This window comes from Pseudomonas sp. xss_4, from assembly GCF_043104125.1.
Lineage (GTDB): Bacteria > Pseudomonadota > Gammaproteobacteria > Pseudomonadales > Pseudomonadaceae > Aquipseudomonas > Aquipseudomonas parafulva_B.
In genome coordinates this window covers 1-57,671 of sequence record NZ_JBICKJ010000017.1, presented here as the reverse complement: position 1 = coordinate 57,671, position 57,671 = coordinate 1, and the positions used below count along the sequence as shown (strand labels likewise).

Annotated in this window: 43 protein-coding genes and 2 pseudogenes (1 of these 45 running past the window's edge); 17 read left to right on the top strand and 28 right to left on the bottom strand. The window is 63.1% G+C overall.

Features of this window, described 5'->3' with window-relative positions; all coding sequences use genetic code 11:
• Positions 1-345: the 5' portion of a helix-turn-helix domain-containing protein gene (locus ACF8GB_RS02980; protein WP_058638560.1), read on the bottom strand. It extends 72 nt beyond the left edge of the window; 345 of the gene's 417 nt are visible here — the first part of the coding sequence; it begins with the start codon at positions 343-345; its stop codon lies beyond the left edge, outside the window.
• 80 nt (positions 346-425) lie between these two features.
• Between ACF8GB_RS02980 and ACF8GB_RS02975 the strand changes: the two genes are divergently transcribed.
• Complete coding sequence (locus tag ACF8GB_RS02975; RefSeq protein ID WP_392526519.1) at positions 426-905, top strand: DUF2938 domain-containing protein; 480 nt, start codon at positions 426-428, stop codon at positions 903-905.
• A gap of 3 nt (positions 906-908) precedes the next feature.
• On the opposite strand, the gene ACF8GB_RS02970 is transcribed toward ACF8GB_RS02975, so the two are convergent.
• Entirely contained in the window at positions 909-1,667 is a 759-nt protein-coding gene (locus ACF8GB_RS02970) for an ABC transporter substrate-binding protein (RefSeq protein WP_078478854.1), read from the bottom strand.
• Between the two features lie 119 nt (positions 1,668-1,786).
• Here ACF8GB_RS02970 and dnaX point away from each other — a divergent pair, with 119 nt between their 5' ends.
• The 3 genes from dnaX (at position 1,787) to recR (ending at position 4,962) form a co-directional block, all read left to right on the top strand.
• Complete coding sequence (gene dnaX, locus ACF8GB_RS02965) at positions 1,787-3,835, top strand: DNA polymerase III subunit gamma/tau (RefSeq protein ID WP_058638563.1); 2,049 nt, start codon at positions 1,787-1,789, stop codon at positions 3,833-3,835.
• A gap of 63 nt (positions 3,836-3,898) precedes the next feature.
• Positions 3,899-4,234, top strand: coding sequence for a YbaB/EbfC family nucleoid-associated protein (locus ACF8GB_RS02960; RefSeq protein WP_023535908.1), 336 nt, complete (start codon positions 3,899-3,901; stop codon positions 4,232-4,234).
• A 125-nt stretch (positions 4,235-4,359) separates the two neighbouring features.
• Positions 4,360-4,962 (top strand): recombination mediator RecR, encoded by a 603-nt coding sequence (recR, locus tag ACF8GB_RS02955; RefSeq protein WP_023535938.1) that lies wholly within the window; start codon positions 4,360-4,362, stop codon positions 4,960-4,962.
• A gap of 92 nt (positions 4,963-5,054) precedes the next feature.
• On the opposite strand, the gene ACF8GB_RS02950 is transcribed toward recR, so the two are convergent.
• From ACF8GB_RS02950 to ccoN (ACF8GB_RS02875), 16 genes are all read right to left on the bottom strand, one after another.
• A complete protein-coding gene (locus ACF8GB_RS02950) occupies positions 5,055-5,603 on the bottom strand; it encodes an adenine phosphoribosyltransferase (RefSeq protein WP_023535921.1) in 549 nt (182 codons plus the stop codon).
• Between the two features lie 54 nt (positions 5,604-5,657).
• Positions 5,658-6,392 carry a Crp/Fnr family transcriptional regulator FnrA gene (fnrA, locus tag ACF8GB_RS02945; protein WP_058604807.1) on the bottom strand — a complete coding sequence of 245 codons (735 nt, stop codon included), beginning with the start codon at positions 6,390-6,392 and terminating at the stop codon, positions 5,658-5,660.
• A gap of 178 nt (positions 6,393-6,570) precedes the next feature.
• Positions 6,571-7,953 carry an oxygen-independent coproporphyrinogen III oxidase gene (gene hemN / locus ACF8GB_RS02940; RefSeq protein ID WP_058604808.1) on the bottom strand — a complete coding sequence of 461 codons (1,383 nt, stop codon included), beginning with the start codon at positions 7,951-7,953 and terminating at the stop codon, positions 6,571-6,573.
• Between the two features lie 175 nt (positions 7,954-8,128).
• Complete coding sequence (locus ACF8GB_RS02935) at positions 8,129-8,812, bottom strand: sulfite exporter TauE/SafE family protein (RefSeq protein ID WP_392474755.1); 684 nt, start codon at positions 8,810-8,812, stop codon at positions 8,129-8,131.
• On the bottom strand, positions 8,805-9,017 hold the full coding sequence (gene ccoS / locus ACF8GB_RS02930) for a cbb3-type cytochrome oxidase assembly protein CcoS (RefSeq protein WP_058604810.1): 213 nt from the start codon (positions 9,015-9,017) through the stop codon (positions 8,805-8,807). The genes ACF8GB_RS02935 and ccoS overlap by 8 nt, the downstream gene beginning before the upstream one ends.
• Complete coding sequence (locus ACF8GB_RS02925) at positions 8,999-11,470, bottom strand: heavy metal translocating P-type ATPase (protein WP_196186265.1); 2,472 nt, start codon at positions 11,468-11,470, stop codon at positions 8,999-9,001. Before ACF8GB_RS02925 ends, ccoS begins: the two co-directional genes overlap by 19 nt.
• Positions 11,471-11,507: 37 nt before the next feature.
• Complete coding sequence (locus tag ACF8GB_RS02920) at positions 11,508-12,032, bottom strand: FixH family protein (RefSeq protein ID WP_058604812.1); 525 nt, start codon at positions 12,030-12,032, stop codon at positions 11,508-11,510.
• A gap of 14 nt (positions 12,033-12,046) precedes the next feature.
• Positions 12,047-13,462, bottom strand: coding sequence for a cytochrome c oxidase accessory protein CcoG (gene ccoG, locus ACF8GB_RS02915; RefSeq protein WP_058638576.1), 1,416 nt, complete (start codon positions 13,460-13,462; stop codon positions 12,047-12,049).
• A 457-nt stretch (positions 13,463-13,919) separates the two neighbouring features.
• A complete protein-coding gene (gene ccoP / locus ACF8GB_RS02910) occupies positions 13,920-14,900 on the bottom strand; it encodes a cytochrome-c oxidase, cbb3-type subunit III (RefSeq protein ID WP_078478851.1) in 981 nt (326 codons plus the stop codon).
• Positions 14,897-15,094, bottom strand: coding sequence for a CcoQ/FixQ family Cbb3-type cytochrome c oxidase assembly chaperone (locus tag ACF8GB_RS02905; protein WP_058604841.1), 198 nt, complete (start codon positions 15,092-15,094; stop codon positions 14,897-14,899). The genes ccoP (ACF8GB_RS02910) and ACF8GB_RS02905 overlap by 4 nt, the downstream gene beginning before the upstream one ends.
• 5 nt (positions 15,095-15,099) lie before the next feature.
• Entirely contained in the window at positions 15,100-15,708 is a 609-nt protein-coding gene (gene ccoO, locus ACF8GB_RS02900) for a cytochrome-c oxidase, cbb3-type subunit II (RefSeq protein WP_023535925.1), read from the bottom strand.
• Positions 15,708-17,150 (bottom strand): cytochrome-c oxidase, cbb3-type subunit I, encoded by a 1,443-nt coding sequence (gene ccoN / locus ACF8GB_RS02895; RefSeq protein ID WP_078478850.1) that lies wholly within the window; start codon positions 17,148-17,150, stop codon positions 15,708-15,710. Before ccoN (ACF8GB_RS02895) ends, ccoO (ACF8GB_RS02900) begins: the two co-directional genes overlap by 1 nt.
• A 368-nt stretch (positions 17,151-17,518) precedes the next feature.
• Entirely contained in the window at positions 17,519-18,460 is a 942-nt protein-coding gene (gene ccoP / locus ACF8GB_RS02890) for a cytochrome-c oxidase, cbb3-type subunit III (RefSeq protein ID WP_058638570.1), read from the bottom strand.
• Positions 18,457-18,660 carry a cbb3-type cytochrome c oxidase subunit 3 gene (locus tag ACF8GB_RS02885; protein WP_058638571.1) on the bottom strand — a complete coding sequence of 68 codons (204 nt, stop codon included), beginning with the start codon at positions 18,658-18,660 and terminating at the stop codon, positions 18,457-18,459. Before ACF8GB_RS02885 ends, ccoP (ACF8GB_RS02890) begins: the two co-directional genes overlap by 4 nt.
• 5 nt (positions 18,661-18,665) lie before the next feature.
• A complete protein-coding gene (gene ccoO / locus ACF8GB_RS02880; protein ID WP_058604818.1) occupies positions 18,666-19,274 on the bottom strand; it encodes a cytochrome-c oxidase, cbb3-type subunit II in 609 nt (202 codons plus the stop codon).
• 13 nt (positions 19,275-19,287) lie between these two features.
• Positions 19,288-20,712 (bottom strand): cytochrome-c oxidase, cbb3-type subunit I, encoded by a 1,425-nt coding sequence (gene ccoN, locus ACF8GB_RS02875; RefSeq protein ID WP_058604819.1) that lies wholly within the window; start codon positions 20,710-20,712, stop codon positions 19,288-19,290.
• A gap of 49 nt (positions 20,713-20,761) precedes the next feature.
• Between ccoN (ACF8GB_RS02875) and ACF8GB_RS02870 the strand changes: the two genes are divergently transcribed.
• Entirely contained in the window at positions 20,762-21,457 is a 696-nt protein-coding gene (locus ACF8GB_RS02870) for an alpha/beta fold hydrolase (protein WP_326384014.1), read from the top strand.
• 72 nt (positions 21,458-21,529) lie between these two features.
• On the opposite strand, the gene ACF8GB_RS02865 is transcribed toward ACF8GB_RS02870, so the two are convergent.
• Positions 21,530-21,814, bottom strand: coding sequence for a pyrimidine/purine nucleoside phosphorylase (locus ACF8GB_RS02865; protein ID WP_058604821.1), 285 nt, complete (start codon positions 21,812-21,814; stop codon positions 21,530-21,532).
• 90 nt (positions 21,815-21,904) lie between these two features.
• Entirely contained in the window at positions 21,905-22,450 is a 546-nt protein-coding gene (locus ACF8GB_RS02860; RefSeq protein ID WP_058638573.1) for an exonuclease domain-containing protein, read from the bottom strand.
• Positions 22,451-22,620: 170 nt separating this feature from the next.
• Here ACF8GB_RS02860 and ACF8GB_RS02855 point away from each other — a divergent pair, with 170 nt between their 5' ends.
• Positions 22,621-23,421 carry an ABC transporter substrate-binding protein gene (locus ACF8GB_RS02855; protein ID WP_058638574.1) on the top strand — a complete coding sequence of 267 codons (801 nt, stop codon included), beginning with the start codon at positions 22,621-22,623 and terminating at the stop codon, positions 23,419-23,421.
• Between the two features lie 85 nt (positions 23,422-23,506).
• Positions 23,507-24,520, top strand: a complete 1,014-nt coding sequence (locus tag ACF8GB_RS02850) for a GNAT family N-acetyltransferase (protein WP_392526516.1) — start codon at positions 23,507-23,509, stop codon at positions 24,518-24,520.
• Positions 24,521-24,718: 198 nt separating this feature from the next.
• Here ACF8GB_RS02850 and ACF8GB_RS02845 read toward each other — a convergent pair whose 3' ends face one another.
• Positions 24,719-25,240, bottom strand: coding sequence for an RNA polymerase factor sigma-70 (locus ACF8GB_RS02845; protein WP_058604825.1), 522 nt, complete (start codon positions 25,238-25,240; stop codon positions 24,719-24,721).
• 352 nt (positions 25,241-25,592) lie between these two features.
• Here ACF8GB_RS02845 and ACF8GB_RS02840 point away from each other — a divergent pair, with 352 nt between their 5' ends.
• Entirely contained in the window at positions 25,593-38,543 is a 12,951-nt protein-coding gene (locus tag ACF8GB_RS02840; protein WP_392526515.1) for a non-ribosomal peptide synthetase, read from the top strand.
• A 209-nt stretch (positions 38,544-38,752) separates the two neighbouring features.
• Here ACF8GB_RS02840 and ACF8GB_RS02835 read toward each other — a convergent pair whose 3' ends face one another.
• Positions 38,753-39,457, bottom strand: a complete 705-nt coding sequence (locus ACF8GB_RS02835) for an ATP-binding cassette domain-containing protein (protein WP_078478845.1) — start codon at positions 39,455-39,457, stop codon at positions 38,753-38,755.
• 1,899 nt (positions 39,458-41,356) lie between these two features.
• Here ACF8GB_RS02835 and tnpB point away from each other — a divergent pair.
• Complete coding sequence (tnpB, locus tag ACF8GB_RS02830) at positions 41,357-41,716, top strand: IS66 family insertion sequence element accessory protein TnpB (RefSeq protein ID WP_058604829.1); 360 nt, start codon at positions 41,357-41,359, stop codon at positions 41,714-41,716.
• Between the two features lie 18 nt (positions 41,717-41,734).
• A pseudogene (gene tnpC, locus ACF8GB_RS02825) lies at positions 41,735-43,266 on the top strand (IS66 family transposase).
• Positions 43,267-43,435: 169 nt separating this feature from the next.
• Here tnpC and ACF8GB_RS02820 read toward each other — a convergent pair.
• From ACF8GB_RS02820 to dsbD, 6 genes and pseudogenes are all read right to left on the bottom strand, one after another.
• A pseudogene (locus ACF8GB_RS02820) lies at positions 43,436-43,687 on the bottom strand (transposase); the annotation flags it as partial.
• A 33-nt stretch (positions 43,688-43,720) separates the two neighbouring features.
• Entirely contained in the window at positions 43,721-43,990 is a 270-nt protein-coding gene (locus tag ACF8GB_RS02815) for an IS66 family transposase zinc-finger binding domain-containing protein (RefSeq protein ID WP_256675192.1), read from the bottom strand.
• Positions 43,991-44,005: 15 nt separating this feature from the next.
• Positions 44,006-44,962, bottom strand: a complete 957-nt coding sequence (locus tag ACF8GB_RS02810; protein ID WP_326384031.1) for an RHS repeat-associated core domain-containing protein — start codon at positions 44,960-44,962, stop codon at positions 44,006-44,008.
• Between the two features lie 423 nt (positions 44,963-45,385).
• Complete coding sequence (gene dsbG / locus ACF8GB_RS02805; RefSeq protein WP_058638437.1) at positions 45,386-46,144, bottom strand: thiol:disulfide interchange protein DsbG; 759 nt, start codon at positions 46,142-46,144, stop codon at positions 45,386-45,388.
• A 2-nt stretch (positions 46,145-46,146) separates the two neighbouring features.
• Positions 46,147-46,983, bottom strand: a complete 837-nt coding sequence (locus ACF8GB_RS02800) for a prolipoprotein diacylglyceryl transferase family protein (RefSeq protein WP_392526514.1) — start codon at positions 46,981-46,983, stop codon at positions 46,147-46,149.
• Positions 46,983-48,704: a protein-disulfide reductase DsbD gene (gene dsbD, locus ACF8GB_RS02795; protein WP_392526513.1), complete on the bottom strand. Its 1,722-nt coding sequence runs from the start codon at positions 48,702-48,704 to the stop codon at positions 46,983-46,985. The genes ACF8GB_RS02800 and dsbD overlap by 1 nt, the downstream gene beginning before the upstream one ends.
• A 281-nt stretch (positions 48,705-48,985) precedes the next feature.
• On the opposite strand from dsbD, the gene ACF8GB_RS02790 reads away from it, so the two are divergent.
• The 7 genes from ACF8GB_RS02790 to ACF8GB_RS02760 all read left to right on the top strand — a co-directional run bounded on the left by ACF8GB_RS02790 (position 48,986) and on the right by ACF8GB_RS02760 (position 57,499).
• Positions 48,986-51,817, top strand: a complete 2,832-nt coding sequence (locus ACF8GB_RS02790) for a xanthine dehydrogenase family protein molybdopterin-binding subunit (RefSeq protein ID WP_392515467.1) — start codon at positions 48,986-48,988, stop codon at positions 51,815-51,817.
• Positions 51,810-52,346, top strand: a complete 537-nt coding sequence (locus tag ACF8GB_RS02785; RefSeq protein ID WP_023535868.1) for a (2Fe-2S)-binding protein — start codon at positions 51,810-51,812, stop codon at positions 52,344-52,346. Before ACF8GB_RS02790 ends, ACF8GB_RS02785 begins: the two co-directional genes overlap by 8 nt.
• Before the next feature lie 2 nt (positions 52,347-52,348).
• Positions 52,349-53,560 (top strand): cytochrome c, encoded by a 1,212-nt coding sequence (locus tag ACF8GB_RS02780; protein WP_197844543.1) that lies wholly within the window; start codon positions 52,349-52,351, stop codon positions 53,558-53,560.
• A gap of 3 nt (positions 53,561-53,563) precedes the next feature.
• Entirely contained in the window at positions 53,564-54,535 is a 972-nt protein-coding gene (locus ACF8GB_RS02775) for an XdhC family protein (RefSeq protein WP_196135298.1), read from the top strand.
• On the top strand, positions 54,532-55,107 hold the full coding sequence (locus tag ACF8GB_RS02770; RefSeq protein WP_058638444.1) for an NTP transferase domain-containing protein: 576 nt from the start codon (positions 54,532-54,534) through the stop codon (positions 55,105-55,107). Before ACF8GB_RS02775 ends, ACF8GB_RS02770 begins: the two co-directional genes overlap by 4 nt.
• Positions 55,108-55,496: 389 nt before the next feature.
• Entirely contained in the window at positions 55,497-56,180 is a 684-nt protein-coding gene (locus tag ACF8GB_RS02765) for a response regulator transcription factor (RefSeq protein WP_182140693.1), read from the top strand.
• On the top strand, positions 56,177-57,499 hold the full coding sequence (locus ACF8GB_RS02760) for an ATP-binding protein (protein ID WP_392526512.1): 1,323 nt from the start codon (positions 56,177-56,179) through the stop codon (positions 57,497-57,499). The genes ACF8GB_RS02765 and ACF8GB_RS02760 overlap by 4 nt, the downstream gene beginning before the upstream one ends.
• The last annotated feature ends 172 nt before the right edge of the window (positions 57,500-57,671 follow it).

Genomic DNA, 57,671 nt, shown 5'->3' with positions numbered 1-57,671 from the left:
GCGAAACCTCGGGCAAGCCAGATGATCGTCGGCAGGGCACTCAGCCGCGTGGCGCAAGCCTTTGCTCATGGCCTGCAACGTCTTGATCCGGCTGTCGAGCTCATCGGCCTTCGCCAGCAGCTGCGCCCGGTCGACCTTCATGTCCACCAGCAGGGTGCTGATTTCGTCCAGCGAAAAACCGGCGGACTGGCCCAGCGCTATCAATGCGAGCCTTTGCGCCACGTCAGCCGAAAACTGCCGGCGTTGGCCGGGCTCGCCACGCGCCGTGAGCAGTCCCTTCTTCTGGTAATAACGCAGCGTCGAAGACGGCACGCCCGTGCGTCTCGCCACATCGGCAATGTCCATGTACAAGCCCTTGACTTGAAGTTGACTTCAACTTGCATGCTGACCGGCGAATCCGACAACGTCAAATCAGAGGGAGCGTCATGGGCATCAGCGAACAGTGGATTGCAGCAATAGGCATCGGCGTCGGAGCCACACTGGTCATGGACGGCTGGTCGGCGGTCTCCAGGCGCCTGGGCGTTAGCACGCTCGATTACGCCTTGGTGGGTCGCTGGGCGGGGCATGCACTGCGAGGGCGCTGGCGCCACCAGGCAATCCGTCAGGCCCCGCCCATCAAGCATGAGCGGATCTTGGGCTGGACGCTGCACTACGTCATTGGCTTGGCGTTCGCGATGCTGCTGGTCATCACGGCGGGCACCCCCTGGCTGAGCGCCCCGACCCTGTGGCCGGCATTGGCCGTGGGCGCAGGTACGGTACTGGCGCCCCTGTGCCTGATGCAGCCTGCCATGGGCATGGGCTTTTTTGCTTCACGCACGCCCAGCCCCTGGCGCGCGCGGTTCAAGAGCCTGGTGAATCACCTGGTATTCGGTATCGGGATGTACGTGACGGCCTTGGCGCTGTAGGCGTCAGGTGCCCGTCCCGGCGGGTTGGGGCTCTTCGGTGCTGCCGTAGCGTTGCAGCAAGCGCTCCATCTCCCCGCTCTGCTTGAGGCGCACCAATGCGCGCAGAAGCGCTTGGGCGGGGATGTCAGGGTCGTTGCGTACCAGGCAGCCCAGGTCCTGTTCGTCCAGCACCGCCAGTGGCTGCAGTTGCGCATGGCGCTGGTGATTGAACCACCGCAGTGACAGTTGGTTGCTGACGGCATAGCGGTACCGTCCCGCTTGCAGCTTCTGCAGGGCCAGCTCCTGGCTGCGGCTATCCTCCCGGTAAAGGCGGTGTGCCGCCAGCAGGGGTTCAAGCGTGGTGTAGGTGTAGCCCAGGACGGTGCCGATGGGCTGGGGTGACAACCGTTGCGGCGAAATCGGGCCGCCTTCGCCTATGCGGCCTACCAGCACATCGCGCTGGTGAATCAGCGGCACGCTCCAGATGAAGTCCTTCGGCCGCGCCATCAGCCACTGATCGCTGACATAGCAACGTACATCGATATCACCCTGGTTCATCGCCTCCTCGAGGCGCATTCGAGCCATTACATGATATTCGGCGCGTACACCGGCTTGCTCGGCGGCCGCCTGCATCACATCGAACAACAGGCCCTCGACCGGCTGGCCGTTCTCGATGCGAATCAGCGGCATGCTCCAGCTCTCGGCCACCGAAAAACGCAGTACCGGCTGTTCAGCCAGGCTGTGAGCCGACCAGAAAAGAAGCAAAGTCAGCAGGGTCCGCACCGCAGGTCCTCCATGATCCGCTGTCCATCGTCGCGCCCGGCCAGTCAGGCAGTGCAATTTTGCCCCCGCTCCGCTAGCATTAGCGCTCTTCCGCTCGATCAGGCTACGATGGTTTTTCGATGAGTTATCAGGTTCTTGCACGTAAATGGCGTCCGCGCTCGTTTCGCGAAATGGTCGGCCAGGCCCATGTGCTCAAGGCCTTGATCAACGCGCTGGACAACCAGCGCCTGCACCATGCCTACCTGTTCACCGGCACGCGCGGCGTAGGCAAGACTACCATCGCGCGCATCATCGCCAAATGCCTGAACTGCGAAACCGGTATCACCTCCACGCCCTGCGGTACCTGCTCGGTCTGCCGGGAAATCGATGAAGGGCGTTTCGTCGACCTGATCGAGATCGACGCCGCCAGCCGTACCAAGGTCGAGGATACCCGCGAGCTGCTGGACAATGTCCAGTACGCGCCGAGCCGTGGTCGCTTCAAGGTCTACCTGATCGACGAAGTGCACATGCTCTCGACCCATTCCTTCAACGCGTTGCTCAAGACGCTGGAAGAACCACCGCCCTACGTCAAGTTCATCCTCGCCACCACCGACCCGCAGAAACTGCCGGCTACCATTCTTTCGCGCTGCCTTCAGTTCTCCTTGAAGAACATGAGCCCGGAGCGTGTGGTCGAGCACCTGAGCCACGTGCTCGAGGCCGAGAACGTGCCGTTCGAAGCCGATGCGCTGTGGTTGCTCGGCCGTGCGGCCGACGGCTCGATGCGCGATGCCATGAGCCTGACCGACCAGGCCATTGCCTTCGGTGAAGGCAAGGTGCTGGCTGCCGATGTGCGCGCCATGCTCGGCAGCCTGGACCACGGCCAGGTGTACGGGGTGCTGCAGGCATTGCTCGAAGGGGATGCACGCGCACTGCTCGAAGCCGTGCGCAACCTGGCCGAGCAGGGCCCGGACTGGGCCGGGGTGCTGGCCGAAATGCTCAACGTGCTGCACCGCGTGGCCATCGCCCAGGCCTTGCCCGAGGCGGTGGACAACGGCCAGGGTGACCGGGAGCGCGTGCTGGCCCTGGCTGCTGCCTTGCCGGCCGAAGACGTACAGTTCTATTACCAGATGGGCCTGATAGGGCGGCGTGACCTGCCCTTGGCGCCCGACCCGCGTGGTGGCTTCGAGATGGTACTGCTGCGCATGCTGGCGTTCCGCCCTGCCGATGCGGACGGGGCCCCGAGGCCGGTGCTAAAGCCAGTGGGGATCAGCCAGGCCACAGCTGATTCCGTCGAGCCGGTGGCGCCCCCGGCAGCGGTTGCCCAACCGGTAAGCGAACCGGTTGCGTCGGCGCCGTCAGCGCCCGTGATCGAGGTGCCTGCACCAGCAACGGCCGACCATGAACCCGAAGCTGAGCGTGACCGCGAACTCGAGGCGGAAATCTCCGCCATCTCGGTGCCTGAGCCCATTGCGCCGGTTGTCGATCTGCCATGGGAAGAGCCTGCCGCACCGACCGTGCCGGAGCCCCAGCCGGCCCCAGCACCCGTTGCTGCAAAACCTGCGCCTGCCCAACAGGCGCCAGCCCACGATGACGTACCCCCGTTCGATCCAGGTGCGTACGCGTCGGTGGGCATGGACCGCGACGATGAGCCGCCGCTCGACGAAGACTACTATGCTGGCGAAAGCGATCCGGTGGGCTTCAGCTACCTCGATGAGCTGGCCGAGCACGTCCAGGAACAACCCCAGGCCGCCGCCGAGCCGCTGCCCGCTGCCAAGCCGGCGACCGGGCTAGCCTTGCAGTGGCTGGAATTGTTCCCGCAGTTGCCTGTCTCTGGTATGACAGGCAACATCGCGGCCAACTGCACGTTGATCGCCGCCGACGGTGATGACTGGCTCCTGCACCTGGACCCGGGGCAAGGCGCGTTGTTCAACGCCACCCAGCAAAGGCGCCTGAACGAGGCGCTCAACCAGCACCTGGGGCGTACGTTGAACCTGCGCATCGAGCTGATTCGGCCCGAACAGGAAACGCCAGCCCAGGCCGCGGCCCGCAAGCGCCTTGAACGCCAGCATGAAGCCGAGGCGTCAATCGAGCACGACCCGCTGATCCAGCAGATGATCAAGCTGTTTGGCGCCAAGGTGCGGCACGATACTATTGAGCCTGTAGAGGCCCTGGCCAGTCAGGGCCAGTAACGGATAACCATGCGGCCAGCCTAGCGCCAGGCCGCATCACATGACCCAATCGAGGTATTCCCCATGATGAAAGGTGGCATGGCCGGCCTGATGAAGCAGGCCCAGCAGATGCAGGAAAAGATGCAGAAAATGCAGGAAGAGCTGGCCAACGCAGAAGTCACCGGCCAGTCCGGCGGTGGTCTGGTCAGCGTGGTGATGACCGGCCGCCACGACGTCAAGCGCGTGAGCATCGACCAGAGCCTGATGTCGACCGAAGAAGACGACAAGGAAGTGCTCGAAGACCTGATCGCTGCAGCCCTGAACGATGCCGTGCGCAAGATCGAACAGAGCAGCCAGGAAAAGATGGGCGGCATGACCGCTGGCATGCAACTGCCGCCAGGCTTCAAGATGCCGTTCTGAGCATTTGCGTGCCGACGAACCGTCGCTGGTAACAGCGGCGGTTTTTTTATGGCCGCCGTGCCGATTTGACGCCACTCCCCATGGTGGGTATAAACCGCCTCTTAATGACTTGTCAGGCGTTTCCCATGAGCTTCAGTCCTCTCATCCGCCAGCTGATCGACGGCTTGCGCATTCTGCCCGGCGTTGGCCAGAAAACGGCACAGCGCATGGCCCTGCAATTGCTGGAGCGTGACCGCAGCGGGGGGCTGCGGCTCGCCCAGGCGCTGACCCAGGCCATGGAAGGGGTAGGACATTGCCGTCAATGCCGCACCCTGACCGAACAGGACCTCTGCCCCCAGTGTGCCGACCCACGGCGTGACGACACGCAACTGTGCGTGGTCGAAGGCCCGACGGATGTCTATGCCGTCGAGCAGGCTGGCTATCGCGGGCGTTATTTCGTGCTCAAGGGGCATCTGTCGCCGCTCGACGGACTGGGCCCGGAGGCGATCGGCATTCCCCAGTTGATGGCGCGCATCCAGGAGCAGGGCACCTTCACCGAAGTCATTCTTGCCACCAACCCCACGGTGGAAGGTGAAGCCACGGCGCACTACATTGCCCAGTTGCTGGCTGAAAAGGGTCTGGTCGCCTCGCGTATCGCCCATGGCGTGCCCTTGGGCGGCGAGCTGGAGCTGGTGGACGGCGGCACGCTGGCCCATGCCTTTGCAGGGCGTCGTCCTATTTCGCTCTGAGGCAGCGATCGGGTTCGACTGGCAGTGCCGTGACATAGGGGTTCCAGCGGCGAAGTTGATCCTGAACCCCATCGCCGCCCATCCGTCCCCCCTCAGCGCTCGCTGAGGGAAAACTCGGTCAGGCAGAAGGTCGGTACGCCCGCCGCCTGCAAGCGGCGCGAGCCGTCCAGTTCGGGGAGGTCGATGATGGCTGCCGCCTCGAACACCTGCGCACCCGTACGGCGCACCAGGTTGGCGGCGGCCAGGAGCGTACCGCCGGTGGCGATCAGGTCGTCGAAGATCAGTACCGAGTCGCCCTCGCACAGGCTGTCGGCGTGCACTTCTAGGAAGGCTTCGCCGTACTCGGTCTGGTACCCCTCGCTGAGCACGTCAGCGGGCAGCTTGCCTTGCTTGCGGAACAGGATCAGGGGTTTGTTCAGCTGGTGGGCGATGATCGAACCGATCAGAAAACCACGCGCGTCCATGGCGCCGATGTGGCTGAACTCGGCCTCGACATAGCGCTCGATGAACTGATCGGCTACATAGCGCAGCCCGCGCGGCGACTGGAACAGTGGGGTGATATCGCGGAAGATCACGCCCGGCTTGGGGAAGTCCACTACCGGACGGATCAGGGCTTTGAGGTCGAAGGCGTCGCTGTGCATTGTTGCAGGTATCCTGGGAAAACGAATGGCCCAGTATACCTGCTAATGCAGCCCTCAGGCCTCCATTGCCCCACCGGCCAGCGCGCAAAGCTGGATCGGGTCGAGGATATGCACTTCCTTGCCTTCGGCGCGCAGCAGGCCATTGTGCTGGAAGCGGGTGAACACGCGCGACACGGTTTCCACCGCCAGACCCAGGTAGTTGCCCATCTCGTTGCGCGACATGCTCAGGCGGAACTGGTTGGCCGAATAACCACGGGCGCGAAAGCGCGCCGACAGGTTGACCAGGAACGTCGCGATGCGCTCATCGGCGGTCTTCTTCGACAGCAGCAGCATCATCTGCTGATCGTCGCGAATTTCGCGGCTCATCACGCGCATCAGCTGGCGACGCAGCTGCGGCAACTGCACCGACAGCTCATCCAGGCGCTCGAACGGAATCTCGCAAACGGATGTGGTTTCCTGGGCCTGGGCCGACACCGGGTACGCCTCGGTGTCCATGCCGGACAGGCCCACCAGCTCGCTGGGCAGGTGGAAGCCGGTGATCTGCTCTTCGCCGCTGTCGCTCAGGCTGAACGTTTTCAGGGCGCCGGAGCGTACGGCATAGACCGAGCCAAAATTATCCCCCTGGCGGAACAGGAACTCGCCTTTCTTGAGAGGGCGACCTCGCTTGACGATTTCGTCCAGTGCGTCCATGTCTTCCAGGTTGAGTGAAAGGGGCAGGCACAGGGGGGCCAGGCTGCAATCCTTGCAATGGGCCTGGCTGTGTGGGCGCAGTTTGACTGGCTCGGACATTTGACTCGATCCTTGTGGGAAAGCACACATAAGTCGTAAGGGTAACCCACGACATAGGGTGTAGGCCAGTGGCCGCGACCAGCAGGATGACCTGTCAGACCCGCCAGCGCATTGCCCGATCGCCTGTGTGCCAAGGGCCACATGGCCGGAGCGTGGTGAGTGCGGCCAAATGTCTCGCTCAGATCACACGGGAGAACCGTTGGCGATTGTGCATGGCCAGGTAGGCATCGAAGACCATGCACACCGCGCGGGCCAGCAGTCGCCCAGCCGGCAGGATCCGAATGCCCTTGTCGTCCAGGCGAATCAGGCCGTCGCGCTGCAAGGTCAGAAGCTCCGGCCACAGGTCGTTGAAATAGCCACGAAAATCGACGGCGAATGCTTGTTCGATCGGCTCGAAGTCCAGCTCGAAGTGGCAGATCAGCTGCTGGATGACCGCCCGGCGCAGGCGGTCGTCGGGGGTGCACAGCAGGCCACGCTGGGTGGCGAGCTGGGCGTTGGACAGGCTGTCCTGGTAGGTGGCCAGGTCGCTGCTGTTCTGGCAGTACAAATCGCCGATCTGGCTGATCGCCGACACGCCCAGGCCGATCAGGTCGCAGTGCCCATGGGTGGTGTAGCCCTGGAAGTTACGCTGGAGCGTGCCTTCCTCCTGGGCGACGGCCAGTTCGTCATCGGGCAGGGCGAAGTGGTCCATGCCGATGTAGCGGTAGCCGGCAGCGGTCAGTTGCTCGATGGTGGCGTGCAGCATGTCCAGCTTGGCCGCTGCGCTGGGCAGCTCCCCGGCTTCGATGCGCCGTTGCGGCATGAACCGTTCAGGCAGGTGGGCGTAGTTGAAGACCGACAGGCGATCGGGCTGCAGGCGGATCACTTCCTCAACGGTGCGGGCGAACCCTTCGGGCGTCTGGCGCGGCAGTCCGTAGATCAGGTCCAGGTTCACCGAGCGGAACTGCAGGGTGCGAGCCGCCTCGATCAAGGTCCGCGTCTGCTCCAGGCTCTGCAGGCGGTTGACGGCGCGTTGCACGGCCGGGTCCAGGTCCTGCACGCCGAGGCTGACGCGATTGAAGCCCAGCTCACGCAGCAGGCCCATGGTCGACCAGTCCGCCTCGCGCGGGTCGATTTCGATGCCATAGTCGCCGGAATCGTCATCGAGCAGGCTGAAGTGCTGGCGCAGCGTGGCCATCAGTTGACGCAGCTCTACGTGGCTCAGGAAGGTTGGGGTGCCGCCGCCAAAGTGCAGCTGCTCCACACGTTGCCTGCTGTCCATGTGGCAAGCCACCAGCTGGATTTCCTGTTCCAGGCGTTGCAGGTAGGGGGCAGCGCGTGCCCGGTCCTTGGTGATGACCTTGTTGCATGCGCAGTAGTAGCAGATGTTGGCGCAGAACGGCACATGCACGTACAGCGACAACGGGCGCACGGCCCGCCGGCTTTCGCGCAGGGCGTGCAGCAGGTCGAACGAGCCCACTTCGCTGTGCAGTTGCACGGCGGTTGGGTAGGAGGTGTAGCGTGGGCCGGCCAGATCGTAGCGGCGGATCAGGTCGGTGTCCCAACGTAGGTCGTCGAGCATGAGGGCGGTCCCCGGAAAGAGCAGCAATGTTCCGGAGTCTAGGGATGTCTGTAGGAATCTGTGTTGATTTGTATCAAGCGCTAAACGGCCTGAGGGCGCTGCGTCTAGCTCAGGCGATGCGCGGTCGTCACGGCTGGTTAGTGGCCATAAGCCATGTGCTGCGCCACCTGGCGCTTCAGTGGCCCATCAGCCAGTATTGATGAGGCCCGGGCAGTGTCCACAGGCCGAATAGCACCACGAGCATGCCACCGGCCACCCGCACGCTGCGTCGTCTCAACACCCTGTTTACCCGCCCGGCCGCCAACCCTGTGACCAGCAGCACGGGCCAGGTCCCCAGCCCGAATGCCGCCATCAGGGCTGCGCTGTGCAAGGCGTTCCCCTGGCTCGCAGCCCACAACAAGGTGCTGTACACCAACCCGCACGGCAGCCACCCCCAAAAGGCACCCAGCAGCAATGCACGAGGCAGGCTAGAAACCGGAAGCAGGCGCGACGCCACCGGCTGGATGTGCCGCCACAGCCCGCGACCCATGGCCTCGATGCGGGTCAGTCCGCTCCACCAACCGGCCAGGTACAGGCCCATGGCGATCAGCAGCAAGGCGGCCATGGTGCGCAAAACCAGCACTGCAGGGCTGTTGGCCACCGCCCAGCCCGCCACACCGAGCATCAGGCCCGCGACGGTATAGCTGAGCACACGCCCGACGTTGTAAGCCACCAGCAGCCGCAGGCGACGGCCGCGCTGGGCTGGGGGAATGGCCAGGGTCAGGGCGCCCATCAGGCCGCCGCACATGCCCAGGCAGTGACCCCCTCCGAGCAGGCCGAGAACCAGCGCCGAGCCCAGCAAGGGCAGCAGGTCAGCCACGCGTCGGGGGCTCGGGATGGGAATCAGGCGTTTGGTCGGGCGTGACGGCGGCCTGGTGACGGGGATCCTGATCGTCGAAGAGGATGCTGTGAGCGGGGCTTTCGAGGTCGTCGTACTGACCGCTGTCCACCGCCCAGAAGAAGATGTAGACGGCCACGCCGACCAGCAGCAGCGCTGCGGGGATCATCACATAGAGGGCGGGCATGGCAGGTTCCTCGCAGGGGTAGGTGCTGACGCGGCCAGGGCAGGCGCAGCAGCAGGCATACGGGTCAGGCGTAGGGCATTGAGCACCACCACCAGTGAACTGACCGACATGCCGACCGCTGCCCACACCGGGGTGATCCAGCCAAGGGCCGCGAACGGCAGCATGAGGCCATTGTACAGGCTGGCCCACAGCAGGTTCTCGATGATGATGCGCCGAGTGCGCCGCGCCAGCGAGACCGTCTGCACCAGCGCCTGGAGCCGGTTGGAAAGCAGCACCGCGTCGGCGCAGGTCTTGGCCAGGTCAGTGGCACTGCCCATGGCGATGCTGATGTCTGCCGCTGCCAGCACCGGCACGTCATTGACCCCGTCCCCCAGCATCAGCACCTTGTGCCCGGCCTGTTGCAGGGCCTTGAGCCGCGCCAGTTTGTCATCGGGCCTGAGGCCGCCAGCGGCCTCGTCGATGCCCAGTTGCGCGGCCACCTCGCCGACCATCGGCGAGCTGTCTCCGGACAACAGCACCGTACGCCAGCCAAAGGCCTTGCAGGCGGCGAGCAGGGCAGGGGCGTCTTCGCGCAGGCGATCGTCCAGCCCGAACCAGGCCAGCGGGCCGCGGCGGTCGCCCAGCAGCAGCCACTGCCCCCGTGGCTCGGGTATCGCCGGCGGCGGTGTGCCGCTCAAAGCGCAGACGAAGCTCGCCTGGCCTATGCGCAGGCGTTGGCCTTCAACCTCGCCCTCAAGGCCCAGACCGGGCACGGCCAGCACAGCATCGGCCGGCGTGGCCACTTGGCCGAAGGCCCGTGCGATGGGATGCTCGGAGCGGTGTTCCAGGGCTGCGGCCCAGGCCAGGCAGGTGTCGGCCGTCGCACGGCCCAGCGGCCTGATGCTGCGCAAGGTCAGGCGCCCCTCGGTCAACGTGCCAGTCTTGTCGAAAATCACCGTGTCGATCTGGTTCAGGCCCTCCAGCACATGACCGCGTGTGACCAGCAGGCCCAGCTTGTGCAACGTGCCTGTCGCCGCCGTCAGCGCGGTCGGGGTGGCCAGCGACAGCGCGCAGGGGCAGGTCGCGACCAGCATGGCCAGCACGATCCAGAACGCCCGCTGCGGCTCCACTTGCCACCACCACACGCCAATCGCGACGGCCGCCAGCAGTGAACACAACAGGAACACCTGGGAGGCGCGGTCGGCGATCTGGGCCAGGCGCGGCTTTTCGGTCTGGGCGCGTTCCAGCAAGCGCACGATGGCGGACAACCGCGAATCCTGGCCCAGGGCTTGCACCTGCACATGCAGGGCACTTTCCACGTTCAGCGTGCCACCTGTGACCTGATCACCCACCTGGCGAGGTTGAGGCAGGTATTCGCCGGTCAGCAGCGATTCATCGACACTCGAGCGCCCTTGCACGATGCGCCCGTCAGCCGGGATCACCGACCCTGGCAACACCTGCACGCTGTCCCCGCAGCGCAGTTCACTGAGCAGGATGCGCTCGCTGCGGCCCTGGGCGTCGACACGCAGGCAGGATGCCGGCAACAGGTTGACCAGCTGCGCCGTCGCGGCGGCCGTGCGTTCGCGGGCGCGCCGTTCCAGGTAGCGTCCGGTCAGGAGAAACAGGGCGAACATGCCGACCGTGTCGAAATACAGCTCGCCGCTGCCGGTCACCGCTGTCCAGATCCCGGCACCGAACGCCAGGGCAATGGCCAGCGAGACGGACAGGTCCATGGTCAGGTGGCGGGTGCGCAGATCACGCGCCGCGCCCTTGAAAAAGGGCGCGCAGCTGTAGAAAACGATGGGAATGGTGAGGAACAAGGCCACCCAGCGCAGGATGGTGTGCAGCTCGGCGGACAGGTCCATGTTGAATTCCGGCCACGTGGCCATGGTTGCCATCATCGCCTGGAACCACAGCAACCCGGCCACCCCCAGCCTGCGCAACGCGCTGCGGTTTTCCCGGCTCAATTGCTCGGCCGCCTGGTCCGGCTGATAGGGGTGGGCGGCGTAGCCAATCCGGCGCAGCGCCGCCAGCACCTGCGACAGCGGCAATTGCCGATCGTCCCAGCTCAGCAGCAGCCGATGATTGGACAGGTTCAGGCGCGCTTCGGCCACCCCCGGCAGGTTGCGCAGGTGCTTGTCGATCAGCCAGCCGCAGGCCGCGCAACTGACGCCTTCGACCAACAGCGTGGCTTCGGCCAGCTCGCCCTCGTGCCGCACGAATCGCTGCTGCACATCGCTGCGGTCGTATAGCGCCAACTCGTCTTGCAACTGCCGAGGCAGGGCTTGCGGGTTGGCGCTGTTGTCGCTGCGGTGCTGGTAGTAGTGCTCAAGGCCCCCCGCCACGATCGACTCGGCCACCGCCTGGCAGCCGGGGCAGCAGAAGGCCCGGGGCTGCCCGAGAACCACGGCGGTGAACGCGCGACCGGCGGGGACGGGCAGAGCGCAGTGGTAGCAGGGGCTGGGTTGGGTCATCGCATCATTGCCTTGCACAGGTCGACCGCGAGCACGATCACAGGTGTTGAGCGCCTTGCAGCGCCTCGTCACCCAGCTCTAGGGTCACGCCATGCTCAACCTTCTCTTCTTCGAACAGGCGCCACACCTGATCGCCTTCGCTGCCCAGCAGCTCGACGAAGCGGCGGCCATCGACCTTGTCTTCCAGCTGGCCGACATAGCGCCCCTGTTCGACACGGCTGAGCAGCACCCGGCGGTCCATGGCCGGTTGGGTGGGGGAGATGAGGTTCAGCTCAAGCTTCTGCGGGTCGCTGCTGCCGGTCAGGCGCACGTCTACTTCACCGGTCAGGTCGTCCAGGTGAACGCTGGCCTTGAGCGCCAGTTGCTGGGCCAGCAGCTCCCTGTCCAGGGAGCGGTTGATGCCCTTGCCGGCCTCGTAGTAGTTGTCGTTCACCAGGTTGTCCGGGTTGCGCACGGCGATGCTGACCATGGTCAGGCTAAGGCACACCGAGGTGGTCAGGATGCCGATGATGATCCAGGGCCAGAGGTGCTTGTACCAGGGGCTGGCGGCGGTGGCAGGCATGGTGTTCATCCTTCTTAGCGAATCTGCGGGCCGATGAAACGGCTCTTGGCTTCAACCTGGGCGTCGCTGTCATCGGCGCTCTTGAGGATGAAGGTGATTTCGTTGGTGGTCGAGGGCAGTTTTTCCGGGGCCACCGACAGTTGCACGGGCAGGCTGACGATGTCGCCAGCGGCCACGCGGATTTCCCGTAAGCCATCAAGCATCAAGTCGGGCAGGCCGGTGGCATCGAGCACGTAGACGTGGTCGCGCTGGTCCTTGTTCATGACCTTGAGGCTATACACGTTTTCGATGCGCCCCTGCGCATTCTCCCGGTACAGGACGCGGTCCTTGCTCACATCCAGGCCTACCAGCGAACGGGTGGCAAAGGCGCTGGCCAGGGCGATGATCATGACCAGCAGCACCACGGCATAGCCGATCAGGCGAGGGCGCAGCAGGTGGGTCTTCTGCCCGGACAGGTTGTGCTCGGTGGTATAGCTGATCAGCCCTTTGGGGTAGTGCATCTTGTCCATGATGCTGTCGCAGGCGTCGATGCACGCGGCGCAGCCGATGCACTCGATCTGCAGGCCATCGCGGATGTCGATGCCCGTGGGGCATACCTGCACGCACAGGGTGCAGTCGACGCAATCGCCCAGGCCCTTGGCCTTGTAGTCCACGTCTTTTTTGCGCGGCCCGCGGGTCTCGCCACGGCGCGGGTCGTAGGACACGATCAGCGTGTCCTTGTCGAACATCACGCTCTGGAAGCGCGCATAGGGGCACATGTACACGCACACCTGCTCACGCAGCCAGCCGGCGTTGCCATAGGTGGCCAGGGTGAAGAAACCGACCCAGAAGTAGGCCCAGCCGTCTGCCTGGCCCGTGAAGAACTCGACCACCAGTTCGCGGATGGGGGCGAAATAGCCGACGAAGGTCATGCCGGTGACGAAGCCGATCAGCAGCCACAGGCTGTGCTTGGCGAACTTGCGGGCGAACTTGTTGGCGCTCATGGGCGCTTTGTCCAGCTTCATTCGCTGGTTGCGATCACCTTCGGTGACCTTCTCGCACCACATGTAGATCCACGTCCACACGCTCTGCGGGCAGGTATAGCCGCACCAGACCCGGCCTGCGAACACGGTGATGAAGAACAGGCCGAAGGCCGCCACGATCAGAATGCCCGACAGCAGGATGAAGTCCTGGGGCCAGATGGTTGCGCCGAAAATGTAGAACTTGCGTTCCGGCAGGTTCCACCACACCGCCTGATGCCCGCCCCAGTTCAGCCAGACGGTACCGAAGTACAGCAAGAACAAGACCGCACCACCCACCATGCGCAGGCGTCTGAACAGGCCGGTGAAGGCACGGGTGTAGATTTTTTCGCGCGAGGCGTAGAGGTCAACGGAATCCTTTCCTGTGCTGGCAGGCGGGGTTACATCATGTACCGGAATATGCTTGCTCATCATCATGTCCCACGGCAGTGGAGAAATGCCGCGGCCAGTACATGCCGGCCGCAGTCTCGCGCAATCTGCTAGGCCCTGTGTGAAAAGCCTTGATACTCGGTGATGCTGCGTTGAAAACAGCCTCGGAATGCTCATTTACAACCCGTAAACTCCGCTTCCTCGGCTGTTTTCGCCTTGCCTGACCTTCGTCTCAAGACTCTTCACACAGAGCCTAGCGCTGCGCGGCCATGATACGCCCCTGGCAGACGTTCAGACCGAGGTGCGACCTTTGGCCGCATTGGGTTGATCTTGTGAAACGTGATATGGGAAGTGTCAATTGATCCAGGTCAGGCGGTGACGCATTTGTTGCCCACCTGTTGAACAATCCGGTTGCGCAGAGGGTCAGCGCAACCGGGTCACGAACCCGGTTGCTGAGTTCACGCCTCGCCTGGCTGCCAGCTGCCCATCCAAAATCCCCTCACTCGCTTTTATCGCCTGCCTCTGGCGTGTGCGACAGGCTGTACACGTAAGCGGCCAGCAGATGCACCCGGTCGTTGCCCTGCAACTGCGCCTGCGCCGGCATCTGCCCCTGGCGGCCGTAGCGGATGGTCTGCTGCAACTGGGCAAAGCTCGACCCGTAGATGAACGCCTGCGGGTGCGTCAGGTTCGGTGCGCCCATGGCCGGGGTGCCCTTGCCCTCCGGCCCGTGGCAGGCCACGCAGCTGCTGGCGAAGATCGCCTTGCCCTTGGCTGGGTCGGCATTGATGCCCTCCGGCAGGCGGCGACCGTCCATGTTGGTGAGCACGAAGGCGGCCACATCGGCCACGCCCTGTTCGCCCAGCACCTCGGCCCACGCCGGCATGACCCCGTGGCGCCCGTTCATGATCGAGGCCTTGATGGTTTCCGGCTCGCCGCCCCAGCGCCAGTCATTGTCGGTCAGATTGGGAAAACCATAGGCACCCTTGGCATCGGAGCCGTGGCAGACCGAGCAGTTGGAGGCGAACAGGCGACCGCCCATCTTCAGGGCCTGCGGGTCCTTGGCCACCTCTTCGATGGGCATGGCTGCGAACTTGGCGAAGATCGGCCCGAACCGGGCGTCGGCCTTGGCCATTTCCTTCTCCCATTCGTGCACACCGCTCCAGCCGGCCTGACCGTCCGAGAACTCGGCCTGCTTGTCGTTATCCAGGTACGCATAGCCGGGCAGGATGCCTTTCCAGTTGCCCAGGCCCGGGTACAAGGCCAGGTAGCCCAGGGCGAAGAAGATAGTGCCGACGAACAGCCAGAACCACCACTTGGGCAGCGGGTTGTCGTACTCCTCGATGCCGTCGAACGCATGGCCTACGGTCTCGCTGGTGGTTTCCTCGCGCTGGCCCTTGCGGGTGGACAGCAGCAGCCAGGTCAGGGCGAAGATGGTGCCCAGGGTCAGAACGGTGACGTACACACTCCAGAACGTTGTCATGGTTTCTTGCTCCTGGATGCCTTTTCTTGTGCGTGCTCGACGTGTTGGCGGGCCTGGGGGTCATCGGCAAAGGGGAGTTGGGTCGCTTCGTCGAAATCTTTCTTGCGTCTCGGGCTGAACACCCACAGGGCCAGGCCGATGAAGGCCACCAGCACCACCACGGTGCCCAGGCCGCGAATCATTCCAATATCCATCGCCGTCACCGTTTGCTCTTGATGAGGGTGCCAAGGCCTTGCAGGTACGCCACCAGGGCGTCCATTTCGGTCTTGCCCTTGACCGCATCCCGGGCGCCGGCGATGTCGGCATCGGTGTAGGGCACCCCGAGCGTGCGCAGCACCTGGAGCTTGCGCGCCGTGTCCTTGCCATCGAGGGTGTTTTCCACCAGCCACGGGTAGGCCGGCATCTTCGACTCCGGCACCACGTTGCGCGGGTTGTACAGGTGGGCGCGGTGCCAGTCATCGGAGTAGCGCCCACCGACCCGGGCCAAGTCCGGGCCGGTGCGCTTCGAGCCCCACAGGAACGGGTGGTCCCAGACGCTTTCGCCGGCGACCGAGTAATGGCCGTAGCGCTCGGTTTCTGCCCGGAACGGGCGGATCATCTGTGAATGACAACCCACGCACCCTTCGCGGATGTAGATGTCCCGGCCTTCGAGCTCCAGTGCGGTGCGCGGCTTCATGCCTTCGACCGGCTGGTTGGTCACGTCCTGGAAGAACAAGGGGACGATCTGGGTGAGCCCGCCAATGCTGACGGCGATCACCATGAAGAAGGCCAGCAGGCCGATGTTCTTCTCTACGGCTTCGTGCTTCATCAGTGCGCTCCCACGACAGCGATCTTGGCGGCTTCTTCAGCCTGAATCGGGTTGGCCGCGCGCACGGTGCGCCACACGTTGTAGGCCATCAGCAGCATGCCGCTGGCGAAGAACGCGCCGCCCAGCGCGCGAACGATGTAGCCCGGATGGCTGGCCTGCAGGGCTTCGACGAACGAGTAGGTGAGGGTGCCGTCGTCGTTGATGGCGCGCCACATCAGCCCCTGGGTAATGCCATTGACCCACATCGAGGCGATGTACAACACGGTGCCGATGGTCGCCAGCCAGAAGTGAGCATTGATCAGGCCGATGCTGTGCATCTGCTCACGCCCGTACAGGCGCGGGATCATGTGGTACACGGCGCCGATGGAGATCATCGCGACCCAGCCCAAGGCCCCGGCATGCACATGGCCGATGGTCCAGTCGGTGTAGTGCGACAGCGAGTTCACGGTCTTGATGGCCATCATCGGGCCTTCGAAGGTGGACATGCCGTAGAAGGCCAGTGACACCACCAGAAAGCGCAGGATCGGGTCGGTGCGCAGTTTGTGCCAGGCTCCGGAGAGGGTCATCATGCCGTTGATCATGCCGCCCCAGCTTGGGGCCAGCAGGATGATCGACATCACCATGCCCAGCGACTGCGCCCAGTCCGGCAGGGCGGTGTAGTGCAAGTGGTGCGGGCCTGCCCAGATGTACAGGGTGATCAGCGCCCAGAAATGCACGATGGACAGGCGGTACGAATAGATCGGCCGCTCGGCCTGCTTGGGTACGAAGTAGTACATCATGCCCAGAAAGCCCGTGGTCAGGAAGAAGCCGACGGCATTGTGGCCGTACCACCACTGGATCATGGCATCGGTCGCGCCCGAATAGGCCGAATACGACTTGAACAGGCTGACCGGCAACGAGATGTGGTTGACGATGTGCAGCATCGCGGTGACCACGATGAACGCCCCATAGAACCAGTTGCCGACATAGATGTGCTTGGTCTTGCGCTTGACGATGGTGCCGAAGAACACCGCGCCGTAGGCCACCCAGACAACGGTCAGCAGGATCGCCAGCGGCCATTCCAGTTCGGCGTATTCCTTGGTGGTGGTGTAGCCCATGGGCAGCGTGACCAAGGCCCCGGCGATCACGGCCTGCCAACCCCAGAAGGTGAAGGCCGCCAGGCGATCGGAGATCAGCCTGGCCTGGCAGGTGCGCTGCACCACGTAGTAGCTGGTGCCGAACAATGCACAACCGCCGAAGGCGAAGATCACCAGGTTGGTGTGCAGCGGGCGCAGGCGGCCGAAGCTGGTCCAGGGCAAGTCCAGGTTGAGCTGCGGCCACACGAGCTGCGAGGCGATGAAGACGCCCAGGCCCATGCCGATGATCCCCCACACCACCGTCATGATGGCGAACTGGCGGACGACCTTGTAGTTATAAGCAGTCGAACTGATTGCAGTGCTCATTCTAAGGTTCCACGGTTTTATGTTCTTGTTGGTCGAAATCGGCATCAGTATCGGAAACCCCCTGGGTTACCGCAACGCAACTTTGGTACGCCGACCCGTGTCCAGCCCTGTTCGACAATGGCACGCAGTGAACGGGGGATGCCATGGATTGTACACAAATAAATATTTGTAATGTGTACCGTTTCTCGGTTTTTTCTGATCGAACGGTCAGGCTTTTTTGGGCGCCCCCAAAGTTGGCGACAGGGCACCGGGAGGGCGTGTCTTGAGTGAAGTGGGGTGTCGCAAACCGGCTGAGGTGCTAGAGGCGCACAAATGAAAAGCGCCGCTAAAGCGGCGCTGTAGGGCGGGGCTGGAAGACGAAGAGCGCGTTACTTGACCGTTACGCCTTGGGCTGCATCGCCCTGCGAGAGGCTGTAGACGTAGGCCGCCAGCAGGTGCACCTTGTCATTGCCCTGGATCTCGGCTTGCGCAGGCATCTGGCCCTGGCGACCATAACGAATGGTCTGTTGCAGCTGGGCGAAGCTCGATCCATAGATGAAGGCCTGCGGGTGGGTCAGGTCCGGCGCACCCATGGCAGGGGTGCCCTTGCCCTCAGGTCCGTGGCAGGCCACGCAGTTGCTCGCGAACAGCTCCTTGCCCTTGACCGGGTCGGCCTTGACGCCTTCGGGAAGCTTGCGCCCATCGAGGTTGGTCAGCACGAACGCTGCCACATCCGATACGCCCTGTTCACCGATCACCTCGGCCCAGGCCGGCATCACGCCGTGACGGCCGTTCATGATCGACGCCTTGATCGTTTCAGGCTCACCGCCCCAGCGCCAGTCGTTGTCGGTCAGGTTGGGAAAGCCATAGGCGCCCTTGGCATCGGACCCGTGGCAAACCGAGCAGTTGGAGGCGAACAGGCGGCTGCCCATCTTCAATGCCTGCGGATCCTTGGCCACTTCTTCCACGGGCATGGCGGCGTACTTGGCGAAGATCGGGCCGAATTTGGCGTCAGCCTTGTCCATCTCCTTCTGCCATTCGTTGACACCGGTCCAGCCATCCTCGTAGCCCGGCAGGATGCCTTTCCAGTTGCCAAGGCCCGGATACAGCACAAGGTAGCCTGCGCTGAAGACCAGGGTGCCGACGAACAACCAGAACCACCACTTGGGCAGCGGATTGTCGTATTCCTCGATGCCATCGAAGCTGTGCCCCATGGTCTGGTCGGTCGTGCTGTTGCTCTGGCCCTTGCGGGTGCCGAGCAACAGCCAGGTCAGGCCGATCAGGCTGCCGATGGTCAGTACGCTGATGTAGGTACTCCAGAAGGCGGTCATTGTGCTTTGCTCCTCGCAGCTGCTCGGGTTTCAGGTGCCTGCTCGACAGAAGGCAGGCGGTCGTCGACGAAGGGCAGCAGGCGCGCTTCGGCGAAGTCCCGGTCGCGGCGCCGGTTGAATACCCACAGGCTCAAGCCGATGAAGGCGATCAACACCACCAGGGTGCCCAGGCCGCGGATCATGCCGATGTCCATTTCCATCGCATTCACCTCTTGTTCTTGATCGAGGTGCCCAGCACCTGCAGGTAGGCAACCAGAGCATCCATCTCGGTCTTGTTCTTGACCGCCTCGCGCGCGCCGGCAATGTCTTCGTCGGTGTAGGGCACGCCCAGGGTGCGCAGCACGCGCATCTTGGTGTCGGTGTGGCTGTTGTCGACCTGGTCGGCCACCAGCCACGGATACGATGGCATCTTCGACTCCGGTACCACGTTGCGCGGGTTGTACAGGTGCGCCCGGTGCCAGTCGTCCGAGTAGCGCCCGCCGACCCGCGCCAGGTCTGGCCCGGTGCGCTTGGAGCCCCACAGGAACGGGTGGTCCCACACGCTTTCACCGGCAACCGAATAATGACCGTAGCGCTCGGTCTCGGCGCGGAACGGGCGGATCATCTGCGAGTGGCAGCCCACGCAGCCTTCGCGAATGTAGATGTCACGGCCTTCGAGTTGCAGCGCGGTGTAGGGCTTCATGCCCTCGACCGGCGTATTGGCTACGTCCTGGAAGAACAATGGGACGATCTGGGTAAGGCCGCCGATGCTGACGGCGAAGACCATCAGCAAGGCCAGCAGGCCGACGTTTTTCTCGATGACTTCATGTTTCATCAGGCAGGTCTCCTCAAGCCAGCTGGGCGTTCGCAGGGACGGTATCCAGCGCTGGCGAACGCACCGTGCGCCAGGTGTTCCAGGCCATCAGGAACATGCCGCTGAGGAAGATCGCGCCACCGACGAAGCGCACGACGAAGCCTGGATGGCTGGCCACCAGGGTTTCGACGAACGAGTAGGTGAGCGTGCCGTCGCTGTTGACAGCGCGCCACATCAGGCCCTGGGCGATGCCGTTGACCCACATCGAAGCGATGTAGAGCACGGTGCCGATGGTGGCCAGCCAGAAGTGCGCGTTGATCAGCCCGATGCTGTACATGCGTTCTTTGCCGAAGACCTTGGGGATGGTGTGGTACAGGGCGCCGATGGAAATCATCGCTACCCAGCCCAGGGCGCCGGCATGCACGTGGCCGATGGTCCAGTCGGTATAGTGGGACAAGGCGTTGACAGTCTTGATGGCCATCATCGGGCCTTCGAAGGTGGACATGCCGTAGAAGGCCAGGGAGACCACCAGGAAGCGCAGAATGGGGTCGCTGCGCAGTTTGTGCCAGGCGCCGGACAGGGTCATCATGCCGTTGATCATGCCGCCCCAGCTTGGGGCCAGCAGCACCAGCGACATCACCATGCCCAGCGATTGAGCCCAATCAGGCAGGGCGGTGTAGTGCAGGTGGTGAGGGCCTGCCCAGATGTACAGGGTGATCAGCGCCCAGAAGTGCACGATCGACAGGCGATAGGAGTACACCGGGCGTTCGGCTTGTTTGGGCACGTAGTAGTACATCATGCCCAGGAAGCCTGCAGTCAGGAAGAAGCCCACGGCGTTGTGGCCGTACCACCACTGCACCATGGCATCGGTGGCCCCGGCGTAGACCGAGTAGGACTTGGTCAGGCTGACAGGCAGCTCCAGGTTGTTGACGATGTGCAGCATCGCCACGGTCAGGATGAAACCGCCGAAGAACCAGTTGCCCACATAGATGTGCTTGGTGTTGCGTTTCATCAGGGTGCCGAAGAACACCACGGCATACGCCACCCACACGATGGTGATCAGGATATCGATCGGCCATTCCAGTTCGGCGTATTCCTTGGAGCTGGTGTAACCCAGCGGCAGGCTGATGGCAGCCAGCAGAATCACCAGTTGCCAGCCCCAGAAGGTGAACGCGGCCAGGCGTGGCGCGAACAGGGTGGTCTGGCAGGTGCGTTGCACCGAATAATAGGAGGTGGCGAACAGCGCACAGCCGCCAAACGCGAAAATCACCGCATTGGTATGCAGTGGGCGCAGGCGGCCGAAGCTGGTCCAGGGGAGATCGAGGTTCAGGAAAGGCCAGGCAAGCTGGGCGGCGATGAAGACGCCGAGCCCCATCCCGACGATTCCCCACACCACCGTCATGATGGCGAATTGGCGGACCACCTTGTAGTTATAGGCGGTACTGCTGGTTGTGTTCATGTATGGGTTCCCATCCACGGTTATTGGCAGGCTATAGAGCGAGGCAAGCATGAGTAATGGGCAAAATGCCTGCATTGACGGGGATCAATGGGCCAAGGTCGGAAATGTCCCAGGCTTGCGCTGCACACCTGAACACGAGGTGTACGGTGAGCCGTATCGGACCTGCCTGATCCTGGCCCATGGCGCCGGAGCGCCGATGGACAGCGGGTTCATGGAGCAAATGGCGCAAAGGCTTGCAGCACGTGGCGTAGCCGTGGTGCGCTTCGAGTTCCCGTACATGGCCCAGCGTCGGCAAGGCGGCAGCAAAAGGCCACCCAATCCGCAGCCTGCCTTGCTGCAATGCTGGCGCGAGGTGTATCAACAGGTGCGACCCTTGGTCGCGGGCAAATTGGCGATCGGGGGCAAGTCGATGGGTGGGCGCATGGCCAGCTTGGTGGCCGACGAGCTGGGAGCCGATGCACTGGTGTGCCTGGGCTATCCGTTCTATGCAGCAGGCAAGCCGGAAAAGCCACGGGTCGAACACCTGGCAGGGTTGCAGACCCCGACCTTGGTCGTACAGGGTGAGCGCGATGCCTTGGGCAATCGGGAGGCGGTCGAGCGGTACACCTTGTCACCTGCGATCGAGGTGCAGTGGCTGGCGACGGGCGATCATGACCTAAAGCCCCTGAAGGCTTCCGGGTTCAGTCATGAACAGCACCTGCAGGCAGCGGCCGACAAGGTGGCGCGCTTTCTGAATGGGCAATGACGATGCACGGTGGGCGGATCCGTGGTTCATCAAGGGATGCGGCCGAGTGAAGGTACTCGGCCTGCGGCAGGCTTAGTCGCGGTACTCGCAGAGGTAGGCCGTTTCGACCTTGACTTGCAGCTGGAACTTGCTGTCGGCCGGCACGTTGAACTGGGTACCAGCAGCGAAGGTTTCCCAGGCGTCGCTGCCTGGCAGCTTCACGATCAGCGCGCCCGAGACCACGTGCATGATTTCACGCTTGGCCGTGCCGAACTCGTATTCACCAGGGGCCATCACACCGACGGTGGCCGGGCCTTCTTCGCCAGTGAAAGCGATCGACTTGACGGTGCCGTTGAAGTACTCGTTGACCTTGAACATGGGCGACTCCAGTAACAGAAGAGGGCAAAAAGGCTGGCCAGTATGCCCAAGGCCACTGGCGCCGTCATCCGCTTTGAAAGGCGCCGCCCGTCAACCGTTAGGCAGGCTCAACGGCAGCAGGCGCGCAGTGTTGCGCGCGTCTTCCAAGGCCCGGTGCTGCTGGCCGCAAAAGTGCATGCCGGCCATGTGCAGGGCACTGTTGAGCCCGGTGGGACGCTGCAGGTGACGGGCCTTGGCAAAACGCTGCTTGAGGTTGATGTGCGGCAGAGCCCGCAGGGCGCTGTCCAGGCCATGTTGCCGCCATTCCTGGAGCAATTGCACACGGTCGTAGTCGCCCCAGCTCACCCAGGCCTGCAACTGCGCATGATGGTGCGCCAGCCACCGTTCGAAACTGGGCCAGACCTCGGTAAAAGGGGCGGCCGAGTCCACGTTCGCCTGGCTGATGTGGGTCAGCTCGCGGCAGAACGGCGTCAGCTGAGGCCGCCTGCGTGGCCGCACGAAACGCTGAAAATGGTCGACCTCGCGGCCTTCGCCAGTCACCAGGCTCGCGCCGATTTCAATCACTTCCATGTCTGCGACCGGCCATCCGCCGTCGTCTGTCGTCGCTTCCAGGTCGATCACCAACCAATGGCCCATGTCAGGCTCCCTTCCAAATCTTGCTTGAGCGTAGCCAAAGTCCTGCCACTCGACACCCCTGGCATTTTGCCGCCTGCTTTGGCATAAAGAGCGCGGCCCGGCGGTTGTGCCGGGTCCGGAAAGCGCCTAGCGTAAGCGGATTCCGTTCTTGCATGTGATGAGTGTTCGTTTTGACCCTAGCGCCCGGCCTCAAGGTCCTGTCCGCACTGTTTATTTCTGCCGCCTGCTGGCTGGCGCCGTCGGCACGGGCCGTGGAGCGGGTGGAGGTCAGGGTTGGGGCTGCTCATTTTCCGCCGTACACCGTGCGTCCCGAGCAAGGTGCGGGCACTGGCCTGCTGGCGCAGTTGATCGACGCGCTGAACCTGTCGCAACCCCGTTATCGCTTTGTGCTGGTGCCCACCTCGGTGCAACGACGCTTTGGCGACCTGCTGCAAGGCCGCACCGACATGGCGGTGTTCGAGAACCCGCAATGGGGTTGGGCGCAGGTGCCGCACGAGGCGGTGGACATGGGCCTTGAAGATGCCGAAGTGTTCGTGGGGCGTACCAGCAGCCTGGCCGACCCGCACTATGTGGATGACCTGCAGGGCAAGCGCCTGGCCATGTTCAACGGCTACCACTATGCCTTTGCAGGGTTCAATCCCGACCCCAGCTACCTGCGCAAAGCCTTCAACGCTACCTTGACCTACTCCCACGACAGCAACCTGCTGATGGTGCAGGCCGGTCGCGCCGACATCGCGCTGGTGACGCGCTCGTACCTCACCGACTTTCTGGCCCGTAACCCCTCCAGTCAGGGCCGGCTGGCGGCATCGGGGCGTATCGATCAGGTCTACCACCACTATGCCGTGCTGCGTGCAGGTGGGCCGTTGTCAGCCACTGCTTTCACCGGGTTGCTGCAGGCGCTGCGCGAGAAGGGCGAGCTGGCGCGCATTTTCGAACCCTATGGCATCACGGTCACTGCCGGGCGCCCGTAGCCCCGTCAACGGCAGCGGCTAAATCCGGGGGAGCTGGCATCGTCTTGCAGAGTGAGCCTTCCTTTCACGTCACCGAGTATCGCCCATGCCCTCAGATGCCGCCTTGCAGACAACCCACACGCCACGCTGGCGCAGCCTGAGCGCCGAGCAGCGCGACGGTTTGCTGTGCCTGTCGCTCGAAGCTCGACCCTTGATCACCTTGCGTGTGCACACCCACGGCACTCCAGTGGTGCAGGTGGAATACGTCTGCTCGCAGCGGCCCTACCAGGCGCTGTGGGCGGCGTGCTACTGGCTGTTGTCCCAGCACGCCACCTGCCAGACGTTGACCTGGCAGCTGCATGAAGTGCCCGCCCAGGCGTTGGCTTCTGGCTTGTTGGTGAGCAGCGAGCAACCGGGGCAGTACTTGTGCGAGCGGGCTTTATTCTGGCAGTTGCCTCAGCCGTGGCTGGGTGATGTGCAGGCCGCGGTGTACCCGCAACAGATGCGCATCACCGCTGGTAAACGACACCCGCTGCGAGCACCCAAGCCACGAGGCGAAGTGTACCGGCGCTTCGATACGCGGCTGGGCAGCTGGGTATCGCTGCGCACCCTGGACATCGAGCACGACCTTGAGCGCTTCAACCGCTGGCAGAACGAGCCGCGGGTAGAGGCGTTCTGGCAGGAAGGGGGGAGCCTGGCGCAGCACCGCGAGTACCTGGCCAAGCTCGAAGCGGACCCCCATACCCTCACGCTGATCGGCTGCTTCGATGATCAGCCGTTTGCCTACTTCGAGGCCTATTGGGCCAAGGAAGACCGCATCGCCCCGTTCTACCAGGCCGACGATTATGACCGAGGCATCCACATGCTGGTGGGCGAACAGCAGCACCGCGGCCCGCATAAGGTCGCCAGTTGGCTCTGCGCGCTGGTGCACTACCTGTTCCTGGACGACCCGCGCACCCAGCGCGTTGTCGCCGAGCCGCGTGCCGACAATGCGCGGATGATCGGCTACATGCAGGACCAGTGCTTTCACTGCGACAAGGAATTCGACTTCCCGCACAAGCGGGCTGCGCTGATGATTCTGGGGCGGGAGCGGTTTTTTGATCGTTGTGCTTTGATTTGAGTGTGGTACTGAAGGCGGTCAAACGACTACCTGGCCTCGCACTTGAAACCAGTGATTTTGCGGATGCGCCCCGGCAAGGCCGCTCCCTGGCATTTACCTATAATGCTCACATCTCTGGGGCTGCTGCGCAGCTCATCGGGGCCGGTCCGGCGCCCCGGCAATGCCGCAGCGAGTCATCCAATCACCTTCCCGCCGTTCCTACCGCGTCATCTTCCTGCAATGCACCATCGCATCGCGAATCATGAAGTTGACCAGGGTAGGGGAGACGCCCAGCTCCTTGGCGATGTCTTTCTGCGGCACACCATGCAGGCGGTACATTTCGAATGCATAACGCGTGCGTGGCGGCAGGTCGTTCAGCGCGCGGGCGATGTCGTCCAGGGCCGCAAGGTTGATGTGGGTGGCTTCGGGCGAGGCGTTCTGCAGGACGACGTTCAGCCCTTCTTCCTCGCTGCCGGCGTATTTCAACTCCATCGCCTGCTTGCGGTAATGGTCGATGGCCAGATTGCGCACGATCTGGAACAGATAGCTCAGCTGCGCCTTGAACGAAGAGGTGATCTGCGGAGCGCTGCCGAGCCTGAAGAAGGCATCCTGCACCACATCTTCGGCCCGCGAGCGGCAGCCGGTGATGCGAGCGGCAATCTTGAGCAAGATGCTGCGGTTTTCTACGAAAGCTTGGAGCAGTGGTGAATCGCACTTACTTGTGGACAGTTGTTCCGCCATGGAAATCACCTGGATGCAAAGGGTAAAGAGCGCGTTGGGGTGTAGGACGCGTCCTAGGACGAGCGACAAGCTATTCAGAATGATAATGATTGTCAAATACGAAACTAAATTAGTATCTGTATCTTTCAGTTCTAAGTCTCGCCTCGACCCGCTTGCGTACCCGCAGGATGGCGCCACGGCTGTAGCTGCGCCTGGCTAACTCGCCATGGCCGTCTTTCTCCACCTGACCCGCGCTTCGTTAATTTCTGCCCCCCGCCATCCGTTCCCCTCTGTACATCCCCGGCCGCTGATGCTGTCCGCCCCTGCAGGTGGCCACACCGGCCCGCCCAACCCGACACCGGCAGGAACACCCATGACGCATGCCTTCGAACTCCCGACTTCGCTGGTCCAGGCCCTGATGCAACGCGCCGTACAGAGCCCGGACAAGATCGCCTTGCGCTTTCTGGCCGATGCGCCCGGCGAACAGGCCGTGCTCACCTACCAGGCGCTTGACCAGCGCGCCCGCGCCATCGCCGCCGCGCTGCAGGCGCGGGCCACATGCGGGGACCGTGCCGTGCTGTTGTTTCCCAGCGGCCCGGACTACGTGGCGGCGTTCTTCGGCTGCCTGTATGCCGGCGTCATCGCGGTGCCGGCCTACCCTCCGGAGTCCGCGCGTCAGCACCATCAGGAGCGCCTGCTTTCGATCATCGACGACGCCGAGCCGCGCCTGCTGCTGACCATCGCGCGATTGCAAGAAAGCCTTCAGGGCCTGGAGGCGCTGCAAGCCGCGCAGGCCCCGGAGCTGCTGGCCGTTGACCGGCTCGATCCCGCACGGGCGGCGGATTGGCGCGAGCCTGCATTGCAACCCCATGACATCGCGTTCCTGCAGTACACGTCCGGCTCCACGGCCCTGCCAAAAGGAGTGCAGGTCAGCCACGGCAACCTGGTGGCGAACGAACAGCTGATCCGCCACGGCTTCGGTATCGACCTGAACCCTGACGACGTGATCGTCAGCTGGCTCCCGCTCTACCACGACATGGGCCTGATCGGCGGCCTGCTGCAGCCGATCTTCAGCGGCGTGCCCTGCGTGCTGATGTCGCCGGGTTATTTCCTGGCGCGGCCGCTGCGTTGGTTGCAGGCCATCAGTGAGTACGGCGGCACCATCAGCGGCGGCCCTGACTTTGCGTACCGCCTGTGCAGCGAGCGGATCAGCAAGGCTTCACTGGCCGGGCTCGACCTGAGCCGCTGGCGGGTGGCGTACTCGGGCTCCGAGCCGATTCGCCAGGACAGCCTGGCCACCTTCGCCGACACCTTCCAGGCCTGCGGCTTCAAGCCACACAGCTTCTTCGCCAGCTACGGGCTGGCTGAGGCGACGTTGTTCGTCAGCGGCAGCCGCCGCGGTGAGGGCATCGGCGCCTTGGCGCTCGATGCCCAGGCCTTTGCCGAAAACCGCGCCGAGCCGGGCGAGGGCAGCGTGGTGATGAGCTGCGGCTGGCCACAGCCAGGCCATGCGGTACGCATCGTCGAACCCGGGCAGTGCCAGGTGCTGGCGGACAACCAGGTGGGGGAAATCTGGGCCGCCGGGCCAAGCATCGCCCACGGGTACTGGCGCAACGCCCAGGCCAGCGCCCAGACGTTCGTCGAGGCGGATGGCCAGCGCTGGCTGCGCACAGGCGACCTGGGTTTCATGCGCGGCGGCGAGGTGTTCGTCACCGGTCGCCTGAAAGACATGCTCATCGTGCGCGGGCAGAACCTCTACCCGCAGGACCTGGAAAAAACCCTTGAGCGTGAGGTGCCTGCGCTGCGCAAGGGCAGGGTGGCCGTCTTCGCCGTCGAGCACGAGGGCGAGCAAGCCATTGGCGTGGCGGTGGAAATCAGCCGCAACGTGCAGAAGACGACAGCCCCCGAGGCACTGATCAAAACGCTTCGTCACGTCGTCGCCGATGCCTGCCGCCAGGCCCCGGCCGTGGTCCTGTTGCTCAACCCGGGTGCCTTGCCCAAGACCTCCAGCGGCAAACTCCAGCGCTCGGCCTGTCGCCTGCGCATGGACGATGGCACCCTCGATTGCTACGCGCGCTTTCCCCAGCTCGCTTTGCCGGCCACCCAGGCCATGACCGGCGACGGGTTGCAGGCGCAAATCGCCCGTCTCTGGTGCGACATTCTCAAGGTCGAGGCGGTGGCGGCGGACGACCATTTCATGCTGTTGGGCGGCAACTCCATTGCTGCCACCCAGGTCACGGCAGCGCTGGCCGACGCCTTGGGCATCGAGCTGAGCCTGCGCACCCTTTTCGAGGCCCCGGTGCTGGCCGACTATACCCAGGCGGTTGCCACAAGCCTTGCCCAAGGCCAGCAAACAGAGGCCATCGCGCTGTTGTCCCGCGACAGGCCACTGCCCCAGTCGCTGGCGCAGAACCGCCTGTGGCTGCTCTGGCAGCTGCAGCCGCAGTCGGCTGCCTACAACATCCCTGCTGGCCTGCAACTGCGCGGGGCCCTGGATGAACCTGCTCTGGAAGCCGCCCTGCAGGCGCTGGTGGCCCGCCACGAAGCCTTGCGCACGGTGTTCAGCGAAGTCGACGGCCAGGCAGTGCAACGCATCCTGGCTCACCTGCCGGTGAACCTTCAGCGGCTCGACCTGCAGGGGCAAGCGCCTGAGCAGGTCGACAGCCAGCGGGAGGTCGAGGCGTGCCTGCCGTTCGATCTGCAGAACGGTCCGCTGCTGCGCCTGACGCTGGTCCATCTGGACGAGGAGCATCACCAGCTTTGGGTCACCCTGCACCACATTGCCGCCGACGGCTGGTCGCTCACCCTGCTCATGGACGAGCTGGCGCGCCTCTATGCGGCGTATTGCCAGGGTCTTGAACCCAAGCTGACCCCGCTCGGGCTGGGCTACGCCGACTACGGCAACTGGCAGCGCACGTGGTTGGCAGAGGGTGCAGCTGAGCGTCAGCTCGCCTACTGGCTCGATCAGCTGGACGATGCAGCGCCGGTCCTGGACCTGTGCACCGACCATCCCCGCGCCAGCGACCGTGGCAAGCACGCCGCACGCCTGAACGTGAAGGTGCCCGCGCACCTGTCCCAGGCCCTCAAGGCCCTGGCACATCAACACCACTGCAGCCTGTTCATGGTGCTGCTGGCGGGCTGGCAGGCGCTGCTGCACCGCTATACCGGCCAGGCCGACATCCGCGTCGGTGTGCCCAATGCCAACCGCTCGCGTCTGCAAAGCCAAGGGCTGGTGGGTTTCTTCATCAATACCCAGGTACTGCGCGCTCAGGTGCATGGCCGGCTGCCGTTCGCCGAATTGCTCGGCCAGGTGCGCCAGGCCACCCTGGAGGCACAGGCCAACCAGGACCTGCCGTTCGAGCAGTTGGTCGAGGCGCTGCCCCAGGCCCGGGAACAAGGCCTGTTCCAGGTCATGTTCAACCACCAGCAGCGCGACCTGTCGGCGTTGCGACGCCTGCCGGGCCTGCTGGCCGAAGAACTGCCCTGGCACAGCCGGGAAGCCAAATTTGACCTGCAACTGCACAGCGAAGAAGACCATCAGGGCCGTGTGCGCCTGGCATTCGACTACGCCAGCGCGCTGTTCGAGCAGGACACGGTGGCGCGGCTTGCCCAGCAGCTGTTGAGCCTGTTCGAGCACGTCTGCGAAACGCCGCAACTGCCCATTGGCGAGGTACCTTTGCTGGATGAGGCGAGCCGCGCACGGTTGCTGGGCTGGGGGCAAGCGCCGGCTGCGCAGCCGCCACAGTTGCTGGTCGAACAGCTCAACGAGCAGGCTCGCCTGCACCCGCAGCGCACCGCACTGGTGTGGGAGGGCGGCAGCCTCGGCTACGCCGAACTGCATCAGCAGGCCAATCGCCTGGCCCATTACCTGCGCGACAAGGGCATTGGCCCCGATACCTGCGTGGCCATCGCCATCGAGCGCTCGCCCCAGCTGCTGGTAGGCCTGCTGGCCATCCTCAAGGCCGGCGGCGCCTATGTGCCCCTGGACGTGGAGTACCCGGCCGAGCGTCTGGCCTACATGCTGGCCGACTGCGACGCCGGCCTGCTGCTCACCCACAGCAGCCAATTGGCTACTTTGCCGCACGTGCAGGGTGTTGGCGTGATCGCGCTGGACCAACTGCACCTGGACAACTGGCCGAGCCAACCGCCCCGGCTGCACCTGGACGCCGACAACCTGGCCTACGTGATCTATACCTCTGGCTCTACCGGCCAGCCCAAGGGCGTGGGCAACACCCATGGGGCGCTCGCCGAGCGGCTGCAGTGGATGCAGGCGACTTACGCACTGGGCGCGGACGACGTGCTGATGCAGAAGGCACCGATCAGTTTCGATGTTTCGGTGTGGGAATGTTTCTGGCCGCTGATCATCGGCTGCAAGCTGCTGCTTGCCGGTGCCGGTGAGCACCGCGACCCGCAGCGCATCGCAGCGCTGGTGCAGGCCCATGGCGTGACGACCTTGCATTTCGTGCCGCCTCTGTTGCAAGTGTTCGTGCAGGAGCCCCTGGCCGCAGGCTGCAGCAGCCTGCGCCGCCTGTTCTCTGGTGGCGAGGCGTTGCCGGCCGCCCTGCGGGATCGGGTGTTGCAGGTGCTGCCACAGGTGCAGCTGCACAACCGTTACGGCCCGACCGAAACCGCCATCAACGTCACCCACTGGCATTGCACCGCCAGCGACGGTGGGCATTCGCCCATGGGGCGCCCCCTGAGCAATGTGCTGTGCCAGGTGCTGGACGATGAGCTGCACTTGAGCGTACCTGGCGTACCCGGCGAGCTGTACTTGGGTGGCACGGGCCTGGCCCGTGGCTACCTGGGCCGCCCTGGCCTGACGGCCGAGCGCTTCGTGCCCCAGCCCGACGGCAACGGCCAGCGCCTGTACCGAAGCGGCGACCGAGTGCGCTGGTTGGTGCAGTACCCGGCGCTCGAGTACCTGGGGCGCCTGGACCACCAGGTGAAAGTCCGCGGCTTCCGTGTGGAGCCCGAAGAAGTGCAGGCCTGCCTGCTGGCCCAGGCCGGCGTCGAGCAGGCGGTGGTGCAGGTTCGCCAGGACACCGTAGGTGCACAACTGGTGGGTTACTACAGTGGCACCGCCGAATCGAGCGCCCTGCTCGCGGCACTCGCCGGGCAGCTTCCGGCCTACATGGTGCCGGCACAGCTCATGTGGCTGGCGCAGATGCCGCTCGGCCCGAATGGCAAGGTCGATCGCAAGGCATTACCGGCGCCTGTGTGGCAGCAACGTGAACACATCGAGCCGCACAGCCCCTTGCAACGACAGGTCGCGGCCATCTGGTGCGAAGTGCTGGGCCTGCCCCAGGTCGGCTTGCAGGACGATTTCTTCGCCTTGGGCGGGCACTCCTTGTTGGCGACGCAAATCGTCTCGCGCACGCGCCAGGCCTGCGACGTCGAACTACCGTTGAAGGCCTTGTTCGACGCCAGCGAGCTGGGCGCTTTCTGTACCGAAGTTGCGCGCATCCAGGCAAGCGGTGAACGCAATGCGCAAGGTGACATCCCGCGCGTGGATCGCCGTCAGGCGGTGCCGCTTTCCTATTCGCAACAGCGCATGTGGTTCCTCTGGCAAATGGAGCCCAACAGCCCGGCCTACAACGTCGGTGGCATGGCGCGCCTGCGCGGCACCTTGCATGTGGATGCCTTCGAGCGGGCGTTGCACGCGCTAATCGTGCGTCACGAAACCCTGCGCACCACCTTCCCCAGCATCGAGGGCGTGCCTTACCAGTGCGTGACCAACGACAGCAACCTGCAGCTGGCTTGGCAAGATTTCAGCGCACTGCCCGACGCTGCTCGCCAGCACAGCCTGCAACAGTTGGCCGACCAGCAGGCACACCAAGCCTTCGACCTGGAAAGTGGCCCCCTGCTGCGTGCCTGCCTGGTCAAGCTGCAAGAGCGCGAACACGTCTTCGTGCTCACCTTGCATCACATCGTCACCGAAGGCTGGGCCATGGACATTTTTGCCCGCGAACTGGGCGAGCTGTACGAAGCCTTCGTCGACGACCGTGAGTCGCCGCTGGCACCTTTGCCCGTCCAGTACCTGGACTACAGCGTATGGCAACGGCAATGGCTGGACAGCGGTGAGGGCGCTCGCCAGCTGGCCTACTGGAAACAGCGCCTCGGCCAGGAGCACCCGGTACTGGCGCTGCCCACCGACCGTCCTCGGCCTGCCGTGCAAAGCCATAAGGGCGAGCTCTACAGGTTCGAGCTTGACCCTGCGCTGGTTCAGCGCGTGCACGCCTTCAACAGCCAGCGTGGCCTGACCTTGTTCATGACCATGACCGCTACCCTGGCCGTGCTGCTGCATCGCTACAGCGGCCAGCGCGACCTGCGCATCGGCGCCCCGGTGGCCAACCGCATCCGCCCCGAGAGCGAAGGGCTGATCGGTGCTTTCCTCAATACCCAGGTGCTGCGCTGCGAGCTGGACGGCCAGATGACCGGTGCCCAGGTGCTCGAGCAGGTGCGCCAGGCAGCCATCGAGGGGCAGTCCCACCAGGACCTGCCGTTCGAACAACTGGTCGAAGCCTTGCACCCACCGCGCAGCAGCGCCTACAACCCGCTGTTCCAGGTGATGTGCAACGTGCAGCGCTGGGCCTTCCAGCAAAGCCGTACGCTGGCCGGCATGCAGGTGGACTACCTGGTCAACGACGCGGCCGCCACCAAGTTCGACCTCTACCTGGAGGTCACGGACCTCGATGGCCGGCTGGGCTGCTGCCTGACCTATAGCCAGGACCTGTTCGACGCGCCACGCATCGCGCGCATGGCTGCGCACTGGCAGCAGTTGCTGGTCGGTCTGCTGGATCAGCCGCAGCAACGCCTGTGCGAGCTGCCGATGCTCAGCGGTGCCGAACAGCAGGGGCTGGTCGCGCAGCTGTGTGGTGAGCCGAGCAGTGCGGCGCGGCATACGCTGCATGGGCTGTTCGCGGCTCAGGCGGCCCAAGACCCACACGCACGGGCCCTGACGTTCGCCGGTCAGCACCTGAGCTACGCCGAGCTCGATCAGCAGGCCAACCGCCTGGCCCGTGCCTTGCGCGAACGCGGTGTCGGCCCGCAGGTGCGGGTGGGCGTGGCGCTCGAACGTTCGCTGGACATGGTCGTCGGCCTGCTGGCTGTACTCAAGGCCGGCGGCGCCTACGTGCCGCTCGACCCGGAGTACCCGCTGGACCGCTTGCGCTACATGATCGAGGACAGCCAGGTCGGCGTGCTGCTGGGCCAACGCCGCTTGCTGCAGGACCTCGGGCCGTTGCCGGAGCGCCTGGCCTGCTGGAGCCTTGAAGACGATCAGCCGACGCTGGGCGCCTACAGCGAGGCGCCGCTGGACGATGTGAGCCTGGCGCAGCACCCGGCTTATCTGATCTACACCTCCGGCTCCACCGGCAAACCCAAGGGTGTGGTGGTCAGCCATGGCGAGTTCACCATGCATTGCCAGGCGGTGATCGAGGCGTTCGGCATGCGCAGCGACGATTGCGAGCTGCATTTCTATTCCATCAATTTCGACGCGGCCAGCGAACGGCTATGGGTGCCGCTGCTGTGTGGCGCACGCGTGGTCATCCGTGCCCAAGGGCAATGGGGCGCCGACGAGATCTGCCAGCTGGTGCGAGAGCAGCACGTCAGTGTGCTGGGCTTCACGCCCAGCTACGGCAGTCAGTTGGCCCAGCATCTGGCACTACAGGGCGAGTGCCTGCCGGTGCGCCTGGTGATCACCGGGGGCGAGGCATTGACTGGCGAGCACCTGCAGCGCATCCGCCAGGCTTTCATCCCTGATCAGCTGTTCAACGCCTATGGCCCCACCGAAACCGTGGTCATGCCGCTGGCCGCCCTGGCCCCGCAAACGCTGGCGGCCGACCTGGGCAGCGTGCCCATCGGGCGGGTGATCGGTCAACGCACGGCCTACATCCTCGATGACGACCTGGCCCTGTTGCCCCAGGGTGGCATCGGTGAGCTGTATGTGGGCGGCGCTGGCCTGGCCCAGGGCTACCACGATCGCCCCGGCCTCACCGCCGAACGCTTCGTCGCCGACCCTTTCAGCCACACAGGCGGGCGCCTGTACCGCACAGGCGACCTGGTGCGCCTGGGCCAGGATGGCCTGGTGGAGTACATCGGGCGCGCCGACCAGCAGGTGAAGATTCGCGGCTTCCGTATCGAGCTGGGTGAGATCGAGAGCCGTTTGCAGGCCCATGCCGATGTGGATCAAGCGGTGGTCATCGCCGTGGACATGCAGGGCGTACGGCAACTGGTCGGCTACCTCGTAAGCCCGTACGCAGCTGCCGACACCCATGCCCGGCAACAGCTGCGCGAGGCCGTCAAGGCCCATGCCCATCGGCATCTGCCGGACTACATGGTGCCGGCGCACCTGGTGCTGCTCGAGTCCCTGCCGCTGATGGGCAACGGCAAGCTGGACCGCCGCGCTTTGCCGCTGCCCGACCTCGACCAGGCTCGCCAGCAGTACCAGGCGCCGGCCAATGAGGTGCAAGCGCAATTGGCGCAGGTCTGGGGCGAGGTGCTCAACGTCGATCAGGTCGGCGTTCAGGACAATTTCTTCGAGCTGGGCGGTGACTCGATCCTGTCGATCCAGGTGGTCAGCCGCGCGCGACAGGCCGGCCTGCAATTTACCCCGCGCGACCTGTTCCAGCACCAGACCATCCAGGCCCTGGCGGCCATCGTGCAGCCGGTGCAGGCCACCGACAGCATCGAGCAAGGCCTGCGCCAAGGCATCGCCCAGCTGACCCCGATCCAGCACTGGTTCTTCGACAGCGCCTTGGCGCAGCCGCAGCACTGGAACCAGGCCGTGCTGTTGCAATGCCGCACGCCGCTGGACGAGACCCGGCTGCAAACCGCGCTGGCCGCCCTGGTCGAGCACCACGACAGCTTGCGCCTGCGTTTCAGCGATGCGGCTGGCCGTTGGCAGGGTGAGTACGCCCAGCCTGATGATCAACAGCTGCTGTGGTCGGCCACGGTCGCCGACCTGGACGATTGCCAGGCGCTGTACACCGACCTGCAACGCAGCCTCGACCTGAAGCGCGGTCCTTTGCTCCGTGGCTTGCTGGTGAGTGACGGGGAGGGTGAGCAACGCCTGGCATTGGCCATCCATCACGTGGTGGTCGACGGCGTTTCCTGGCGCATCCTGCTCGAAGACCTGCAGGCGGTGTACCGAGGCCAGGCCCTGCCGGCCAAGACCCATGCCCCAGGTGATTGGGCGGCGCGGCTGGCCGCCTATGCCAGCAGCGATTCGCTGCGTGATGAGCTGGGCAGGTGGCAGGCGCAAGTGGGCGAGGTACGCCATGAGCTGCCCTGCGATCATCCACAAGGCGGCAACTTGCAGCGTCATGCCCGTACCGTGACCATCAGCCTGGATGCGCAGCAGACCCGCCAGTTGCTGCAGCAGGCGCCTGCGGCCTACCACACCCAGGTCAATGACCTGCTACTGACGGCACTTGCCCGCACCCTGTGCCAGTGGACGGGTCAGCCACAGGCGCTGGTGCAGTTGGAAGGCCATGGCCGCGACGGGTTGTTCGAGGACATGGATCTGACCCGCAGCGTCGGCTGGTTCACCAATGCCTACCCGTTGAGCCTGTCGCCCCTGGCAGGGGATGATGACCAAGCTCTGGCAGCGTCCATCAAGCACATCAAGGAGCAGTTGCGCCAGGTGCCGCACAAGGGCCTTGGCTACGGTGTGCTGCGCTACCTGGCGGACCCGGCAACGCGCGAGCACATGGCGGCCCTGGCGCAAGCGCGCATCACCTTCAACTACCTTGGGCAGTTCGACCAGCAGTTCGACGACGGCGCGCTGTTCACGCCGGTGGACGCGCCGGTGGGCTTGGCCCATGACCCGGATGCGCCGCTGCCCAACTGGCTGAGTGTCGATGGCCAGGTCTACGGCGGTGCGTTGCAACTGCGCTGGACATTCAGCAGTGAACGCTATGAACCGCACACCATCGCCACACTGGCAAACGCCTATCGCCAAGAACTGATAACGCTGATCGACCATTGCCTGGCAGACGGGCAGGGCAGCTACACCCCCTCGGACTTCCCCCTGGCGCACCTTACCCAGGCGCAGATCGACGCGCTGCCCGTGCCAGCCAACCTGATCGAGGACGTCTACCCGCTGACCCCCATGCAGGAAGGCATGCTGCTGCACACCCTGCTCGAACCCGGCACCGGCCTGTACTACATGCAGGATCGCTATCGCATCAACAGCGCACTCGACCCCCAGCGCTTCGCCCTGGCCTGGCAACAGGTGGTGGCGCGGCACGAAGCCTTGCGCGCCTCGTTCAGCTGGAACAGTGGCGAGGCCATGCTGCAGATCATCCACAAGCCCGGGCAACTGGCCATGGATTACCAGGACTGGCGCGACCTGGACGCCGCCGACCAGGAGGCTCGCTTGCAAGCCCTGCACAAGCAGGAGCGCGAAGCCGGCTTCGACGTGTTGCATACGCCGCCGTTCCACCTGCGCCTGGTGCGTGTGGCCGATGCGCGCTACTGGTTCATGATGAGCAACCACCACATCCTCATCGATGCCTGGTGCCGCTCGCTGCTGATGAACGACTTCTTCGAAATCTACAAGGCGCTGGGCGAGGGCCGGCAGGCGCAACTACCGGTGCCGCCGCGCTACCGCGACTACATCGGCTGGCTGCAGCGCCAGGGGCTGGACGACGCGCGCGCCTGGTGGCAAGCCAACCTGGCCGGCTTCGAGCGCGCCACGGCACTGCCAAGCGACCGCCCGCTGCGCCATGAGCATGCGGGCAGCGGCATGATCGTCGGCGATTGCTACACACGCCTGGCGGTCAGTGAGGGCGCTCGCCTGCGCGAGCTGGCCCAGGCCCACCAGTTGACCGTCAACACCTTCGCCCAGGCAGCCTGGGCCCTGGTGCTGGCGCGCTACAGCGGCGAGCGCGACGTGGCCTTCGGCGTGACCGTGGCGGGTCGGCCGGTGAGCATGCCGCAGATGCAGCGCACCGTCGGCCTGTTCATCAACAGCGTGGTGCTGCGCGTACAGCTGCCAGCGGCCGGCCAGGGGTGCAGTGTGCGCCAGTGGTTGCAGGGGTTGCTGGAGCGCAACATGGAACTGCGCGAGTACGAATACCTGCCACTGGTGGACATTCAGGCATGCAGCGAACTGCCCAAGGGCCAGCCCTTGTTCGACAGCCTGTTCGTGTTCGAGAACGCCCCGGTGGAAACCGCCGTGCTCGACCACGCCCAGCACCTGGATGCCACCTCCGACTCAGGCCGCACCCACACCAATTTCCCGCTCACCGCGGTCTGTTACCCAAGTGATGACCTGGGCCTGCACCTCTCGTTCGACCAGCGCTACTTCGACTACCCAACGGTCGAGCGCTTGCTGGCCGAATTCAAACGCCTGCTCCTGGCGCTGGTCCAGGGCTTCGACGGACAAGTGCAAGCGTTGCCGCTGGTGGGCGCCGAGGAACAGCATTTCTTGCTCCAGACATGCAACAACACCCAGCGGGCCTATCCCTTGGAGCACAGCTATGTCGCGCAGTTCGAGGCGCGCGTGGCCGCCCATCCCCAGCGTACCGTGGCCCGGTGCCTGGACGCCGAGTACGACTATGCCGGCCTGAACCTGGCGGCCAACCGCCTGGGCCATGCACTGATCGAGGCGGGTGTCCGGGTGGATCAACCGGTGGCCCTGCTGGCCGATCGTGGTTTGCCACTGCTGGGCATGATCGTGGGCAGCTTCAAGGCCTGTGCCGGTTACCTGCCGCTGGACCCAGGCCTGCCTACTGCGCGCCTGCAAAGCATTCTTGAGCTCAGCCGCGCGCCAGTGCTGGTGTGCAGCGCGGCCTGCGCCGAGCAGGGGCAGGCCTTGCTGCAAGCCATGGACCCTGCCGTACGCCCCCAGTTGCTGGTGTGGGAAACCGTCCAGACCTGCACCACGGCCAGCCACAACCCTGAGGTCTACAGCGGCCCGGATAACCTCGCCTATGTGATCTACACCTCAGGCTCCACCGGCTTACCCAAGGGCGTGATGGTGGAACAGCGCGGCATGCTCAACAACCAACTGAGCAAGGTGCCCTACCTGGCGCTGACCGAACACGATGTCATCGCGCAGACGGCATCGCAGAGCTTCGACATTTCGGTGTGGCAGTTCCTGGCCGCGCCGCTGTTCGGCGCCCGGGTCGAAATCGTGCCCAACGCCATTGCCCACGATCCCCAGGGCCTGCTCACCCATGTTCAGGCCACCGGCATCACCGTCCTTGAGAGCGTGCCATCGCTGATCCAGGGCATGCTTGCCAACGAACACCAGGCGCTGGACGGCCTGCGCTGGATGCTGCCAACCGGCGAGGCCATGCCACCGGAGTTGGCGGCGCAGTGGTTGCAGCGTTACCCACGGATCGGCCTGGTCAACGCCTACGGGCCAGCGGAATGCTCGGATGACGTGGCGTTCTTCCGTGTCGATGCCGCCTCCACCCAGGGCAGCTACTTGCCCATCGGCACCCCGACCGACAATAACCGGCTGTACCTGCTGGGCGATGAACAGCAACTGGTGCCGCTGGGCGCCGTGGGTGAGTTGTGCGTGGCGGGTACGGGCGTGGGGCGAGGCTACGTGGGCGACCCGGCACGCACGGCATTGGCGTTCATTCCCCACCCTTACGGTGCACCCGGCGAGCGTGTGTACCGCACCGGCGACCTGGCCCGCCAGCGACCTGACGGGGTGTTCGAGTACGTGGGCCGTGTCGATCACCAGGTGAAGATTCGCGGTTATCGTATCGAACTGGGTGAAATCGAAGCCCGGCTGCACGAGCAGCCGCAGGTCCGCGATGCAGCGGTGGCCGTGCAGGATGGTGTCAACGGCAAGCATCTGGTGGGTTATCTGGTGCCGCACCACGGGCTAAAGGGCGACGACACCGTGCTCGCTCAGCTCAAGGCACGCCTGCGCGCCGAGCTGCCCGAGTACATGGTGCCCCTGCATTGGGCCTGGCTCGAAGCCTTGCCTCACAACGCCAACGGCAAGCTCGACCGCAAGGCCCTGCCTGCCGTCGACATCGGCAACCAGCACAGCCAGGCCTATCAGGCACCGCGCAGCGAGCTCGAAGGCCTGCTGGCCGGTATCTGGGCCGAGGTGCTCAAGGCCGACCGGGTTGGCGTACACGACAACTTCTTCGAACTGGGCGGGCACTCGCTACTGGCCACCCAGATCGCCTCGCGGGTGCAGAAGCAACTTCAGCTGAACGTGCCATTGCGGGCGATGTTTGAGTGCAGCACGGTGGCGGAATTGGCCGTGTACGTGGAGGGACTGCAGGGCAGCGCCCTGGATGAAGACAAGGTGGACCGGTTGAGTGACTTGATGGCGGAGTTGGAAGGGTTGTGAGGGGCGGCGGGCGATGGGTAATCGCCCGTTCGTTCAAGGGCTAACGAGGCCGGATGATTGGCGGGGCTGAAATCCTTGGGGCTGCTGCGCAGCCCCAAGGACATGAGCTGGCTCGCTCGGGTCGCGGCTCAAGGGGGGCCTCGCAAGCTGCCGTCTTCACCTTTCTCAAGCGTGTTCACTGCGCCTGTGATAACGACTTGCGTGACCGATCATACAGCTAGCGCCTTTATAAACGCCTCATCCAGTGAGTTGGCCTGGTACCGAGCAAGCAATTGATCTGCGTTATCGAATGCCTGAAGTTGTTGATGGGCGAGCATGTAAAAGCGGGTGCAGTTATCTACGATTTCCTGTGTGTAATGGGACGATATCATGACGCTGGCGCCCTCACGGCAGGCGCTCTTGATGCCCAACCAAATATAATGCCGAAATTCAGGGTCTACCCCCGCGGTCGGCTCGTCGAGCATGATCAAGTCACTGCCCGTCAACAAGAGCGTCAAGCTGATGAAGCTGCGCACTTCCCCGTAACTGCATTTGGACGCCTTTTTTTGTGCAATCTCTGAAAAGCGCCGGCCCAATGCGGGAGACCACCCATCAAGGCGCACGATGGCCTGATCAATGCTTAGCAATGTTGGCATATTTAAAAGCGTAATGAGTTTGTAAACCTCCCCCATTCGAAGCTGTGGAGGCGGTGTAAGGATCTGAGTCAGGTAGGTGGGGTGACGAGCATTATTGCAAATCACGCCACCCGTCGGATACCGAAGTCCACTGATAATGTCGAACAGTGTGGTCTTTCCGGCACCGTTGCAGCCTAGAATGCCCACTGCTTCGCCGGGCGATAAGTCGATATTTATCTTGTGAAACAAAAGCCTTTTTTGGTACGAGAAGGAAAGTTCGGTGAGGGTCAGTAGGCGCATCAGTAACGGCTCCAAACCGGTTGAATTCTAGAATGCTTGGCTGTCAGGTAGAGCGCTGTGATGGACAGCATGAATAAGGGTGGGAAGACCATTCCGAGAGCAAGGTCGCCGTGAAAAAGCTGGGTGCTCACAATTAGTGGGTTAAGGAGCATGACTAGAGGGTGCTGGGACTCAACGGTGGCAGCGCCGAGATAGCTCGAGACGAGCATGAGGAATGACAGAAGCGAGAAAAGGGTGCCGGCCGTGCTGAACGTGAGGGGGAGAGAGGCTATTATCAAGCCGATGAGTGTGAACCCGAGATAACTTGTTGAAAAACATGCAAGGATGAACGTGTATTCTTGTAGTGAGTATGAGCCATGTAACGGTTTGGTGATTAAATAGAATAGCGATGCGTAAACTAAGCTCATCAGCGCATAGCTGATCATTTGAGCGGTAAGAAAATATAGCATCGGCTCCTTTCGATAAATAAATGAACGGGTAAAGCCGCTCTCTCTCCTGCCGATTAAGTAAAAACTGAATCCAAAAAAGGCGACGTTGGCAGATATGTAGGCATAGAACCAACCCGCTTGTTTCAGATAGGGTAAGTTTGAGGTTTGGACCACAATGAAATAAAGTATGCAGGGTGCAGCTGAAGTCCATAAAAAGCTGGAAGTATCTCTGATGTGCTCTTTTATAAGGATCAGGGAGATATGGAAAAGCCTGACCGATGTGTGTTTTGTTGTGTTTTTTTTTTGCTGTCATGGGAAAGGTACCATCGTATTATCATCAATGTCTGTGCATGAGTTTAGTGTGATGAGGGCTGTAGGTATCGAGCAGCGAGAGAGGTCAACGATTCGATACACCTCTGTCCTGTCAAATAGGTGCGAGGATATTTCGGTCTTTGAGCTATTTTTTGCGGTTTGAGCTAATGCTGAAGTCAGCGCAGCGGTCTCATTTGGATACAGCCCTTGACTGATTGGATTTTTATCGCTGACCGCAATGTCCAGATAAAAGTGCTTACGCTCTAAATGCTCGCCAGTTGCAGCTTTGACCACCTCGCTGTTCCAACCGGCGCTTGAGCCATTCGTACGCCAACGACTCCCGCATTCTACGGTGTAGGAAGATGCTTAACCGCAGCAGGTCTATGAAATTCAAAATCGGGCAGTAACTGAAAATGTATTTCATTATAGTGATTCATGATTCACCCTATGAATTGTACGCACAGAGGTATAAACAGCCCATGATTGAGGTTTAAAGCCTGCGTCACTTGATAGTCGGTAAATCCTGACCAGGGTCTACACCGCTCCCGCCACAGCCACCCGCGCCGCCTGAATCACCGAAGAACTCGGCTTCCATATCACAGCCTGTTTCACCCTTGAGGCTGACCAGAGAAAACCAAATTGAGTATCCATAACAACTCCTAAGAATGCCCCGGAAGTCGGGGTCAACTGGGTTTAGTCAGAATATTCAGCAATGTCAAAATTTATATTTTATTATTCTCTCTTATTCAGGCTGGATAGTGCTTTAAAAAATTCTCGGGAAGTAGGATGCTTCTGAGAGGGTATTCCTAGTGATGGGTCATGGAGCACTCAACTTGTGGGAAAAGTTTTCGTTGGAAGTAGCTCATTGCCTTTTTCGTAGTCGGAACTATTGGTTTGCTACGTCTGATGGTTCGGTTTTCAGATAAATAGAACTGGTACGAAGGGGGAGGGAAATTGCCTTTCAAATCGTTTCAAATTGTAAATATCTCTTGGTTCATTCCGCTCAATTGCGCCCGGCTACTCGACATCTGGTTAGGTTAAATTCCTTGATTCTTCAACGGACGTCCGTGTTGAGTAAGCGCTCCACGAACCCCACATTCAAAGCGCTTAGCTGATCCCGGATGCTGTGCTCCCGATTTCTTTCTGGAGCCCGCGCGCCATGATGTGTCCCGACGCCAAAGTCGAAAAAGTCTTCCTCTATCCCAAGCCAGTCGACTTTCGAAAGTCCATTGACGGTCTGGCCGCACTGGTCGAACTGGACATCAAAGTGGCGTTGGTCGACCCCGTGCTCTTCGTGTTTCTCAACAAAACGCGAAACCGCGTGAAGATCTTATACTGGGAGCGAAACGGCTTCTGCCTTTGGCTCAAGCGCCTCGACTCGGAGCGCTTCAAAACATCGCCTGACCCCACCGACAAGGCCATTATCCTGACCGTCCAGGAACTCAACTGGCTACTCGACGGCTTCGACCTCTGGCGCAACCGCCCACATCAAGTTCTGACGCCTCGCTACGTCGCCTGATTCGGTATAATCCGCGGCATGATTTCCATGCCCGACACCCTCCCTGACGATCCGGTTTTGCTCAAGCAACTGCTTGAGCAAATGATCAATGAGCGCGCGTCTGATAAGGGCAAATCGTTCATCTGGAAGAAGAGGTGGCGCTGCTCCGCCAGCGGTTATTCGGCCGTAAGACAAAGCAGACCAACGATTCGGCTACGCCCCAATTCCCTTTCTTTGACGAAGCAGAAAGCCTGGCAGAGCCGGCTGACGAGGCTTCTGATGAAGAAGTTGTTGCACCGAGCAAGCGCCGCGGCAAACGCAAGCCACTGCCCAGTGATCTGCCGCGTGTCGAGGTCTTCCATGAACTGCCTGAGCACGAGCTGACGTGTGCGTGCGGCTGCCGCAAGCACGCCATTGGCGAAGAAGTCAGCGAGCAACTCGAAATTGTCCCAATGCAGATCCGGGTCATCAAGCACATCCGCAAGGTTTACGGCTGCCGCGACTGCGAGTCAGCGCCGGTGACTGCGGATAAACCCGCTCAGATGATCGAAAAAAGCATGGCCAGCCCCAGCGTGCTGGCGATGTTGTTGACCACCAAATACGTGGACGGCCTGCCACTTCATCGCTTCGAGAAAGTGCTCGGTCGTCACGGCATCGATATCTCGCGTCAAACCTTGGCACGTTGGGTCAGCCAGTGCGGCGAGCACTTTCAGCCGCTGCTGAATCTGATGCGCGACAGCTTGTTGAATAGCTGCATCATTCATTGCGATGAGACTCGGGTACAGGTATTGATAGAGCTTGACCGCGAACCGGGTAGCCAATCCTGGATGTGGGTACAAATTGGCGGCCCGCCCGATAAGTCAGTCATCCTTTTCGACTACTCCACCATCCGAGCGCAGGAGGTACCGACGCGCCTGCTGGACGGGTATCGCGGCTATGTGATGACCGATGATTATGCTGGCTACAACGCTCTCGGAGCGCAGGATGGCGTTGAGCGCCTAGGCTGCTGGGCACATGCGCGGCGCAAGTTCGTTGAGGCACAAAAAGTACAGCCCAAGGGCAAGACCGGATGCGCTGACATCGCGTTGAACCTGATCAACAAGCTCTATGGCGTCGAGCGCGACTTGAAGGACAGCAGCGATGAAGTTCGTAAAGCTGCCCGCGTGGAGCGCAGTTTGCCATTGCTGACTCAGCTGAAAAGCTGGGTCGAGAAAACGCAACCTCAGGTGACATCGCAGAATGCCTTGGGCAAAGCTATCGGCTACTTGGCCAGCAATTGGAGCAAATTGGAACGCTACGTCGAACACGGATACTTGCCGATCGACAAAAACGCTGCCGAGCGCGCCATTCGCCCGTTTGTCATCGGTAGAAAGAACTGGCTCTTGAGTGACACGCCCAAAGGTGCCTCTGCCAGCGCCCAGCTTTACAGCCTGGTCGAAACCGCCAAAGCCAACGGCCAAGAGCCCAATGCGTGGCTGCGCCACGCATTGGAACAGCTGCCGCAGGCGTCCTCGGTGGAGAATTACGAAGCCCTGCTGCCGTGGAATTGCGTGCGTCAAGGGCATCGCTGACGCACCGCCCCATCTTTGAGTAGGTGGGGTTTATGGAGCGCTTACCCGTCTTCACCTTTCTCAAGCGTGTTCACTGCGCCGGTCCATGAACCCCACCTGCCCGCAAGGTGAGGTTTCAGTATATCGTGGCATTACGGGCTCACAGTTCCACGGCAACAGCGATTCGTAGTCACCAACTGTCGACGCATGCGTTAGCTGTTCCAGTGCGTGGCGCAGCCAAGCCCCTGCTTGGCAGGCTACCCGTTTGTACCCACATCCAGTGTTGACTGCGTGGCTCACTGTCAGACTCTTCCGATACCTGAATACGGGTTTCGTCGCAGTCGATGACCTGGCTGGCCAGCAAACTGTCGCGCATCACGTTCAGCAGCGGCTGGAAGTGTTCCTGCACTGGATGACTCAACGCGCCAACGTGTGCCTTGGAATATCGATGCCCTGGCGGCCCAGTACCTTGTGGTCACAATGAAGGGGTAGACCATCGATGTACTTTAGTGGTCAGCAGCATGGCCAGTACGCTGAAGCTGGCCAAGCTCTTCTGGATCAATTGAGCTGGCTTATCGACTGTCACTGGTGCGGCTTCGAAGTCACGGCAACCGTAAATCTTACGGATGTGCTTGATCACACAGATCTGCATCGGAACGATTTCGAGCTGTTCCCTGAACTCATCACGGATGGCATGCTTGCGGCACCCAAATCTGTTGCGGTTAGTACGGTTGGCAGCTCTCATGCAGTGGGTGTGTAGTTAATTAGATCGCACAGATGACAAGTGGCTCTCAAGATAAAATGTTTTCCACCGCCGAAATTTCAAGGCAATCGAAGCTTGGACTAAATTTTGGTAAAGGGAATCTTGTGCGAACACTGTGTCTGTGTCGCGGCCGGGAAGGGGCAGGCCATGTGTGTCGATGCCGGCTGCAAACGAGGCCGCGGCCAGCGATTCCAATTGAGCTTCATATTCGATGTGACTAAGCGGTGATGTCGTATCTATGTGTCTCAAGGTCAGGTCCAAAGTCCTCTGATCCCCGTAAGGTCTGGGCGTATACTGAGGAGGCCGCGAACCGTTAATAGGGTGATCTGTAGGAATAGCTTTGCTTCTCTCTCTAGCGTCTTTTACTAATGAATTAAAGTGGTTAGTTATAGCGGTTGCTTCCTGCATAATTTTGGCTTGATCATAAGTTGGTGGTGAGCTGAAGTTAGGAGACACTAGGGCCCTTGAAATTGATTGATGGGTTTTCGCCGCATCGACAAGAGCGCGAATAATAATCCCGTTAGATTTATTTGTTCTCGCAAACCAAAACTTTATATGTCCGGAGCTGTCTGTGTGATTGACCGGATCGCCTGCGCAATACATATAGACATTAATTCCGCTTGCCCCAAAAGGACTCCAGCTATCAGGTGATATGAATCGCATTAGAGAGGGGCTGAAAGCGCGGTATCCATTACCCAGTAAGTAACATTGCGTATGTAGTTCTAAGTTTTCGCCGTTGAAGTTTGTCAGTGTTCGTGATGGTGGTGATGTGTGTCCGTAGGGGGAATGTGCATGAGATTCTGATTGTTGACTGCTCTTTGTTGTAAGTGCTGAACCCTTCCCATCCGTGAATAGCAGGAGTGGATGGCACTGAATGTCAGTGCTTGTCTCTGCCAAAGGTTGATGACCCGCACGGAAGGCGGTGCGTGTGCTTCGGTCTCCTCGCACTGTCATTAGCTTACCGTTCTGGTAAAACATCAACTTAGTGTCAGTACTTAGTATCATTTTAGAAACCCTGTGTGGGCAGATAGATAGGTCACCAGTTTCTCAACACGACTGCCGCACGACAACTGACATAAATACTAGGTGAAGCTGCAATCGGCCCAGCTTGCGCAGCGCTTAATGGCCTCGATAATCGGGCGGGTACAAATCTTCAAGTACCCAATCCAATTTCTCGTTTCTAGGCTCTGTACGAAGTTCTTAGAAACCCGGTCATTGCGCTGCCGTCGAAAGGGTTTTTTTTAGATTCCTCAGCCCTCAACGGAAAGTAATCCTATGATAGCGAAGCGGTGCAAAATCTCGAACGAGGCTTGGGCTCTGGTCTGTGCCGATGAGGGATCGACTACCGCGCCAAGCCGATCCCGCGCTCATGCCCCGTTACCGCTTACCCAAAATCGTCCCTAGCATTTCCGGCCGTGGCGCCCCTTGCTGGCTATGCACCTTGCCTTCCCTGTCCTGATAGAAGATCGCAGGTGTGGCCTGCAGCCCCATCTCCTGCATCAGGGCCATGTTGGCGGCGAGCTTCTGCTGCACGTCGTCTGGCACTTTGTCCAAAGCCTTGAGGGTGCTCGCCCGGCCGGCTTTCTCGTGCTGCTGCAGGGCCTTGGCGGGGTCCTTCGCGGCCAGCAGTGCTGCCGACTTACCTGGGCTGTCCTCACGGATGATACCGACCATGATGTGGCGCAGCTGCACCTTGCCCGATTCCACCCATGGCCGGGCCTGCTCCCAGAACATGTTGCAATACGGGCAGTTGGGGTCGCTGAACAGGTAGACCTTGCGCGGTGCATCAGCCTTGCCGTCGGCGATCCAGGCAGACTTTTCCATCTTTTGCCAGAACGCCTGGGTCATGGGGCCGTACACCAGCTTCTCCAGTGGAGCGGCGCTCAGGTCCTGGCCCTGTTCGTCGAACAGGCTGCCCACCAGCACGTGCTTGCCGTCAGGAGTGAGGTACAAGGCCAGGGGGTTGTTCTGATACTCGGCGGCATAGCCGCGCAGGCCGTTGGGCGCATCGAAGCTGCCCTTGATCACGGCGCCCTTGCTTTGCAATTGCTGGACCGCCTTGGGCAGGTCTTCGGCATACAGGGCAGGGCTGGCAAGCAAGCAAACGGTGAGCGGGAGGAGTGCAGGCAGTCGCATGGTCAATGTCCTTGTGCGGCAGGTTCGGGCGTGGTGGCCCGTTCGTAGGATTCCAGGGCGTGACGCAGGCTGGCGCGCGACAGCTCGCCCAAGTGGCTGCCGAGCAGGCGGCCGCCCTCGTCGTAGAACAGGGTGGTAGGCAGGGCCATGGAGCCGACGCGCTGGGCCAGCAGGCCAGTGCCGTCGAACAGCACGTGGGTCAGGCTCAAGCCGGTGGTGGCCAGGAACGTGCTGACGTTTTCAGGTGTCTCGCCCTGGTTGACGAACAGGAACGTCACATGGGGATACTCGCCTTGCGCCTGTTGCAGCACAGGCATTTCCCGACGGCAGGGCGGGCACCAGGTTGCCCAGATGTTGATCACCAGCGGCTTGCCCCGATAGCTTTGCAACGCCACCGACCCGCCTGCAGCGTCGCGTAGGGTGATCGCAGGCAGTTCGGTCCCCTTGCTGTACAGGTGGCTACCAAAGCTGGCCAACCCCCAGAACAAGGCGCCGCTGAACAGCGCCCAGCCCAATGGCCGGCGTAGGCCAGGGCGCCGCCAGCCTTGCCATACAGCGGCCAGGCTGATGCCCACAAGCCCAGGCCAGAGCAGAAAACCGCCGTCGCGGATATCGATGACTTGGATCAGGTCGCCTCGATACATCGACCAGTACGCCACGACAAAACCGATCCGCGCGCACAATAGGCCGATCAGAAACAGATTGAACAGCGCGGACTCGGGGCTCTCGCCGCCACGCCGTGCCACCCACCAGCCGACTACGCTGGCGATGCCCAGGGCACACAGCAGCAGCAGATGGTTCAGGGCCATGGTCAGTGGTCCCAGGGTCACGGTCAGCATCAGCCCTGGCTCCGGGTAAGGGTCCACTGTTGCACGAAGGTGGCGGCATCCACTTCTCCGGTGATGCGCCTTGCCCGCCGCTCCTGGCCGTCTGGCCCGAGCCAGATCAGGGTAGGCGGACCAGGCACCTGGTAACGCTGCAACAGCGCCTTGCTGGCCGGCGTATCGGTGGTCACGTCCAGGCGCAACAGGTGCACGCCGGCCAGTTCGGCCTGGACGTCGCTGCGGCTGAACACCTGCTTTTCCATGACCTTGCACGCCACACACCAGTCGGCGTAGTAATCGAGCAGTACCCACTGGTTACGGCTTTTGGCCGCGTCCAGTTCCCGTTGCAACGCCTCGGGCGTGCTCACGGTGACGAAGGCATCGTGGGCAGGCGAGGCGGTGGCGACTGCAGTCCCACCCGCAAAGGGGCGCAGCGGTTGCCACAGGTCACTGCCGCCGGCAGCGGCCCCGATCAGCAGCAGCCCGCCCCACAAGGCTGCCAGCAACGGCGCAATGCGCAGCGCCGGAAGGCGCTGCAACGCAGGCCAGGCGGTCCAGCCCAGTGCGATCAGCCAGGCCCCGCTCAGGGCCAACAGCAAGCTGGCTGGCAGCAGGCTGCGCACCGTGTACAGCGCCATGGCCAGGAACACGAAGCCGAAGATGCCTTTGACCAGGTTCATCCAGGCGCCAGGGCGTGGCAGGAAGCGATTGCCCAGGGTCACGATCAGCAGCAGCGGTACCCCCATGCCCAGCCCCAGGCTGAACAGCACCAGCGCCCCCTGGAGCACGTCGCCGCTCTGGGCGATATACAACAAAGCCCCGGCCAGCGGCGCGGTCATGCAGGGGCCCAGCAGCAGCCCGGACAACACGCCCAGCAACGCGGCGCCATACAGATTGCCACCGCGCGTGCCCTGACCGGCGCGGTCCAGCCGGTCGCGCAGGGCAGCGGGCAATTGCAGTTCGAAGGCGCCGAACATGGGCAGGGCCAACAACACGAACAACGCGGCCAGGCTGCCCAGCAACCAGGGCTGTTGCAACCAGGCCTGCAAGCTGGCGCCCAGTAGCGCGGCCACCACACCCAAGGCGGCATACACCAGGGCCATGCTCAGCACGTAAGTGCCAGCCAGCAGCCAGCCGCGCCTTGCACTGGCACCATTGCCCAGCACCAGCCCGGCGAGAATTGGCAGCATCGGCAACGAACAGGGCGTAAAGGCCAGCAGCAGGCCCAGGCCGAAAAAGGCCAGCAGGCCCCAGGCCAGGTTGCCGTGCTGCAGGCCGCTGGCCAACGCCTGATCGCTGGCCTGTTCAGCTTCCAGGGCGGCGACCGAGGCTTCGCCGCCCAGGTCGATCAGCGTCGTCTGCGGGGGGTAGCACAGGCCCGCATCGGCGCAGCCTTGCCAGCCAAGACGCAACTGCCCCTGCGCGCCGGGCGGCACTGTCAGCTCAAGCTGTTCGCGGTAGACGGTACTGTCGCCGAAAAATTCGTCGTGGTGATTGATGCCCGCAGGCAGGGGTGGATGCTGGGCCTTGGGCAGCCCGTCGAACTTCAGGCGTTTCTGGTACAGGTAGTAGCCCGGCTGAATCAGGAAATACAGGCGGGTAGAGCCGTCGGCCTGACGGTCATGGGTCAGCACGAAAGCCTGTTCGACGGGCAGAAAGTCAGGCTTGGTGGCGAATGGGTTGGCCTGCGCTGGGCCAGCCAGCAGCACCATCAGTAACAGCAAAAGAACGCGCATGAGTTTGCCTTGGCAGATCGTGGAATGGGGCCATGCTGGCGAGGAGCGATTAACACACTGTTAACGCGGGATTAGGTTCACGCAAGACCGCTGACATCAGGGTTCGAAGAAATACCGCGACACAATGTCAGCTTGACTTTGCTTGTGGTGGTGTCAATGCGGTAAAGTTGACAATCAAGTCAGTTTTTCCTGACCAGCACGACAGGGTTTCGACCCCCTCGACCCCTGCACAAGAATTAAGAACACATGGGCAGCACCCCCTGCTGCCCAGAGGATCAAGCATGTCCAACCGTGATATTTCCCGGCGCACCTTCCTGCAAGGCGGCCTGATCGCTGGCGTCGGCGTGACGATGGCGCCGCTTGGCAGCCAGGCGTTCGCCGCGCTGATGGAGGACCGGGTTACCGCCTCGCCGCTCAAATGGATGAACCATGATGGCAAGGCGCGCTTTCGTAACGACGCGTTGTCGAAAGTCTGTGGCAACAAGGTCTTCGCCCGTGACATTCGTGCCAAGGACATGCCCGGCTGGCCTGCGCAGCAAGGCCATGCACTGTTGCTCAAGGCCACCAAGGCCGACCGCCTCTACGAAGGCCACGACCTCAGCCTGCTGGGTGCCGAGTTGCAGCCGGACCGCATCGTCACCGCTGCCGACCTGGAGCGCGACGGCATCGCCTGGCCCGAGGCGCATTCGCCAGACCCACTCTTGCCCCCTGGCAAGGTACCGATGTTCATCGGCCATCCGGTCGCGCTGCTGATCTGGCACGACTTCGAGCGCTTCCGTCAGGCCAAGCGCTTGCTGCAATTCAACGACCAGGTGATTCGCTACGGTGCCCAGGCGCCGTTGTACCAGCGTGACCCCTACGGCAGTTTCCGCTTCGTGCGGGTAGGCGGTGCCACCCCGTTCGACGAGGACGAATTCTCCAGCCTGAAGGATTCGCCGCTGTTTCCCACCATCCTCAACCGCAAGCCGGTGTGGTCCAAATCGCCCAACCAACACGGCGACCTGACCCAGCAGGGCCTGTTCTACGCCAACCGCATGGCCGAACAGCTGGCCAACCCGCCCGAGGACTGGCTGGTCTTCGACGAGCGCTTCAAGACCCCCTCCATCGAGCCGGCGGCCTTGGAGCCAGACAACGGCAACGGCTGGTTCGACGTGGCCAGCGGCACCCTGCATTTCGTCGTGGCGACCCAGTGCCCGTTCGAGGCCGCGCAGGAATGCGTGCACATGATCAAGCCGTCACGCTTTGGTCTCAAGCACTTGAACATGCACCCAGGCTACACCGTTGGCTACGGGTCCAAGGACAACAACATCTTCGTCTTCTACGCTGCCGTGGCGGCGCTGTACGGCGAGGGCGTGCCGGTGCGCCTGGCCAACGACCGCTACGAGCAATTCCAGAGCGGCATCAAGCGCCACGCTTTCGACATCCGCTACCAACTGGCGGTGGACAAGAAGGACAACAGCTTCAAGATCTTCCGTGCCGACATGAGCTGTGACGGCGGCGGTCGCATCAACTACAGCCCCTCCGTCGCCGCCGTGGGCGCGACCGCTGCCCAGTCGATCTACTACATGCCGCAGAACGATCTAGCAGTCACTGCCTATCATTCGCGGGCAGTGGAAGCCGGTTCCATGCGCGGTTACGGCACCCTGCAAAGCATGGCCGCCACCGAGATGATGGTCGACGAAGTGGCCGGCCGCCTGGGCGTCGATGCCATCGACCTGCGGCGCAACAATGCCCTGAAGTCGGGCATGAAGAACACCCAGGGTGCGGTGCCAGCCGGTGCATTGCGCCTGCACGAGATCCTCGACAAGGCGGCTCAGCACGAAGGCTGGCGTGAACGTGATGCCCGCAAGCAACGGCGCGAGGCCAGCGACCCGGATCACTGGTACGGCACCGGCTTTGCCATCTGCCAGAAAGACTTCGGCACCGGCGCCGAAGCGCCGATGGCCAGCATCGAGTTCAGCCGCGACGGGCGCATCAGCCTGCGCCACATCGGCACCGAGCTGGGCACCGGCATGTCCACCTCCCAGGCGCTGGTGGTCAGCGATTTCCTGGGCCGTTCGGCCGACGACGTGCTCACGGCCGTCACCGAGTGGCCCGAGCTGCAACTGTCCACCAGCGGCAACCCGTACCTGATCAGCCAGGCCGAACAGGATGCCGCCCTGCGTAACCCGCGCTGGGTTGGCAAACTGGCCTCACCCTCGTCGGCGACCAACTCGGCGTTCTACTTCAGCCATGCCACTCGCGAGGCAGCTCGCGCGTTGTTCAATCACGGCCTATGGCCTGCTGCCATGGCTATCTGGACCCAGGGCCCGCATGGCGGCCAGGCCAACCCGTTGGTGGTGCGTCGGGAAAACGCTGTGTGGGTCAACGGTGAGCTGACCGGCAACGGCCTGGCGCCTATTCCCTTTGCGCAGCTGGCCGAAAAGGCCCATGCCATGGGCCTGGTGACAGGCGTGAGCGTGCACGGCTTCAACCGCTGGAGCTGGGCTGAGTCCGACTTCGTCATCGACGGCGTGCGTGAACGTTTCCCGCTCGACGCGTTGGCTGTGAAGTACGGCGACGGCGCCGCTAATGCCAAGAAGGCGCAGATGACCAGCAGCGGCTACCACCTGCTCGACCGTCAGAACCCCGCCTACCCCGATACTCAGTTGAACAACGCCATGGTCACCTATTACAGCCCGGTCGCCACCCTGGTGGAGGTCAAGGTGAACAAGGGCACGCATCAGGTGCAGGTGCTCGATCACCACAGTTGGGTCGAATGCGGCCGCGTGTTGGTGCCTGAACTGGTCAAGGGCCAGCTCGAAGGCGGCATTGCCATGGGCATCGGCCATGCGCTGACCGAGGAAATGCCGTTGTACGAAGGCGGGCCGGGGGAGGGCGACTGGAACTTCAACCGCTACCGCCTGCCGCACGCGCGTGATGTGGCGGTATGGACGCAAAGCAGCGAGATCCTCCCGCCGCTTTCACCCACCGACCCGTCCAAAGGCATCGCCGAGGTGGTGATGATCCCGATCGTCGGTGCCATCGGCAATGCCGTGGCCCATGCCATCGGCAAGCGCGTACGCGATCTTCCCATTACCCCAGCCCGTATCCAGGAGGCCCTCAATGGCTAACCGTCCACTGCAACTGACCCTCAACGGTCAACCGGTCGGCCCGGTCCAGGTCCCTGACGACCTGGCAATGATCGACTACCTGCACGAGCACCAGAACCTCACCGGCTCGCGCCTGGGTTGCGGGCAGGGTATCTGCCACGCCTGCGTGGTGATCGTCGACAACCCCGACGGTACCAGCGAAGAAGTGCGCACCTGTATCACCGGCGCCCATTACTTCGAAGGCAAGAAGGTCCGTACCATCGAGGGCCACGCCCAGCAGGACGAGGCCGGCAACCTTACGTTGAACCCGATCCAGCAGAAGTTCGTCGACCTGTTCGCGTTCCAGTGCAGCTACTGCGCACCAGGCTTCGTCAACGCCGCCACGGTGCTGGTGGAAACCGCCCAGCGCCAACCGCTGAAAAAGAGCGAGGTGCAAGCACGTATCGAAGCCAGCCTTGGCCACCACATCTGCCGTTGCACCGGCTATGTGCGTTACTACCAGGCCACGCGCACGGTGCTCGATGACCTCGGCCTGGTGAAGGAGGGTTGAGCATGGGCTTTTTCCGTAGCGCCCTGGCGCTGGCGTTCGGCCTTGCCGCAACGTGCTCGGCGCTGGCCAGTGATGACGCCCAGCTCAAGCGCGGCCAGTACCTGGCCCGGGCTGCCGACTGCATGGCGTGCCACACGACCGAGGGCGGGGCGCCGTTTGCCGGGGGCCTGCCGATTCATTCGCCGTTTGGCACCATCTACGGCACCAACATCACCCCCGACAAGCAGTACGGCATCGGCAACTACAGCGCCGAGGAGTTCTTCGCGGCCGTTACCCAAGGCAAGCGCAAGGACGGCGCCAACCTGTATCCGGCCATGCCCTATACCTCGTATCACCTGATGCGGCGTGAAGACTCCGATGCAATCTTCGCCTACCTCAAGACCATCGCCCCGGTCCATCGCCCGGCACCACAGACGGCCCTGCGCTTTCCGTTCAACGTGCGCCTGGGTCTGAGCGGCTGGAACATGCTGTACGGCAAGAGCGTGCAGGCCCAGCCTGTCGAAGGCAGCAGCCGCGCCTGGCAGCGTGGCCAGTACCTGGTCGAGGTCATGGGGCACTGCGGCGAGTGCCACACCCCGCGCAACGCGGTCGGCGCCTTGCAGCAGGACCTGCGCCTGAGTGGCGGTCTGCTCAACGGCTACCTCGCCCCAAGCCTGCTGGCCACCGACCTGGCCGAGCGCGGCTGGTCGCAACCGGACCTCACCACGTTCCTCAAGCACGGGATCAGCGCCCAGGGCAGCATGTTCAATGAGATGTTCCCGGTGGTGCACCTGAGCACTCAGCACCTGGAAGACGCCGACCTTGCCGCCATGGCCACTTACCTGCTGGGCGACAACCCCCCGGCGGCCAAGGTGATCGCGCCCGTGCCGCTGGCGCAGATGAGCGACAGTGCCCAGCGCGGCCGCCAGCAGTACCTGAACGTGTGCGCCGGTTGCCATGGCGTGGAAGGCCAGGGCAAGCCGCACATCGCCGTGGCGATGCAGGGCAATACGGTGCTGCGCCAGGCCGATTCGCGCAACCTGGTCAAGGTGATACTCGACGGAATCCGCGAACAGCAGTTCACCGGCTTCGAGCGCATGCAGCCGATGCCAGGGTTCGCTGATAAGCTCGATGAACGCCAGGTGACCGACATGGTCAACTACCTGCGTCAGGCATGGGGCGGGCTGCCCGGTGATCTCAGTGAACAACAGCTGGCCGAGCTGAAAGCGGAGTAAAGCGTGCAGCATCTCGATCTACAGGTGATTCGTCAGGCGTTGCAGTGGTCCAGCACAGGTCAGGCGGTGTGGTTGTGCACCGTGCTCGCCACTTACGGCTCGGCGCCCCGCGCGCCGGGCTCGTTGCTGGCAGTCAACGACCAGGGCCAGTGGCTGGGGTCGTTGTCCGGCGGCTGCGTTGAAGACGATTTTCTTGAACGCGTGGCCCTGGGCGAGTTCGTGCAACCGGCTGCCATCGTGCGCTACGGCGATGGCAGCGACCCGCGCTCGCGGGTCAGCTTGCCCTGTGGCGGCGTGCTGGACGTGCTGGTGGAAAGCCTGCCGTCCAGTTGCCAGGTGCAAGACCATCTGCGCCAGCTGGAAAGCGCGCTGCTGGGCCAGCGTCGGGTGCTGCGCCAGGTGAAGGTGCCCAGCGGCATCCAGGGGCTGGCGGACGCTGCCGGTCAAGGGCCGCGTGTGCACCGTGACGGCGACTGCGTGTACCTGCGCGTGGGTGCCGCCCAGCGGCTGCTGCTGGCGGGGTATTCCAGTGTTGCCCAGTACTGCGCCGAATTCGCCAAAGCCATGGGGTTTGAAGTGGTGCTGTGCGAGCCGCGTGAAGAGGTGCTCGACGGGGTGCAGATCGACGGTATCGAGATACGCCGCGAGCTGCCTTCGGAATTCATCTTCAATGGCGGTTGTCATGCCGACACCGCCGTGGTCGCGCTCACCCACGACCCCAAGATCGACGACCTGGCCATGCTCGAGGCCGTGCGCACCGCGGCGTTCTACATTGGCGTGATGGGTTCGCGTGCCACTTCCGATAAGCGCCGCGAGCGGCTGCAACGCATCGGCGGCCTGAATGCCGATGCGCTGGACCGTATCCATGCGCCCATTGGCCTCAACCTGGGCAGCAAGACACCGGCCGAGATCGCTTTGGCGGTGTTGGCAGATGTACTGCGGGTGCGCAACGGCCTCGACCGAGCCGCCTTGTGAAGGTGGCGGCGCTGGTGTTGGCCGCTGGGCGCAGCAGGCGCTTCGGTGCCGACAAGCGCCGGGCCTTGCTGCCCGACGGGCGCGGCCTGTTGGCCCAGTGTGTACAACGGGCCGAGGCAGTGTTCGAGGATGTGCGGGTCGTGGTGCGCGAGGACGAGGGCCGCGAGGACTTCGACCTGGGCACCGCCTGTGGTTGGGTGGTCAGTGCCCAAGCGGCTTCGGGCATGGGCCACAGCCTGGCGGCAGGCGTCGCCGCCCTGGCTGACAGCGATGCGCAGGCGGTGGCCATCCTGCTGGGGGACATGCCGTGGATTGAGGCCGCGACCCTCAGGCACTTGGCCGAGGCCGCCCAGGCTTCGACCATCGTGCTGGCGCGTCATGCAGGGCAGCAAGGTCACCCTGTGATCTTCGGGCGCGCGTTCTGGCCGGCGCTGTTAGGGCTGACCGGTGACGAAGGCGCCAGAGCAGTGGTGCATGCCAACCGCGCCAGTTGCACGGTGATCGAGGTGTCAGATGCCGGGGTGCTGATGGATGTGGATACGCCTCAGGCGCTGGGCTTTTCAGGGCGTTGAGCAGGGTGGGGCACGTTGTGCTGCGCTGTATCTGTAAGATAGCGATCTCTGTAAAAAGGGCCTGGCTGGATCGGTCATGGGGGGAGTGCGCTGTTTTAAGGTTTAAGCTTCGCAGCTTATAGTGCCGGGGCCGCCTTGCGGCCCATCGCGGCACAAGGGCCGCTCCCACACGGGAAGCCGCTAGGCTCCAGATGGGGTGCATGACAGTTGACCCCACAAAGTTAAGCACCGCATGGTCCGGCGCTCTTGCAAGACCGCTCGTTGACTGTCAGGCAATCTGCACGTATCCCCGCCCAATCCTTTTCCCCAAACCCTGTGCCTGCGTCCATAATTCCCCCTTAATCCATTCACGCTGCAATGTCGGTTACACCATTGCGGGAGCCCCATCCATGCACGTTCTGCTTTGCGAGGACGACGACCTCATCGCTGCCGGCATCTGTGCAGGCCTTGCCGCACAGGGCCTGACTGTTGACCGGGTGGGCAATGCCGCCGGCGCCCGGGCCATGCTTCAGGCCGCGCAGTTCGATGTGATGATCCTCGACCTTGGCCTGCCCGACGAGGACGGCCTGAAGCTGCTGCGCCGCCTGCGTCAGCAAGGCGAGACCTTGCCAGTGCTGGTGCTCACCGCCCGTGATGCGGTCACTGACCGAGTCGACGGCCTGCAGGCGGGGGCCGACGACTATCTGCTCAAGCCGTTCGACCTGCGCGAACTGGCCGCGCGCCTGCACACCCTGCTGCGCCGTGTCGCCGGCCGTGCGGTGAACGTGATCGAGCATGGCCCGCTGCGTTACGACCCCAGCAGCTGCGAGGCGACCCTGGCCGGCAAACCCGTGGACCTGTCCCGTCGTGAGCAAGCCTTGCTCCAGGCTCTGTTGCAGAACGCCGGGCGCGTCCTGTCCAGCGAGCAATTGAAGGATTGCGTGTACGGGTTCAACGACGAAGTGGAAAGCAATGCGCTGAACGTGCATATCCATCACCTGCGCCGCAAGCTGGGCAACGGCATCGTCGAGACCGTGCGCGGGCTAGGCTATCGCCTGGGCCCTGCCAATGCGCCAACCGAGACGCCATCATGAGCCTGCGTGTGCGCCTGAGCCTGATTCTGGGCAGCGCTTTCGTGATCATCTGGGCGCTGGCTGCCGCCTGGATGCTGCGCGACCTGCGCCAGCAGATGATGTTCTCCCTCGACCAGCGCCTGGTGGCATCTGCACGCATGGTGGCCGGCCTGATCGACCAACTGCCCCAGCCGCTCAGCGTCAAGGGCGAAGGTACCCACTACGCGGCCGACCAGTTGAGCGTACCGGACGGCATGGCCTGCCAGGTCAGCTCGCTGCGCGGGGAAATCCTGGCCAGCAACCACAAGCATGATGGCGTCATGGATGACGGGCGCAGTGGTTTTCGTGACCAGACCATCGACGATGCCTCATGGCGCACCTTTACTTACAACCATGGCGATGTGCGCATCACCACGGCCGACCGGCACATGGAGCGCGAAGCCCTGAACCAGTCCATCCTGCTCGCTGCCTCGGCGCCGGTGCTGATGGCTTTGCTTGGCAGCCTGGGCTTGCTCTGGATCGGGCTGGGCAAGGGCCTTGAGCCGCTCAATCGCATGCGCGATGCCCTGCGCCGCAGGCGCCCCGACAGTGTCGAGCCGTTGCAGGTGGCGGGCATGCCCAGTGAGCTCCAGCCGTTGCTGGAAACCCAGAACCAGCTGTTCGTGCGCATTGCCCAGACCATCGAGCGCGAGCGGCGCCTGACCGACGATGCCGCCCATGAACTGCGCAGCCCGCTGACAGCCATCAAGACCCACCTGCAGGTCGCCCGCATGACCGAGGGCGCGGTGCGCGAACAAGCGCTCGAACATGCCGAACAGGGTGCCGATCGCATGCACCGGACCCTGGAGCAATTGCTCATGCTGGCACGGGTCGAGGGTAGCTTGTCGTTCGACGACGGTGTGCAGTGCAGTGCCGAGCAAGTCGCGCGGCAGGCGGTGCAGGACGCCGGGGGCGGTGACAACCGCAGGATCGTCCTGAACTTGCCGCCCGAGGCTGCCCTGGTCTACCTGAGCATGCCTGCACCGCTAGCGGTGGCGGCGCTGCGCAACCTGCTGGACAACGCTCTGCGCCATGGCGGTGACGAGGCGGTGGAGCTGGAGGTACAGGCAGCTGAAGGGCAGGTGGGCTTCATGGTGCGCGATCACGGGCCGGGCATCGCCGAGGCAGACCTCGGGCATTTGACCGAGCGTTTCTGGCGTCACGGTCAGAGCAGCGGCTGCGGGCTTGGCCTGGCCATTGTCCAGGCAATCGTGCAGCGCTGTGCAGGCAGCCTGAAGTTCGATAGCCGAAGTGACGGGTTGAGGGTGGTCTTGCAGGTGCCGGCGCGGCCTGCGGGATGATCCTGGGTTTTGTATGAAGTTCTGGGGCCTAGAAGCACACCGGGCAAACCTGGTTGAGTAAACTAGCACTTTTATAGTCGGTAAAGATGTCGGCTGCTAAATATTCCGGTAGACTTCTCGCTCTATAAGCATTGCAGTTGCTCTTGCTCTTGCTCTTGCTCTTGCTCTTGCT

Coding starts and splice junctions, on each gene's coding strand:
- ACF8GB_RS02975 (WP_392526519.1), top strand. CDS start 426: ATGGGCATCAGCGAACAGTGGATTGCAGCAATAGGCATCGGCGTCGGA.
- dnaX (WP_058638563.1), top strand. CDS start 1,787: ATGAGTTATCAGGTTCTTGCACGTAAATGGCGTCCGCGCTCGTTTCGC.
- ACF8GB_RS02960 (WP_023535908.1), top strand. CDS start 3,899: ATGATGAAAGGTGGCATGGCCGGCCTGATGAAGCAGGCCCAGCAGATG.
- recR (WP_023535938.1), top strand. CDS start 4,360: ATGAGCTTCAGTCCTCTCATCCGCCAGCTGATCGACGGCTTGCGCATT.
- ACF8GB_RS02950 (WP_023535921.1), bottom strand. CDS start 5,603: ATGCACAGCGACGCCTTCGACCTCAAAGCCCTGATCCGTCCGGTAGTG.
- fnrA (WP_058604807.1), bottom strand. CDS start 6,392: ATGTCCGAGCCAGTCAAACTGCGCCCACACAGCCAGGCCCATTGCAAG.
- hemN (WP_058604808.1), bottom strand. CDS start 7,953: ATGCTCGACGACCTACGTTGGGACACCGACCTGATCCGCCGCTACGAT.
- ccoS (WP_058604810.1), bottom strand. CDS start 9,017: ATGCCCGCCCTCTATGTGATGATCCCCGCAGCGCTGCTGCTGGTCGGC.
- ACF8GB_RS02925 (WP_196186265.1), bottom strand. CDS start 11,470: ATGACCCAACCCAGCCCCTGCTACCACTGCGCTCTGCCCGTCCCCGCC.
- ACF8GB_RS02920 (WP_058604812.1), bottom strand. CDS start 12,032: ATGCCTGCCACCGCCGCCAGCCCCTGGTACAAGCACCTCTGGCCCTGG.
- ccoG (WP_058638576.1), bottom strand. CDS start 13,462: ATGAGCAAGCATATTCCGGTACATGATGTAACCCCGCCTGCCAGCACA.
- ccoP (WP_078478851.1), bottom strand. CDS start 14,900: ATGACAACGTTCTGGAGTGTGTACGTCACCGTTCTGACCCTGGGCACC.
- ACF8GB_RS02905 (WP_058604841.1), bottom strand. CDS start 15,094: ATGGATATTGGAATGATTCGCGGCCTGGGCACCGTGGTGGTGCTGGTG.
- ccoO (WP_023535925.1), bottom strand. CDS start 15,708: ATGAAGCACGAAGCCGTAGAGAAGAACATCGGCCTGCTGGCCTTCTTC.
- ccoN (WP_078478850.1), bottom strand. CDS start 17,150: ATGAGCACTGCAATCAGTTCGACTGCTTATAACTACAAGGTCGTCCGC.
- ccoP (WP_058638570.1), bottom strand. CDS start 18,460: ATGACCGCCTTCTGGAGTACCTACATCAGCGTACTGACCATCGGCAGC.
- ACF8GB_RS02885 (WP_058638571.1), bottom strand. CDS start 18,660: ATGGAAATGGACATCGGCATGATCCGCGGCCTGGGCACCCTGGTGGTG.
- ccoO (WP_058604818.1), bottom strand. CDS start 19,274: ATGAAACATGAAGTCATCGAGAAAAACGTCGGCCTGCTGGCCTTGCTG.
- ccoN (WP_058604819.1), bottom strand. CDS start 20,712: ATGAACACAACCAGCAGTACCGCCTATAACTACAAGGTGGTCCGCCAA.
- ACF8GB_RS02870 (WP_326384014.1), top strand. CDS start 20,762: ATGAGTAATGGGCAAAATGCCTGCATTGACGGGGATCAATGGGCCAAG.
- ACF8GB_RS02865 (WP_058604821.1), bottom strand. CDS start 21,814: ATGTTCAAGGTCAACGAGTACTTCAACGGCACCGTCAAGTCGATCGCT.
- ACF8GB_RS02860 (WP_058638573.1), bottom strand. CDS start 22,450: ATGGGCCATTGGTTGGTGATCGACCTGGAAGCGACGACAGACGACGGC.
- ACF8GB_RS02850 (WP_392526516.1), top strand. CDS start 23,507: ATGCCCTCAGATGCCGCCTTGCAGACAACCCACACGCCACGCTGGCGC.
- ACF8GB_RS02845 (WP_058604825.1), bottom strand. CDS start 25,240: ATGGCGGAACAACTGTCCACAAGTAAGTGCGATTCACCACTGCTCCAA.
- ACF8GB_RS02840 (WP_392526515.1), top strand. CDS start 25,593: ATGACGCATGCCTTCGAACTCCCGACTTCGCTGGTCCAGGCCCTGATG.
- ACF8GB_RS02835 (WP_078478845.1), bottom strand. CDS start 39,457: ATGCGCCTACTGACCCTCACCGAACTTTCCTTCTCGTACCAAAAAAGG.
- tnpB (WP_058604829.1), top strand. CDS start 41,357: ATGATGTGTCCCGACGCCAAAGTCGAAAAAGTCTTCCTCTATCCCAAG.
- ACF8GB_RS02815 (WP_256675192.1), bottom strand. CDS start 43,990: ATGAGAGCTGCCAACCGTACTAACCGCAACAGATTTGGGTGCCGCAAG.
- ACF8GB_RS02810 (WP_326384031.1), bottom strand. CDS start 44,962: ATGACAGTGCGAGGAGACCGAAGCACACGCACCGCCTTCCGTGCGGGT.
- dsbG (WP_058638437.1), bottom strand. CDS start 46,144: ATGCGACTGCCTGCACTCCTCCCGCTCACCGTTTGCTTGCTTGCCAGC.
- ACF8GB_RS02800 (WP_392526514.1), bottom strand. CDS start 46,983: ATGCTGACCGTGACCCTGGGACCACTGACCATGGCCCTGAACCATCTG.
- dsbD (WP_392526513.1), bottom strand. CDS start 48,704: ATGCGCGTTCTTTTGCTGTTACTGATGGTGCTGCTGGCTGGCCCAGCG.
- ACF8GB_RS02790 (WP_392515467.1), top strand. CDS start 48,986: ATGTCCAACCGTGATATTTCCCGGCGCACCTTCCTGCAAGGCGGCCTG.
- ACF8GB_RS02785 (WP_023535868.1), top strand. CDS start 51,810: ATGGCTAACCGTCCACTGCAACTGACCCTCAACGGTCAACCGGTCGGC.
- ACF8GB_RS02780 (WP_197844543.1), top strand. CDS start 52,349: ATGGGCTTTTTCCGTAGCGCCCTGGCGCTGGCGTTCGGCCTTGCCGCA.
- ACF8GB_RS02765 (WP_182140693.1), top strand. CDS start 55,497: ATGCACGTTCTGCTTTGCGAGGACGACGACCTCATCGCTGCCGGCATC.
- ACF8GB_RS02760 (WP_392526512.1), top strand. CDS start 56,177: ATGAGCCTGCGTGTGCGCCTGAGCCTGATTCTGGGCAGCGCTTTCGTG.